This window comes from Paenibacillus glycanilyticus (assembly GCF_051200795.1).
GTDB lineage: Bacteria > Bacillota > Bacilli > Paenibacillales > Paenibacillaceae > Pristimantibacillus > Pristimantibacillus glycanilyticus.
In genome coordinates, this window is the sequence record NZ_CP195155.1 from 5,768,257 (window position 1) to 5,824,724 (window position 56,468).

The following is a 56,468-nucleotide window of genomic DNA, read 5'->3' on the forward strand; positions in this document are numbered from 1 at the left end:
CTGCTGGAGAACGGCATCGACCAGCTCAGCTTCCCATCCGTAAAGACGGCTTACGATTATCCGTATACGGAGTCCGACCTGTACCGGATTAACCGAGCTCGCGAGCGGAGAGTTATCGGCACGCCGGAACAGGTCAAAGCCGGCATCCTGAAGATGGCCGAGCAATACCAGGCCGATGAAGTGCTTGTCATGAGCTCGATCCACAACTTCGAAGCTCGCAAGAAGTCGTACCGATTGATTGCCGAGGCGTTTGAGCTGCAGGGAGAAATATAAATCTGCGATCCACGTTGGATTCGATCCAATAAAATAACAAAAAAAAGAGGCGAATAGAGGCTACGCTGGATTCTGTCCAGCGTAATGCGCTCCATTCGCCTCTTTGCTTCAAAAACAGCCGATTTTAATGGACGAAATCCAACGTAGGAACATTCAACCGTTTCTACAGCTGATTTCACTGGATGAAATCCATTGTAGCAGATACATGCTTTCTGAGACGGCATAGGAAGTTACTCCGGTCGGTTCGCCAGCTAGCTGAGTATCCGACTCCGATCAGAAATGGCCGTCCCGAGTTACTCCTCGTAGATCATTTTCCGCGTCATGCCACCGTCGACTACGAGATTGATGCCGGTTACGAAATCATTCTCCGGATCGGTCAAATAGAAGCAAGCACGCACGATATCATCGGGTCTGCCTACTCGTCCGGCCGGATGCTGCGAATGATCCTTCCGCCGCAGCGCCTCGTAATCGCCGTTCTCGATCCAGCCCGGGCTGATCGCATTGACTTGTACATGATCCGGTCCTAAGGATACGGCCAGCGCATGCGTCAACGCGACGATGCCGCCTTTGGAAGCCGCATACGCCTCGGAATTCGGCTCGGACATCAGCGCCCTCGTGGAGGCCAGATTTACAATCGAGCCTCCCCCGCTTACTCGCATGCGTTTGCCCGCTTCTTTGGCGCAGAGAAAGGTTCCCCGCAGGTTAGTGTTGAGTACGTAATCCCACTCGTCCAGGCTCAGGTCAAAGGGCGATTTCCACTTCCCCAAGCCCGCATTGTTGATTAACACGTCGATTCGCCCGTACTGCTCGTCAATTGCCGCGAATGCAGCCTCAATCTCCTCCGGGCGGCTAATATCTACCGTTAATCCAATGGCGTGACCGCCTGCCTCAACAATACGGTCCACCGTATGCTTCACGAGCTCGCCGTCACGGTCAACGACCGCAACGTGCGCTCCCGCGGATGCGTAGGCAACGGCCAGCGCCGCGCCGATCCCCTTGCCCGCACCCGTTATAACAGCAACTTTCCCTTCATATTTCATCCTATCCGACTCCCGTCTTAGTATAATATCCGCCATAAATAAAATGTCGCGTAGGATTCCCAGCCCTTCCAGCCTTCCGCCATTCGCCTGATCTCGCTGATGGCCGGCTTCGCCTCACTGCCCGTCAAGGCTTTAATCGAATTATGAAGACCCACATCCGCGATCGGAAAAGCATTCGGCAAGCGCAGACAACGCATAAGCACGTAATTAGCCGTCCAAGGTCCAATGCCGCGGATTCCCGTCAGCTGCTTTTCGATTGCAGCAAAATCACCAAGCGCAAGCAGGCTTTGCTTGTCTAAAGAGCCTTCTGCCATAAGCTTGGCTACGCCGATAAGATACTCGGATTTTTTGCCCGTCATTTGCATGGACGCCATATCTTCCGGCTTTAACGCCGCAATAATCCCGGGAACCGGAAACTGCCAGAACGTCCTGCCCTCCCGCACTACGCTTTGCCCGTAAGCTTCCACGAAGCGCCGCTTGAGAGTATAAGCAAAAGCCAGATTAATCTGCTGCCCGATAATTCCCCAGCATAACGCCTCGAATAAATCCGAAATTCCGACACTTCGCAAGCCATGAAAACGTCCAATCGTATGAACCAGCAGCGGGTCCTTCTCCGCCATTTCGTAAAAAGGCAGCAAATCCGTATCGAAATCAAACCACTCGCGGATGTAAGCTTCGATCCCCCGCTGCCGTTCATCGCTAACCCGTTCCTCGCCAATGACCCGTACAAGCAGTCCGCCATTGCCGGACTCCCGGATCTCAACCGCCGCGGGTTCTTCCCCGCTGTCCGATGGAATAAGCCGGTAAACGGTATCCCCTTCCACCTGATACAGCGGCTCGTTCGCCGATCTTCGCAAATAATTGACCGTCTCTTTATAACTGAAGGGCTCCGGCGTTTCAATATGCAGCAGCACTGATTCCGTCATGGACATCCTTCCCTTTTTCTCTATTCTTCTTACATTCTACTCCATTCATTGAACCACACCAAATCGCTCCGCCGCTTTCGTAATCTTGCGCTTTCATTCATGCCCGCTTACGGTTTGAGGCTTAATCAAGGTATACTAAACTTGGAGGTGAGCGAAAATGGGAAATACGGAAGCATCCGTCATCCCGGAGGACAAATGGCTTGCCGTTCTGTCGAATGACGGCTCGCATGATGGGCAATGGTATTACGGAGTGACCACGACGGGAATCTTTTGCCGGCCGTCCTGCAAGTCGAAGCCCCCAAACCGTTCGCATGTCCGGATCTTTGAGACATCGAAGGATGCCTTATCCGAGCGATTCCGTCCCTGCAAACGATGCAAGCCGGTCCAGCGGCAGCTGCCGAACGAGGAATGGGAAGCGCAGGCCCGCGCTTATATCGAGGCGCACTACCAGGAGCCGCTGACCTTATCCCATCTCGCAGACGTGCTGCATCTGAGCCCTTATCATCTGCAGCGGACTTTCAAAAGACTTACGGGTTTAACGCCCGCAGCCTATATTCAGCAAATCCGTATCGGGGAAGCGATGAAGCTGCTTGCCTCAACGCATCTTCCCGTGACCGATATTGCGGGGCAGGTTGGCTATTCGAACGCCGCCCATTTTACGACTAGATTTCAGAACGTTACCGGCCTTACCCCAACCCAATACCGAGGAGCGAAACAACAGCCATGAGCAAAAATGTATACTGGACCCTGCTTCAGCATGACGATTGGAACCTGCATTTGGCCGCGACTGATAACGGCCTTTGTTATGTCGGCTCGCAAGGGGCTTCCTTCGAGGAGCTGGCCGAATGGGCCGAAGCGCGCCTGCCCGGCTACGAGCTGGTCCGGCATGACGCGGAGATGGAGCGTTATACGCATGAGTTTACGAAGTATTTTCAAGGGAGTCTCGACGTTTTTACGCTGCCGCTTGATCTGGTTGGAACTGATTTCCAGCAAAGAGTGTGGCAGGCGATGAGCGCGGTACAGTATGGCAGCACGGCTGCTTATTCCGACCTCGCCGAGACCATCGGGCGTCCGCAGGCTTCCCGGGCCGTAGGTGCCGCAGTAGGCGCTAACCCCCTCCTGATCGTTCTGCCCTGCCACCGGATTGTGGGCAAGACCGGCTCCATGTCCGGCTACCGCGGAGGTCTTCCGATGAAGACGGCATTATTGGAATTGGAACAAAAACGCGGTTAAGCAAAAACATCGACACCAGGCGCAACAAAGAGGCTGCTCCGAGCAAACCGAATGTTACATTCGGATTGTTCGAAGCAGCCTCTTTTTTCGCGTGAACTACGCGTTGTAGAACTTCACGATTTCTTGCACAACCGCTTCCTGTGTGCCGTCCACTTGCGTTTGACGCTGCGGCTTGTTAAAGAGCGCCTGAATTTGCGCAGGGAACTCCTGCTCGATGCCAACGAGCTCAATCGCTTCGTTGAACTTCGCCGGATGCGCCGTTGCCAGCGAGATCGTAACCGAGCCTGCTGCCTCCTGCTGGTCCGATGCTGCAACGCCGCATGCGGAGTGAGGATCCAGCAGATAGCCGGTTTCTTTATTGTAAGCTGCAATCGTATCCAGGCACTCGCGGCCGTCTACGCCATGCGCAGCGAACTCTTCCTGTACTTTGAGGAGCGCGTCGCCGGATACGACGATTTGCCCTTCCGACTTGAAGCCGTCCATAATGGAACGGATTTGCTCCGGATTTTCGTCCAGTACATAGTAAAGGTAACGCTCGAAGTTGCTTGCCACCTGAATGTCCATCGAAGGGCTGTACGTCGTGCGGAAATCGCCCGGCTTGTACACGCCTTCTTTGATGAAGCGCTCAAGGATGTTGTTTTCGTTCGTAGCGAGAATAAGCTTGTCAACCGGCAGACCCATGCGCTTCGCCAGGTATCCCGCAAAAATATCGCCAAAGTTGCCCGTAGGCACGCTGAAGTTCACCTTTGCGTCTTGCTTGCCCGTTTGCTTCGCCACTTGGAAGTACGAATAGAAGTAGTAGACCGTTTGCGCCATAATGCGCACGAAGTTGATCGAGTTGATCGCGCACAGATGGTTAGCCGCTTTGAACTCCAGATCAGCGAACAGGTCTTTAATGATGCGCTGGCAGTCGTCGAAGTTGCCTTCCACGGACAGGTTCAGAACATTGTCCTCTTGAACCGTCGTCATCTGCAGCTCCTGTACTTTGCTTACTTTGCCGTTCGGATGCAGGATGCAGATCTTAATGCCTTCCTTGCCTTTGACGCCTTCGATTGCCGAAGCGCCGGTGTCGCCGGATGTAGCGCCAAGAATGTGGATCTTCTTGTTCTGCTTGCGGGACACGTACGTATATAATTGGCCCATGAACTGGAGCGCAATGTCCTTGAATGCAAAAGTAGGACCATGGAACAATTCCAGCAAATAGAGGTCATCCTTCAGCTTGTGAACCGGCGTAACTTCCGGATGGCGGAATGTCGCGTAGCCGTCGTATACCATTTTCTTCAGATCTTCATAAGGAATTTCATCATTCGTATAAAGCGAGAAAATTTCAAGCACCAGCTCCTGATAGCTGAGCTCCTGCCATTCTTTCAGCTTAGCCGCGGAAACAACCGGAATTTCGTAAGGCACAAGAAGTCCGCCGTCGTCCGCAAGACCCATGAGGAAAGCGTCGACAAAGCCGATTTTGCCTACATTTCCGCGAGTACTGATATATTCCATTTGTAATTCCCTCCTACTATTGCCTAACCTTCCCCCTATTATAGAAAAAGACCGCCGTAACCACAAGACAATCTTGCTGGTTAATAGCGGTCATTCGAGGGTATTCGGCAATTATTTCGCCGCTTTCTTGATCAGGCCGATCAACTGGGACAAGGCGTCCTGGCGGTCGTTTTTCTGCATGTTATCCACGTATTTATCGCGGTTCGCATACAAATCGGTTACGCTGCCGACAAGCGTCTCGGGCGTCATATTCTCCTCGTAGAGCACCTCGCAGAAGCCGGCCGACTGGAACGAACGCGCATTAAGGATTTGGTCGCCGCGGCTCGCTTCCTTCGTCAGAGGAATAAGCAGCATCGGCTTGCGCAGGTACAGGAACTCGAAGATCGAGTTCGAGCCGGCACGCGAGATGATCACGTCCGACATCGCCAGAAGATCCGGCAGCTCCTCGTTCACGTACTCGAACTGTTTGTACTGGGGAGACTGCAGGGAAGCGTCCACCTGACCTTTGCCGCATAAATGGATGATCTGGAACTTCTCCGTCAGCTTGCCCAGCGACGCGCGCACAGCCTGGTTAATCTTGCGGGCGCCAAGGCTGCCCCCCATGATGAGCAGCACCGGCTTGCTCGAAATAAAGCCGGCGAACTTGCGGCCGCGCGCCGCGTCGCCTGCTTTGAGCTGATCCCGAATAACCGCTCCCACGTAATGCGATTTGCCGGCCGGCAAATGCTGCTGCGTCTCCGGGAAGGTCGTGCACACGCCCGCCGCAAAAGGAATCGCGATCTTGTTCGCGAGGCCTGGGGTTAAGTCGGACTCATGGATGAGCACCGGCACCTTGTTCAGCCGCGCGCCAATCACGACCGGAACGGATACGAAGCCGCCCTTCGAGAACAACACGTCGGGCTTTTGCTTCTTAATGATGCGGTAAGCCTGAAAGGCGCCCTTGATAACCTTGAACGGGTCCTTTACGTTCTGCCAATCCAGATAACGGCGCAGCTTGCCCGTTGCGATGCCGTGATAGCGCACATTCTGAAGAGGCTCGATGAGCTGCTTCTCGATGCCAGTTTCCGAGCCTATGTAGTCCACCGACCAGCCTTCTTGTATAAAATGGGGGATCAAAGCCAGGTTAACCGTTACGTGCCCTGCCGATCCTCCGCCTGTAAACATGATTTTACGCAAAACGCTCACTCCTAAAAAGAATTATCACCCAATCGACCTCCAATGGTCGATTATGATGATTCTTACTTCGAAAGCATAATCTTAAAGAATTATCACCAAGACTGGCCTAATAAAGGCCTGTCGTGATGATTCTTACTTCGAAAGCATAATCTTAAAGAATTATCACCAAGACTGGTCTAATAAAGGCCTGTCGTGATGATTCTTGCTTCGAAAGCATAATCTTAAGAATTATCACCCGACCGGCCTAACCACCTTAAGCCGCTCACTTATCCCGTCTATTGTAAGCCAGCAGGCTTGTTGATTTCCAGTATGCAGCGAAAACTTTCCATAACGCGGCAGCTTGAGAAGCGTGCCGGATCACCGGCTCCACTCTACCCTTAAGAATAGCGAGGCCCGCCAACCAAGGCAACGCAAAAAAAGCCGCGACCGGCCCGAGCCTAAGCTCGTCCAATCGCGGCTTCTTTTAATCTTGGGGTTTGCCTTCAATCACCTTAAGCGGACCTGACGGTTCGCCCGCCGGCATGTCTTCTTCGACAAAGCGCTTGAGCGCCTGCAGCTTGTTCTCCCAGAACCGTTCGTAGTAGCTGAGCCAGCGCTTCAGCTCGAGCAGCGGTTCCGGCTCCAGCCGGTATCGCGTCTCGCGCCCTACCTTGCGCTCCTTCACAAGGCCCGCTTCCGCCAGCACGCGCAGATGCTTCGATACGGCGGTCCGGCTCATGGAATAATGGCCGCTAATGACGTTGACCGGCATTTCCTGATCGACTAACAGCTGCAGCAGGCTGCGGCGGGTTGGATCGGCAATCGCTTGGAAGACGTCATGCTTGGGCTCGGAAGCGAGATTATTGTCCTTCGACATAGCTTGCAAACTTCTTCACGATGCCAGCCCAACCGCCGGCCATATGCTCGCGCACTTGCGGATGCGGTTGGTTGAACTCGGTAACCTTGTCCGCATCCCAGCCGCCGTGAATAAGCGTAAATTCGGTTTTACCGCCTTCCAGCTCCTTCAATTCGAAGGTCAGCGTCCAGTCCTTGCCCCAGTTGAAGGTCAGACGGTTCGGAGGATCAACCTCCGTTACTTTGCAAGGAGACTGGCCGAACTGGCCGGCTTCCAGATGGAATTCGTTGCCTACCTCCGGCTTAAAGCTTTCGCTTGGAGCCATAAACCAGGCCGAGACTCCCTCTCTCGTGGATACCGCATTCCATACCTTTTCAATTGGTGCATTTACTTGAACCGTCTGACGTACGTCAGGCAATGTGTTTACTCCGTTGCTCATGATTCATACCTCCGATTATTTTCTAAAGTAACCTGTCGTCACATTTAATTAGGAAACCATTTGGTTTCGTTTTTCATTATAGGAAACCAAATGGTTTCCTGTCAACAGCCTTATTTCGCCAATAGCAGCAGCCGGTCATCCTTATCAGATGGTGTCCCTCTTCCATCCGTATTATTCGTTATGACATAGATATCGCCGTCATGAACGCGTACATCCCGCAGCCTGCCTTCGTTCCAGAGCACGGTGGATATCTTTTTCGTCAGCGTATTGTACCTCAAGAGCTTTTCTCCCCGAAGGGTGGCCACCAGCAGATTATTGCCCGATTCCATCGCTATGCCCGAAGGAGCAATCGTATCCTCGCCCGTATGATAGACCGGATCAATCATGCCCTCCCGGTGCTGCCCGCCAATCACAACCGGCCAGCCGTAGTTGCCCCCAGGCACGATACTGTTGATCTCGTCATGTCCCCCAGGATTGCCCGATGGCCCGTGCTCCGCGACGAACAACATGCCCGAGCTGCTCCAGGCAAGCCCTTGCGGATTCCGGTGCCCGTAGGAGTACACATAAGAATCCGGAAAAGGATTGCCCGGCGGGATCGAACCGTCCAGCTTCATCCGGAGGATTTTGCCGGCCAGACTATTCTTGTCCTGTGCCAATTCCTCCTGACCGGCATCTCCGGTCGTCACGTACAGCAAACCGTCCGGTCCAATCGCCATCCGGCCGCCGTCATGATTAAACGAGCCCGGAATGCCTTCAAGCAGCGCCCTCGATTCTACCCAGGCATCCTTCTCCAGCTTAAGCACAATAATTCGGTTTAAGATTTTCCCGTTTTCCTCATACGTGTGGTAAGCAAAAGCCTCCTTCGAAGCCTGAAAATCCGGAGCAAGCACAAACCCCAGAAAACCGCCTTCTCCTTGGGCATGCACGTTCTTATTGAAATGGACCGGCATTCTCGTCGACTTGCCTTCGGCAACCCGCACGACATTGCCGTCCCTCTCGCTGACATAGATCGCATCGCCGTCAAAAGCGATTACCCACGGTGCCCGCAGCTTCTCGGCCACAACTTTGTAGGGAGTCTGCCCCCCCGATACCTGCGTACCGCCTGTTTTGACCGATGACTTGCCGTCCTCGCAAGAGGCCAGCAAAAGCGCGCCAACCGTTACAACAACAGCGGTTAGAATCCTTTTTCTCATCCCCATCTCTCCTCATCCCGTAAGTTACAGAGGCTGACTGAGCTCGATGTACCTAATCTTATTGTGGTCAAAATAAAGATGGAATTTCAAATAGTCGCCAATTTTGTAGCTCCACTTGGAATCCAGCTGCAAATTCGGCTTGCCAAGCTTCTGCATAACCTCTTCCTTCGGCATGCCGACGGCAAGACCGTCCTGTGTCGCATGATTGCTGTCCAGAAACACGATACTCCGGTTGAGCTGCATAACTCCGTCGCTATATTCGGCTACAGTGCCTACTGCCTGAATGGCATCCTCATAATAATGGCCGAGTTGAGTCGGCTGAACGCTGCTTCTGAGCAGAAGCAGCTGCTCCCACTCGTTATAAGATTTGTTGGCTACGGTCAGCCTTTCTCCTTTATAAGAGAAGCTATCGTCAATCCCGCCTTCGTGGCTTTCCATTTCCAGCCGAGCCTGCTCGAACATCCGGTCAAGCTGCGCCAGCTTCGAGTCCGGCTGCAGGATGCCATGCATCAGCAGCATCACCTGATCATCCGCATAATAACGGCGTCCGCCTAAAAGATACTCGTTTGTGTTCACATCGTACGGGATTCTGTACACCGAATCAGCCGTTTCGAAACGGATTAAGCTCTCCTCGCTTAACGTCTTATCAGCCGAAGCTGCTTTCGTCATCTCAAGCCCATTCAGATTTTGCAGAATAACATACATACGGTCTTGAGGTATCAGCGTTTCCTTCACCCAAATTTTCTTGACCTCTTCCGTCGAGAACGGCAAGGCATCCTTCAGATAACCGTCCTGCCTGGACGGGATAACGAAATATTGCCCCTTTGGTATTGGAGTAGAACTTGGCGAAGCATCCGGCGATGGCGTCACTGACGAACCCGGATCAGGCGCCAACCCTTTTCCCCCGTTTCCTCCAGGTGCTCCAACGTCCTCCCGGAACGCAACGGCAACAATCACGACTATAACAATAAAAGACACGGCAGCCCACGATAAACGAACCAGGCCAGGTCTTTTTCTCTTCTCCCCACGATCGATCGCTTCCGCCTGGCGCACAATCGCTTCCTTCTTCTCCCTCGTAAAAGTCTGCTGGACATGCGGTCCTCGCCGCAACTCACGGTACCATTCCGGCTGCTTCTCATTCATACGCGGCACTCCCCTTCCAACTGCTGCTCATCCGCTTGCGCGCCCTCGACAGTCTCGTTTTGACCGTCCCCTCCGGGAGGCCAAGCGCGTCAGCGATTTCCTTTGTCGTCAGCTCGTATTTCGCATGGAGGACCAGCACCTCCCGCAGCTTAACGGGCAGCTCCAGAACGGCATTCCACAGCTCGGACGTGAAAGCCAGCCTTAAAGCTTCCTGCTCCGCAGACGGACTTTCCCCGTCATGGGAAGCGCTTCTGCCGACAAGCAGCACCCGGCGCATAAAGGCCGTTCTTTTATAATTAATAGCCGTATTTCTAGTCATGGAGAGCAGCCAGGTTCGGATCGAAGAAGCTCCGCGGAACGAGGCAATAGACTGATAGACCTTCAGAAACACATCCTGCGTTACATCATCCGCCAGATCATGCCTGCGCGTGATGACATAAGCCAGATTCCATACATCCTGGCCGTACGAATCCATCAGCTCTCTTAGTCCGGCGGCATCCATGCAGTCCATATAACGCCAATAGCTATTTTCCAAATTTTTCACCTCTCAGACATTAGACAATGCAGCCGGAGGATTAGTTTCATTTCGCATAAAAAAGAAAAAAGACCGGAGCTCAACGTATGCTCCAGTCTCTATATTCCTTACAGTGCGGCCGATGCTGCCAGTCCGAGTGCCGCTTCTTTCTCGCGGACAAGCGGGATTACCTTCTCGCCAAACGCCCTGATATCCTCTTCGTAATGCAGGAAGCCGGTCAGGATCAGATCAACGCCGATTTTTCGCAGCTCGATAATGCGGTCTGCCACCTGCTCCGCCGTTCCGATCAGCCCCGTCTTGAAGCCGTCATTGTACTGGACAAGGTCGGAAAAATCCGAATTCGCCCACATGCCCTCCCGCTCCGGCGAGGCTTTGCCCGCAAAGCCGACCTGGCTGCGGAACCCCTCCACCGCCTCCGGATTCGCATACTCCACAATGTCGCGCAGCACCTGGCGCGCTTCCTCTTCCGTGTCGCGCACGATTACAAACGCGTTTGCCCCGAACTTCAGCTCGCGGCCATTGGCCGCCGCTGCCGCTTTCAGCTCGTCAATCTGCGCCTTGAAGCCCTCTGTCGTATTGCCGTTCATGAAATACCAATCCGATACTTTTGCCGCCATCCGGCGCGCTGCAGCCGAGTTCCCGCCTTGGAAGACCGGAAGGGCTGCCGCCGGCTTCGGCTTCAGGGGAGCCTGGTTCAACCGGTAAAAGTCGCCGCGGAAGCTTGCTTCGTGCTCCGTCCACATTTCTCTCAGGACGCGGATAAACTCCTCCGAGCGGCGGTAGCGTTCGTCATGATCGAGCCAAGGCTCGCCGTAGCTGTGGAACTCTCCCTTGAACCAGCCGCTGACCACGTTAACCGCAGCGCGTCCATGGCTGATCTGATCGATGGTGGCCAGCATCTTCGCAACCGTCCCGGGATGCCATAACCCAGGCAGTACAGCGGCAATCAGCTTGATTTTGCTGGTTACCGCAGCCAAAGCGGAAGCCAGCGTAATCGCCTCGAGCTGATTCTCTGCGCCGTAGCTTGCGACGAACCGCGTCTGAAGCAAGGCAAAGTCAAAGCCCGCTTCTTCTGCGGCTTTCGCGTAGCGGACGTTATCTTCAAAGGACCAGCCGGTCTTTTGCGGAATTTCGGAAATAACAAGCCCTCCGCTTACGTTAGGTACCCAATAAGCAAATTGTAACGACATCATACCCACTCTCCTTCGAATGATAGCTGAAAACTCTATGTTCGAATCTATCTGCCTATTCTAGCCCTTTAGGAATAAAAGCCGGGAACCGGCGCCGTGCCGGTTAAATACCAATTGCCCACATTCCGAAGCTTGAACTCCGCCGGATTATGGAGCGTGTGGGTCCGCACATTGCGCCAGAACCGGTCGAAGCCGAACTTTGACCCCGTTGCCCTTGCCCCCATCACTTCGAAAATCCGGCTGGTCACTTCAAGCGCCATCTTGCCGGCCTGCACATTCGCCGCAGCAACAAAGACCGCCAGCTCGCCGCGTTCAACCTCGCCTAATGCTTCTTCCTTTGCCCAAGCGGCATCAAGCAGACGGTCCGATTTCTCTACGAGACCAAGCGCCGCCTGATAGTCCGCCCACCACTCGCCGTAACGGCTTAAGGTTGAAGGCTCCTCCGAAGCCCGCTCTAGCCCGGAGGTGTACCAAGGCCGCGCATGCTCCAGCGTATACGCTTTTGCTTCTTCCAAGGCTCCTGCCGCGCTGCCGATAAAAATACTCGCCAGAATACTTTGGGACAGCTGCGGAACAAGCGTGGAGAAAACCGTCTGGCCCGCATACGGCGTCTCGAGTATTTCATGCGGCTCTACCCGCACATTATGAAATTTCACGGTGCCGCTGCCGGTCTGGCGCTGGCCCATGTTGTCCCAATCGTCTATGATCTCAACGCCTTCGCGGCCGGAAGGAATAATCCCCTCGTAATAGTCGCCGGTCACGCTGTCGTTCCAGGAAATCGCAAGCAGATCCGAATCCGGCGAGCCGGAGCTGAAGCCTTTTGAACCGTTAACGATTACGCCGTCTTCCGACTTCTCGCCGATAATGGTCTTCTGAAGCGGATTGGAGGAATTGCCCCAGAAATAGTCATTCGTGGCGGTTACTTCGTAGAAATACCGCTTTTGCTCCTCCGTACCGGCCAGATGAGGCGCGATCAGGCAGAGAAAGTGATAGCCGTATACATGCGCCAAGGCCGCATCCGTCCTCGCAAACTCGCGTACAACGCCAAGAACGTCGGACCATTGCCCGCCATAGCCGCCGTATTCGGCCGGAATAAGCAGCTTCAGGAGTCCGCTCTCCCGGATCCAATCGCGCTGCAACTTTGGCGTGCCGCCTTCCTTGTCGCGTTCAGCGGCGTCCTCGCGGAAGCGGTCCGCAAGCTCCCTTGCAGCAGTTAAATAATCCAGAGCCGTACTAGTTGTCATGCAGCATCCTCCTCAACGTCTACTCTCCGCCTTGCGTGAACAGCTCGGGAGGCTGGCCAACAAGCTCTTTACCGACTAACTCGCGTGCCAGATGGTTGGACGGCGCAAGCACGAGACCTGCCCGCACGTCACGGTACAGCCGCTCGATGGTGCCTTTTTTGTACCCGTAGCCGCCTGTTACATCCATGGCAACGGAGACGACCTGGTTCGCGACCTCCGTGGCATGAATCTTGAACTCCGTCGCTTCATACCACAGCTCGCCAAGCGGCCGGCCCTCGGCTTCGTAACGGTTATACTTCTCGGCAAGCGACAGCTGCCAAGGCTTCAGCGCGCTAAGTCCAATCTTTGCGTTCGCCAGCTGCTGTCGGATGACCTGATAGTCCGCGAGACTCCGGTTGAAGTCGCGGTGCACCGTTCTTTTTACCCGTTCTACCACGATAGACAATGCCTCCGAAGCAACCCCGATCCAAGCAGAACCGATGCCAAGAAGGTAGAGCGGATCTACGCCGTTAAACGCAATCTCAATCGCCCGGTTCTCTCCGACAAGCAGATCGGCACGCGGTACGCGGACATTGTCCAGCTTCAGCGGACCGCTCTGGTTGCCGCGTACGCCAAGCGCTTCCCAAGGGCCGGCCGTAATTCCCGGATCCTTGCCGTCGACGATAAAGTAACTGAGATCCGTCGGCTGCTGCGCGCCCGGCGTACGAGTCTGCAGCACGTAGAAGTCGGCATGGCCGCCGCTGGTCGTGAACGATTTTTCCAGATCCAAAATATAATCCTCGCCGTCGCGTTTCGCTTCGCTTAAGTTGAACCAGGTATGCCCGCCCGTTGCCTTCTCGCTCATCGAATGAGTTCCGATCGCGCCCCGGCGGACCGGCTTCAGCCAGCGCTGCTTCTGATCCTCCGTGCCGTAATACACCAGCGTCTGCGCCGCGCCGACATGCATGACATAAATCAGGGAAGTGGAAGGGCAGCCTTTGCCGATCTCCTCCGCGGCCAGCGCAAAAGCGGTATAGTCCAGCCCTAGTCCGTCATAGTCAGTTGGGATGATCAGGCTGTTCCAGCCTTTGTCCGCTAAAGCCTGCAAATTTTCCGAGGGAAATACGCCCTCTCTGTCAATCCGTTCCGCATTCGGGCGAATCACTTCGTCAACGGTTTCCCGGATGGAAGCGACAAGCTGCCCGTAATCCGGCTGTGCTGCAACAGTTGCCATACAAATACCCTCCTTAATCACTCGTTTTATAACCTTTTATATCGATGATGCTTTCGCTTCGTATTCTCCGGTTGGCTCGGCTGCCGCGCCAACGCGGGCTGGAAGCGAGGGATCGCGTTTTACACGGAACCAGGCATAAGCCAGGCTGATGAGGACGATAGCAAAAATGACCCAAGGGAAGTAGCTGACCGGCTTCGGCTGACCGGGCTGAATCATCGCCCAGATCGGAAGCGCGATGCTGATGACGCCAAGCACCGGAAGCACGTAGCGCTGGAATACGTTCAGCTCTTCGTTCGGATACACGATAACCGCAATATTAAGCAGCGCATAAATAAGCAGCAGAGGAATCGTGCCGATCGTTCCGAGGTACCCGAAGCCGGTTACCCATGTATCGCCGGCAAAGCCGAACAGCAGCGCGAATACGATTCCGAGGCCGCTCAGAAGCGACAAAGCGCCGGCAGGCGTCTGCCATTTGGAGACCGCGCTGAGCTTTACCGTGATCAGCCCTTCGCGTGCCGAGTTGAAGGCGATCCGCGAGAAGCCGTTCAGGCAAGCAATCGTCATGCCGACGATACTCGTAAAACCGGCGATAACCGCAAGGAACGAGAAATCGCCCAAATAACGGTCTGCCAGCGTCATGAAAGGATTCGAGCTTTTCACGAGCTCCTCGTTGTTGTTGCCAAAGCCCGCGATAACGGCATAGCTGACAAGCAGATAGAACACCGTCATAATCGCGATGCTGACCAGTACGGCACGTTTGACGTTGCGCTTTGGATTTTGCGTTTCTTCCGCCAGCGCAGCCGAATTCTCGAAGCCGATGAACAAGTAGATGGCCAGCGGGAATCCAAGCCCCACGCCCGCAAGACCTTCCGTTACCGATGAAGGGACAAACGGCTTAGCCGATAATCCGTTAGGCGGATCAAGCAGGATATAGACCGACACGCCAAGCAGCACAAGCACTTCGATGATAAGCGCGATGCTTGCGATTTTGGTCGAGCGATCGATGCCGATAATCGTCAGTCCCCAGATCAGGACGCCAAGGACGACCGTCGGGATCGCCCAATGAATATGAATGCCGTATAACGCCAGCGAGTCCGCGGTCCAGCCGCCAAGCTCGATAAAAGCCGATGCGGCCAGGAACACGGTACCCGCGATAAACACGATAGAAGAAGCCGTACCCGTCACTCCTCCAAACGACATGCCGATATATTTGATCAGCGAGCCGCTGGATGGATGTTTGGCCGAAAAACGGGTTAGGCTGAGCCCGACGATAATAATCGCCACGGCCGATAAGAGCAGCGTAAGCGGCGAACCGATGCCTGTCGCCAGGAAGATAACCGGAAGACCGTAATAAATAGCCGCAGCGGGCGCCATTTGCGCCAAGGTTGAGCCAATGGCATCAACCAAAGTCAGCTTTCGCCTTGGCTCTAAAGCCCTCGGGTTTGACACCGTTTCTTTTTCCAATGAACTCATAAATTCCATTCCTCCCGATCGTTAATAGACAACAAAAAAAAGACTTCCCGCGTTTTCCTGCAAAAGGATAGGAGAGAGCCTTCGGTCGTCCGATCGGATCTATCTTTATTCCATTGTTCACGCGCGCCGGTATTACCGGCCTATTACGCTGACGCTCTCTTCCAGCTCGAGCTGACGCACAAGCGGGATGACCTGCTCCCCAAATAACGCCAGCTCTTCGTCATAATGCAGGAACCCTGTCAGCACCAGGTTGATGCCGATCTCCTTCAATTCGAGAATGCGCCTCGCCACTTGCTCCTTCGTCCCGATCAACCCGGTCTTGAAGCCGTCGTTGAACTGAATTAAATCCTCATACGTGGAATTCGCCCACATGCCGTCGCGGTCGCCTGCCGACTGTCCGGCATGCTTGACTTGCTCGCGGAAGGCTTCTACGGTTGCCGAATCGGCATTCGAAATAATGTCGCGAAGCGCCTGCTTCGCCTCCTCTTCCGTATCCCTCACGATGACGAAGGCATTCACGCCAAACTTGATCTCGCGATTGTTATCGGCGGCATAACCTTTGACCTCATCGATCTGTTTCTTAAGCCCTTCGAGCGTATTGCCGTTCATAAAATAGTAGTCCGATACGCGTCCGGCCATCTGCTTCGCCGCTTTCGAATTGCCGCCCTGGTAGATGGTTGGTCCCGGCACTTGCACCGGTCTAGGCTTGAAATCCGCTTGTCGCAGCCGGAAGAAGTCTCCCGCGTAGGTTGCCTGATCTTCCGTCCACAGCCCGCGCAGCACGCGGATGAACTCCTCCGAGCGGCGGTACCGCTCGTCATGGTCCAGCCAAGGCTGGCCAAGCGCGATGTATTCATCCTTCAGCCAGCCGCTTACAACGTTAATCGCTGCCCGGCCGCCGCTTAGATGATCAATCGTCGTCAGCATCTTCGCTACAATCGCGGGAGGAATAAGACCCGAGGCCACCGCAACAATCAGCCCCAGCTTCTGCGTCTTCACCGCAAGCGCCGCCGCGAAGGTAAGAGATTCCCACTGATTCTCCGAATCGCTGCTGGCTACGAACCTGGTTGGCAGCAGCATATGATCAAAGCCCGTGCGCTCCGCCTGCTCCGCATACCGGATATTCGCCTCAAAGGAGGAGCTGGTCCGCTGCGGCAGCTTTGTCGCCAGCAGCCCGCCGTCTTCGAGGGGGGCCCAATAGCCAAATTCAATTGCGCTCATCTTCCAATCCCCTTTGCCCTTATTTGCCGGAAACAGCCGCTTCTGCCTTCGGCGCGCGTCCGGGAAGCTCGTTGTTTGCAATCATTTCGCCAAACGGACTGATGAAAGCACGGTCGCCTTCTCCGCTCCGCTTCGTCAGCGGCAGCAATGGGAAGAGCAGCTCGGCTGTCCGGTATGCCTCTTCCAGATGCGGGTAACCGGATAAAATAAACGTCTCGATCCCCAGCTCCGCGTATTCCTTGATCCGCTCCGCAACCTGCTCGGCGCTGCCGACAAGAGCCGTTCCCGCCCCGCCTCGCACAAGGCCAATGCCCGCCCACAGATTCGGGCTGATCTCAAGCCGCGAACGGTCGCCGTTATGCAGCTGGCTCATCCGTTTCTGCCCTTCCGAGTCCATGCGCGCGAATATCTTCTGCGCCGACGCAATGGTCTCTTCATCCAGATTTTCAATAAGCTCGTTTGCCGCACGCCATGCCTCTTCTTCCGTCGGACGGACAATGACATGCAGCCGGATGCCGAATTTCAGCTGGCGTCCTTTGGCCGCAGCCAGCCCGCGCATCTTCTCGACCTTCTGCTTAACCGCTGCCGGAGGCTCGCCCCAGGTCAGGTAGACGTCCACATGATCGGCCGCCACGTCCATTGCCGCTTCCGACGAACCGCCGAAATAAAGCGGAGGATAAGGCTTCTGCACGGGCGGATAGAGCACCTTGCCGCCTTCCACCTTCAGATGTTCTCCTTCGAAGTCAACGCTTTCGCCTTCCAGCTCCTTGCGCCAGATATGAAGGAATTCATCCGTCAATTCATAACGCGTGTCGTGGTCAAGGAACAAACCGTCGCCGGCAAGTTCTACCGGATCGCCGCCCGCTACAACGTTAATGAGCAGTCTGCCTTTGGAAAATCGGTCGAGCGTAGCCGACATCCGCGCCGCTACCGTCGGCAGCGTTAAGCCGGGACGAACGGCTACCAGAAACTTCAGCCGTTCCGTTACGGGCACAAGCGTCGAAGCGACAATCCAGGCATCCTCGCAGGATTTGCCGGTTGGCAGCAGAACGCCGCCGTAACCCAGCTCATCGGCAGCCTGCGCGATTTGCTTGCAATAGCTGTACGTGACCGCTCTTGCCCCTTCGCTTGTACCGAGGTATCGTCCATCGCCATGCGTGGGAATAAACCAGAATAATTCCATTGTTCTCATCCTCCATCCATTTTCCGAACTCAAATCCTACACCAGCGTCTTGCCGTCCTTGCTTGCCTTCTTAAGTAAACCCCATACCGGTGCGGTGAGACGCTCCTTATCGAAGCTTAGGAACTGATTCGCATAGCCGCGTACGGGATCGCCCGCGTAAAACCGTTCGTACAGCTCATGCCGCGATCCAAGCGGACTGCCGATGAGATCCCAGGCCAGCTTGAGCAGCTGCACTTTTTTCTCCGCGCTGACCGTCGCGCCTTCGTAATATTTGTGCATCAGGTCCGCCAGCGGGCCATAGAAGTCTTCGATGCCCGATGGCGCCTGAACGAAGCCGCCCCCGCCCACCTGCTGCAAAATCTCGATCGCGCGGGGATAAAATTTCGTCCCGATATTGCGCGCGGTATCGATGTAAGACATCTCCGGCACAAGCACGCCCGATTTATCCGGCTTCGCCTGCGCCTCCGATGCAATAACAAGCGCTTTAATCACTTCGATCTGCGTCAGCAGCTCGCCTAGCTTCTCCTGCACATGCAGGAAGCCTTGCGCGCCAATCGATTCGGTAACGGCAAAGGCCACGCCGGTGACAAACTCCAGCTTGGCGACATAGCGGACGATGTTCTGATGGAACGCTAGCGCATTGGCTGTTTTGTTGGCCCGCAGGGTCAGCACCTTCTGCGCGTCGCCGTACAGCAGCACCCGTTCCCAAGGAATCAGCACATCGTCGAAGAAGAGCACCGCGTCCATCTCGTCGTAATTCGCGCTAAGCGGATGGTTCCGCTCGCTAACGCTTGCGAAGGATTCCCTGCACACGATATGCAGTCCCGGCGAATTGGCCGGCACGATCAGCACATGCGCATGGCTCCGGTTCGCCGTCTCAAACTTCAGGAAGGACGAGATGATAAAATCATGCGTATAGGGCGCGCCCGTCGCAATCATCTTCGCACCGCGTACAACAATCCCTTCGCTTGTCTCCTTTACGACATGCAGGAAACGCTCGGCGATCCGGTCATCGTCCAAATTTTTGGAGCGGTCGATCTGCGGATCGATAATCGCCGTCGTCAGGAACAAATCCTTGTCACGGGCCTCCTCGTAGTAACGAGTAATTTTCTCCTTGAATAACGGATCCAGCTGACCGAGTTCATCCCTGGCAGCGTACCAGCCGGTAACAAGCGATCTGGCATAGTCCGACAAGCGGCTCATCATGCCATGCGTTTCCTGCGACCAGCGGTTGAAGGAGCCGCTGCGCTGCGCAAGCTGCTCCCGCGTGTAAGGAACAAGGAAGGAGCTGTGGGCATAACGCCCGGTACTCTCCACTTTGTAACCGACGCTGCCTTGGACCGCGGGATTATCCAGCATATTGAACAGCTGCCGGATCGTATCAAGCGTTCCCTTGAATGCCGCATGCGCCGGCACGTTTTGCACCTGGGTGCCGTCCAGCCATATTTTCCGGCCGTCATTTAAGCTTTGAAGAAAAGCCTCTCCTCGCAAGCGAACCTCCCCTTTTCATCTTGAATATAAAATTTTTACTATCCCAATTGATTTAATCGGCTTTGTTTATTATGATAGCTAATAATCATTTTGCAGCAACCGTTATTTACGCCATAAACGTTGTGAAATCAACACTTTTGACCATTTTGTAGGATTTGAAAATGATATCCGCACAAACCGCACACAATTGTCTGGCTGGCTTTAAGCAAGCTTCAGCCCTCTCTTGTTTGCTTGGAAGTTGGATATCCGACACTTTTATCAAAAATGTCTGATTGGAGGGAAATGAGGCATGTCTGTCCAACAAAACCAATTGATCACGGACCGAAGAATCGCAAGGACCAAGCAATTTATTTCGGAGGCGTTTCTGGCCTTGCTGCTGGAGAAGGATATCGAGGGAATTGTCATCAAGGATATAACGGAGAGGGCCAACGTAAACCGTTCTACCTTTTACGCCTATTACAGCGACAAATTCGATTTGCTCGATCATATGGTGAAGGATAAATTAACTCAGCTAACCGCACTTATTGATGCAGACCGAAATGAAGCTTACATACCGGATTTTAACGCGCCCGATCCTTTCTTTGTCCTTCTGTTCAGCCACGTCGAGGAAAATGAAGCGTTCTACCGCGTTCTTCTGACCAGGATTAATCCGGCAGCAGCCGGTGCCGATTATGCGGCTTCCCTGCTCGGCGTCATCCGCGATACCTTCTACACCCGCATTACGGCGCTCAGCATGGACCAGAAGCAGGCCGTTCCGCTTGATCTGCTGCTTGATTATATCAGCTTCTCGACCTTCCACATGGCGCGCAAATGGCTGGAGCAGCAAATGGTCTACTCCTCCCGCCATATGGCGCTGCAGCTTACCCGTATGTCCATTCTTGGCACCTATGATGCGATGGGAATGCTTAGAGCATAAGGAGCTAACAAACAGACCCGGTCCAGCCAGCTTCATGGCCTTTCCGGGTCTATTTTTAATTGCCTGATCACAAGCTCCGCGAGCAAAAGCAGCAGCACAATCGTGCTGTAAATGGCGATCGTATAGCTTACCGTATAATCCATCCCGATTCCGTTATGCAGGGCTGCGGTAATCAGGTGGGTGAACAAATTAGTGAATACGAAAACATAGCTTCGAATCATCCATTTGCGGTGTTCCGCGGCTTTTCCTTTTCGGATTTTCACAACCGCAACCACCGTGATAACAAGCCAAATCATATTGATAAAATTAAACGCAATACTGTTCACTCTTCCGCCCGTAGAGGACGGAGCCATGTAGCCGGAGGTTAGATCAACGATGGCCACCGCCAGCACGTAAGTATAGCCGAGAGCTCGATGCAGCTTGGCGCTTCTCTCTCTGATCCGTCTGGAGAAGTTAACAAGTCCGGCAATCATGGCCGCGCAAGCCGCCGCAATATGCACATCCATAATGGTCAGCCACAGCGACACATGCTTCAATCCGGTCTTATGACGCAGGAAGCGGCTCGCTTCGGGGTCGTAGATAAAGTTCATATAGGTCGTATATCCGATAAAAGCGATAGATACGGCAATCGTGAGGATGTACAGCGTTTTTCTATTTTTCAAGGGACTGCCTCTTTCATACTTTCCTTTATGGCTAGTGTGTTTAGAAAAGATCAAGCTGCTCATATTGCGGCGGTAATTCGAGCGGTTCCAGCGGGTCCTTGCCATCCGGCCTTAGCAGGCCGAGCAGCGCCATCATCTGCTTCGCGTTGTCCGCAGCATCGCCGCCGGAGTTATTGTTGAAGATCACGCAAATATGCTCGCTTTGCTGCTGCAGCTGCTCCAGATACCCTGCCCACTGCCGCAGCTCGTCCTCGTTATAACGATATAGATAGCGGACATCCCGCCAGTTCGGCGCTCCGCCCTGGTTCCAGCCGCCGGCGTTACGGCCGTGGAACCGGACAACCGTCATGGAGGCATCCGTCACCTCAAGCACGGTTGGTATCGATCCTAAGCCCGCTTGCGGCTCGTCGCATACGCTATTCAGCCAGCCCTCCCGGCGCATGAAGTCCAGCGTACGCTCCCGGTATTCCTCGGTGAACCAGCTTTGATGACGGAACTCGAGCGCGACGGGGATCCCTTCCATCCGGCGCTTCGTTTCCCGCAGAATACGTACGTTGTCCCGGGTACAGTCGAACCACGGCGGGTACTGGAACAGAGCCGCGCTCAGGCGCCCCGCTTCCATCACCGGCATAATCGATTCGCGAAAAGCCGCAAACGTGCCGTCCGGATCATTAGCCGCCGCTGCTGCCGCAGGACCACGCTGATGTCCGGTCATTCCTTGGTAAGCCTTGACGATAAAATGCAGCGACTCCGGCGTCTCTTCCGTCCACTTGGCGAACCTCTCCGGAGGCTGTATCGCGTAGAAGCTGCTGTCCACCTCGACCAGCGGGAAATGCTTCGCATATTCCTTCAGCCGGTCCTTCGCTTTGACATTTGGGCCGTACAGCGCGTCCTGGTCCCCCCAGCCCGCAAGCCCGATATGGATAGGCATACAATCACCAACTCTCCAACTAAACTCTGTTTCTCCAACCTATCATACCTGCTCCGTATTCTGCAAATAACCGCTGCTATAGATGCAAAAACAGGTTATTCCGGCTTACCAGCCCGAGAGGACTGATTCGTCGAAATAACCTGTTTACTAGTGCGCATAGACGCTGCCTGCACGCCGGCGGTCAAGCCCCTACTGCACGTTTTGCAGTATATTGCTGCATTTTCGCTAGACGGCCCGATTATACTGCACGATATGCAGGATATTCCGTCCGAAACAGCCTAAATGAGCCAAACCGGGCCTAGTATACTGCATTCCGTGCAGCATACGATGCTCCGGAGCACCATATCGGGCGTATATGCTGCATTCTGTGCAGGATATGGCACTCTGGGGCTTCACTGGTTTGCATTCTGCATTCCCGAGACGCCAGCTCAGACGCATGCAATGAAACGGTGCACCACCGGAGCGCGATATCGGGCGTGTATGCTGCATTTCGTGCAGCATACACGCCCAGCACAGGGTATACCCATTTCCAGTCCAGCATACTGCATCCCCTTACAGCATCATCGTGCACCTAAGCAGCTACGCAAAAGCGGCAGGCTGGCCTATTGCCAGCCTGCCGCTCAAGAGACAGCCCCGAGGCTACACTTTACATCGCCGTCCGCATCCAGCGGCCGATGCGCTCCAGAGCTTCCGATAGATTCGAAGTCGAGGAAGCGTAAGAGCAGCGGATAAAGCCCTCGCCGCCCCGGCCGAATACCGAGCCGGGCACTGCCGCTACCTTCGCTTCCTGCAGCAGCCGCGTAGCGAATTGCTCCGAGCCGAGCCCGGTCGCAGCGATGGACGGGAAAGCGTAAAACGCTCCTTGCGGATCCCGGCATGTGAGCCCCAGCTCGCTTAAGCCTTTGACGAACATCCGCCGCCGCTGGTTAAACGCCTCTACCATCTCGTCTTTATCCTCCATGCAGCTGCGCAGGCATTCGATCGCGGCAACCTGGCCAACAATCGGCGCGCAGAGGGCGGTATATTGATGGATCTTGGTCATCGCCGCGATCAGCTCCTGACCGCCGCAAGCGTAGCCGACCCGCATTCCAGTCATGGCAAAAGCTTTGGAGAAGCCGCTGATGACCACCGTCCGCTCCTTCATCCCCGGCAGGGACGCGAAGCTGACATGCTTGCCTTCGTAAGTCAGCTCCGCATAGATCTCATCGGACAATACGATGAGGTTATGCTCTTCCACAAGCTTCGTAATCGGCAGCCAATCCTCGTAGGACATAACCGCTCCGGTCGGATTGCTAGGGAAGTTGACGAAGAGCACCTTGGAACGGGGAGTTATCGCCTGCCTGAGCGCATCTGCCGTAAGCTTGAACGACTGGGCGGCCGTCATCTCCAGTTCAACCGGCACCCCTCCGTTCAGCTTGCAGATCGGCGCGTAAGCAATATAACCGGGTACCGGAATAATCATCTCATCGCCGGGCTCGAGAAGCGCCCGCATTGCCAGATCAATCGCTTCGCTGCCGCCTACCGTAACCAGCACTTCCTTGGCCGGTTCGTAGCGGACTCCAAAGCTTTTGTCCAAGTACGCTGCAATCTCCTCCCGAAGCTCCATAAGGCCTTCGTTAGGCGTATACATCGTCCGGCCCCGCTCAAGCGCCCGGATGCAGGCTTCTCTGGCCGCCTTAGGCGTTGCGAAATCGGGTTCTCCGACCCCCAGCGATATGATTTCCTTGTTTCCCTCAGCCGCGTTAAAAAACTTGCGAATGCCCGAGGGGGGCAAATCGCGGACTAGCGGCGTCACCCATGTGCTCGTCGTCAACATGGTTAATCCTCTCCCTGGCCGATTATTTCTCTTTGCGTTCCTCAAGAGAATAATCGATGATGTAGTCAAGCAGCTCGTTGAACTTGATACCAGCCGCTTTGGCCGCCTTAGGCAGCAAGCTGTTCTTCGTCAGACCCGGCAGCGTGTTCGCTTCCAGAACGTACGGAACACCGTTTGCGATAATCATGTCAATACGCGCATACACGCTGCACTTCAACGACTTGTAGCAGCCAAGCGCAGACGCTTCGACGCGGGCTTGCACGTCGGCCGGCAATTCGATCACTTCTTCCGTCGCTCCGCCGTCCTGGTACTTGGAGTCGAAATCGAAAAACTCCGAGTTGGCTTTAATCGATACGATTGGAAGCAGCTTGCCGTTCAGGACGGCGCATGTGATTTCTTCCCCGCCTACGAACTGCTCGATCATAACGGAGTCATCCCACTTCAACGCTTCCGCTACCGCTTCCTCGATCCCCTCCTGCGTTTTAACCAGACGCGTAGCGATGCTCGAGCCGCCCGAATTCGGCTTCACGACAACCGGCAGGCCAAGGCGCTCCACGTTGGCCGCGGCAAGCTCCTCCATGCTGGCGACGTTAATCCAATCGGCTGTCAGGATGCCGTCGAAACGGATAAGCTTTTTAGCCAACTCTTTATCCATGCTTACGCTGCTCGACAACACGCCGCAGCCCGAGTAAGGAATGCCAAGCGATTCCAGCGTGCCTTGCACCGTACCGTCTTCGCCGTATTTGCCGTGAAGGGCGAGTAGCGCGAAGTCGATACCGGCCGTTTTATCAATCAAGTCGCGTTTCGTGTTAATCTCGATCGGCACAACTTCGTATTTGCCGCGATCCAGATTCGCGATCATTTCTTGCCCCGTCAATAAAGAAATTTCTCTCTCGGACGAAATGCCGCCCATAATAACGCCGATTTTCATCATGTTGTTAATAAGCCTCCTGAAAATTTTGTGAGTACAGAATGATTCAAATATTAAATTCACGAGCAAAATTACTTCGAAAGCATATGCTTTGCTCCCTGCAAATTACTTCCCGAGCATAGCTTTCGCAGCGTCCCCGATCCTTTGGATCCCTATGACGATATTCTCGTCTGAGACGCGGGAGAAGCCAAGCCGCATCGCATGGCGGCCGCCGCCGTCCGTGTAGAAAATATCGCCGGGCGTAAACAGTACGCCCTGCTCCGTGCAGGCCTGCAGCAGCTCCCTGGTGGAGAAGCTCTCTCCGAATTCGACGAACAAATGAAGTCCGCCGTCGCCTGACAGCCTTTTTAGCGGCAGATACGTCTTGCAGCTCTCCACGGCCAGTTCGTATTTGCGCTTGTATTCCGCCTTCGCACGCTTCAGATATTTCTCGAAGTTGCCATTATGAAGATATTGATAGAGCAGCGATTGATCAAGAGTCGACGTATGAATGGTGCGCGCGCGTTTGACGCTTTCCAGATAGTCGATCAGCTCCTTATCCGCCAGAATCCATCCGACGCGCAGGCCGGGGAACAGAATTTTGGAGAAGCTGCCCAAATAAATCGTTCCGTTATTGCGGTTGCCGCCGTAAGCGAGCAGAGGAGCCACATGAGCGCCTGAATAACGAAGCTCTTCATTAAAGCCGTCCTCGATAATCGGAATCCGGCGGTCGTTCAGCATACGCACCGTTTCCGCCCGTTTCTTGTGGGACATCACGATCCCCGTCGGGTTATGGTACGAAGGAACAAGATAAGCGAGGTCGAATTCCTGCCCGCCAAGCTTCTCTTCCAGCTGTTCTAGGCTAATGCCGTCAGGCTCCATATCTACGCCCGTAATGGCGAATTGGTGCATCTTTAAATTTTTAATTGCGGTATGGTGAGTCGGGTTCTCGCATAACGCGTGTCCGCTGCGCTTCCCAAGCGCCGACAGGACAAGGTCGAATCCTTCCGTAAAACCGTTCGTAATGAGCATATCCTTGCCCGCCAGATCGACGCCTTTGTTCTCCATGTAACGCATCAGGAAATCGATTAAGGGCTTATACCCTTTGGCGTAGCCGTAATTCAGGATAATGTTGCCTTCCAGCGACATCCGGTCGAGGAATGCGCGCTTCACGTTTTGCAGATCGAATAGCTTTTCGTCCGGAGCGATGCTCGTAAAAGAAATAGCCCCCCGCTTCGCGCGGATGCCATGCTTCATCAGATCATGCTCTTCCGCCGCGCGGGCCAGATCATTGATCCTCTCGCTCCAGTCCAGCTGTTTGCCGGTGCCCTCTTCCGCCGCAACGCCGCCCGCCGATTGCGCGACGAAGTTGCCTTTGCCTTTTACGGCGTATATGAATCCTTCATCCACCAGATCCGCATAAGCGGTCACGATGGTGTTGCGGCCAACATTCATCAAGAGGCTTAACTCTCGCGTCGACGGAAGTTTCTGATTCGCCTGCAGCGCGCCCGTTAGCATCAGCCGTTTCATATAATCCTTGACCTGCATCGATACCGGCCGGTCGCTTGCGAATTGAATATCAGAATACACCCCGTCACCTCCATACAAAAGAATTGCTGCCGCCTTTCAGCGTCTTGCTCCGTAAGCATAATCATATCATGGCACAAAATAGCTTCAAGCAAAAGAACCACGCCGGGCGTTATTCGCCTTCAGCGTGGTTCTTAGACAAGCTTCGCGGGAGAAATGTTAAGCCCGCTATCATTTCCGTTCTTTTACTTCGCCGTCACGCCGCCGTCGACAGGCAATTCGATGCCGGTCAGGTACGATGCGTCATCCGACGCGAGGAACAGGACCGCCTTCGCAACCTCAACCGCTTGTCCTACGCGCGGCAATGCGGTCTGGGACAGGAACCAGGCGAGCATTTGCTCGTTGCCCACGAACTCCTTGCTCATTGGCGTCTCGATAAAGCCCGGGTGCACGGAGTTGACGCGGATATTGTCCTTGCCGTAATCAACGGCAGCAGCCTTGCTCAGCATGCGGACAGCGCCCTTCGATGCCGTATAAGCGCCAGCGCCTTGACTCCCGGTAATGCCGGCAATCGAAGAGATGTTTACAATCGAACCGCCGTTATTTTCCTGCATATGAGGTACAACGTGCTTCATCCCGAGAAACACGCTCGACAGGTTAATATTCATGACCTTGTCCCATTGCTCGACTGTTGTATCCAGCATGCCGACCGCGAACGAAATACCCGCATTGTTAACGAGAATATCGATTCGGCCATAGGCTTTTACCGCCGCTGCAACGACGCTGATCCACTGCTCCTCGGACGCAACATTGTGCGCGATTGCCGTTGCAACGCCGCCTTCCGCCTCAATCTCCTTCACAACGGCAAGCACCGCGGCTTCATTAATGTCGGTGGCTACCACCTTCGCGCCTTCGCGGGCGAACAATAATGCTTCCTCACGGCCCATGCCGCTTCCCGCGCCTGTAATAATAGCTACTTTATCTGCTAGACGACTCATGGATCATCTCTCCCCGAATAATAAAATGATAGTGTGTATATCACTATAATATAAACTATATCACCATGTTCGTCGAGGCGCAATGCTTCTTGCCTAGAAGGAGTTGGCATCGTTATAATACCCATATAATTGATGGCTGCTTAGCCAATGAAAGGTAACGACAAATGGATGCAAAAGAACGGTACGAGAAAGAACGGAGCGACGGCAAACAGCAGAGGCTGCTGGCGATTCTAGAGGCGGCCGAGCAAGAGTTTATCCGCCGGGGCATTGAGAAAACCACCATGCAGCATATCGCGGACGCGGCCAATATCGGCATCGCTACGCTGTTTCGGTATTTTCCGAAGAAGGAAAAGCTGATCGTTGCAGTGGCAACCAAGCTGCTGCAGCCGATTCATGACGCCTTTATGGCAACCGCCGCTCTGCCGCTGTCTTGTCTGGACAAGCTGGAACGGCTATTCGACTTCCTTATCGAGGAGCATAACCGCGCTAGCGCCAAATTTATGGTCGACTTCGACAGCTACGCTGCCCATTCCCAGAAGCCGGTCGAGGACATGGAGACGTTTGTAGCCCTGCATCGGCGGATCTCGTTGCATTTCGCGGCTATTGTACAGTCCGGCATCGAGGATCGCTCGATCCGCCAGGATCTGCAGATCAAAGAGACGCTTACGACGATCATGAACAGCTTTGGCCATTTTTCGCGGCAGCTGTCGCTTCAGAACAACATTCTGCTCTTTGAATCGGATCTCGAATCCAGGCCGCAGCTGCTCATCCTCAAAGGGATGTTCCTGGAATACGTAAAGAACCCATCATGAAATCGCGCCAGAACAAAAAGAACGCTCCCCGCATGGTACGGGGAAGCGTTCTTTTATTGTTAATCGAGTAAATAAATAAGAGCATGAATCCATAAGCTAATTAAAGCTTAACCCATAGAACCTTTCAGCATTGCTTAGACTGGTGTAAATATCGGTGCTGGCTCCTCCCATGAACCAATAGGCAAGGCCGGCCAGGTTATAATCCATAGCCTTTTTATATTTGGCGACAAGCGAACGTCCATCCTCGATCCAGAACTGATGCTTAAGGCCATTAAGCTGATACGATGCGGTATATTGCGAAACCGATGCATCCCATGCCGGGAGCAGCGAACGGTTGTGCACGATGTTATTTTGCTCAATAAGCGTCAATTCTGTTGCCGTTACCTTACCGGTCTTATCCGTGACCCATTCTTGATTGTAATAAGGCAGCGCCAGAATAACCTTGTTTGCGGGCACTTCCTCCAGGATCTTGGCAATGGAATAATCCACATAAGGCAGCGAGGCGACTGAGCCCGCAATTGGACTGGTGCTCCAATGCTCGTCGTAAGCCATCAACACCATGTAGTCAGCCGAAGCGCCAAGCGCCTTATAATCGAAGCCTTCCGTCCAGTCGCTGCCAAGGTCAGGCGATACGCATACAGAGACAACGGCGCCAACCTTATGCAGCTTCGCGCTAAGCTCGCTGACAAAAGCGGTCATATAAGCACGGTCGGCGGGAGCGACGTTCTCGAAATCAATATTCAGCCCCTTCAAACCGTACTTCTGCACATAGCCGGTAAGCTGATCGACAACTTTACCGCGGTACGTCGCATTGGACAAATTCTGATGCGTCACTTCCTGATTCGAGCGGTTGCCGACCATCGCCCAAATTTGTCTTTTGTTTTTGCTTGCCCAGCTCACGAGGGACTGATCCGTATAGTCTGCCACAGCTCCGGCCGGATCGAAGAAATACCAGCGCGGGGATAAACTCGTAACGTTAGCTTGGAGAACCGACTGCTCGTATTGGGCCGCCGTCTGGCCGTATTGCCAGCCAAGCTGGATGCGGGTTGAGTACTGCGATTTCGCAAGAGCGGAAGCCCACTTTGCATTTTGCAGGGCACGGTCGATGACAGCGGCTGTTTCCTGTCTGGTCATCCCTTCTGCGGGATTGAAATTACCTTTAGCATCTCCGGCCATCAGGTTAAGCTCAAGCGCCGCGCCAACTGCCCTATCCGCCCAATCCGCGATCTTGTCAGCGTCGGCGAAATACGAGGTATCGCCGGATACGCCGGATTGCTTGAATGCCCGAATCAGCATAATTGCCGCTTCCTGCCTTGTAACGGGCTTCGACGGCTCGAAGGTATGAGCGCTTGTCCCATCCACGAGGCCAATCTGGACGGCAGCCGTAACCGCGTCGTAGTACCAGTCCTTTGCCTTCATATCCTTAAAGGGATTGATCTCGCCGTGAACGGTTTTGATCCCGAGTACGCGGTCCAGAATCGTAATGAATTCCGCCCGGGTAACGGTTTTTTTGGGCGAAAAGGTTCTAGCGGAAGTACCCGATAATATCTGTTTGTCATATAAGCGAATGATAGAGTCCCTGGCAAAGCTGCTCGCAATATCGTCAAAAGGCAGCTTGTCCGTGCTGGCTGCATCAACGGTTGGAACGATTCCCATTAGGCAGGACAATGCTGCAGCTCCCGCGACCCATCTCTTAAACTTGCCAGTAAACAAGAGAATGTCCCCCTAAAGAATAATAGATTAGATCATGATTCTCTAATGGTAACAAAGTTCCGGCGAGGGTTCATCGGCAAGAAAATGGCAATCGGCTTTTGGTGGCGGTGCAGCCGTACTTCCGGTACAAGCGTCATCGGGCTGCATTTATAATTGGTCAAATGCCTCAGGAACAAACACCCACGCACCTTGGAGCAAACCGTCATAAGTTATAGAGTACTCAAGACGTAAGGAGGTGCATGTAGAATGTCCGGTTACGTTGGTGGTGTTAACTCTACAGGTTTCATCCTGGTGCTTTTTATACTGTTGGTGATCATTATTTGCGGTTGTGGCTTTGGTAAATTTTATTAATCCCTAGCTTATCTGCACGAATCATCCCGGCAGCATACGAAGCTTAATCCGCAAGCAAAAGGCCCATTTCGATGGGCCTTTTGTGCGTTTTGCGGAGGAAGTGGCTTAACGAACGGAGCAGGCCTTATGCGGGCGTGCCTATGAGAGAACTTCTATCGCGGCTCTCTTTTGTACATGCCCCTTATCAATTTGGAAGCCCGTTGAAAACCCGGCGGGACATGCCCGGGCTGCCGCATTCCCCTACCCCGGACGGGGGCCAGCGAATGTCGAACTGTGCTACAATGAGACAATCCGAGTGTTTAGGAGCTTACATATTTGCGCATGCTAATAGAGAGATTCATAGATTAAGAGAGAGAAAAGGACAGCTGGAGAGGAGAAGTTAAGAAATGCCCGAACCTTTGGCACGGCAAAATACGACCGTTGGCCGAATAGGTCAGCCGTATGTCAGGCCGGAACAGAAGCAGAAGCGAAGCCGGGTTATGACCTCGCTCGTATTGGTTGCGATTATCATGATGGGCTGGCGATGGATCCAATCCGTTCAGGATCATCCTGCGCCTGCCCGGGAGCAGGCACCGGCAAAAAGCACGGCAATAGCCGGCCTTCACCCGATTGTTGCCGAGAAGGCAGATGAGCTTGTTGCCCAGACCGGCAAGCTGGGTATCAAAATTATGATCACCGACGATTTCCGCTCAAGTGAAGAGCAGAACGCTCTCTACAAGAAAGGCCGGTCCGAACCCGGGCAAGTGGTCACCAATGTCAAAGGCGGCGCATCTTACCATAACTACGGCCTCGCGGTAGATTTCGCGCTTGTTAAGCCGGATGGCGATGTGATCTGGGATATGGAATACGACGGCAACGGCAACGGCAAGTCCGATTGGATGGAGGTCGTCTCGGCAGCCAAAAAGCTTGGCTTTGCCTGGGGCGGAGACTGGACAAGCTTCAAGGATTATCCCCACCTTCAAATGGACTTTGGCTACTCGATAAAAGATCTGCAGAACGGCAAACGTCCTCCTGCAACCGAATAAAAGTCATGGCCCTGCGCTGATTGTTCAACGCAGGGCCATGACTTTTATGTGCTTAACGAAGCGCGGCATCGTTAAGGTGCCTTGCTTATGACTTTCTAACCGCCTTAACGATGTCTCGCATCGTTAAGCTTCCCTGGTATTGCCCTTTTAACCGCCTTAACGATGTCGCACATCGTTAAGCCTCCCGGTTTACGCCCTTTTTACCGCCTTAACGATGTCTCGCATCGTTAAGCTGCCCGATTCGGGCGCTTTACTCGCTTTTTCGCGCATTTTTCACATGCTTAACGATGTCGCACATCGTTAAGCATCCCGCTTATGCCCTTTTTACCGCCTTAACGATGTCGCGCATCGTTAAGCTGCGCGATTCGGGCGCGGGCGCTTTACTCGCCTCTTCGCAGGTTTTTCACATGCTTAACGATGTCGCGCATCGCTAGGCTTCCCGGTTTACGCCCTTTTAACCGCCTTAACGATGTCTCGCATCGTTAAGCTGCGCGATTCGGGCGCTTTACACGCTTTTTCGCGCGTTTTTCACATGCTTAACGCTGTCGCGCATCGCTAGGCTTCCCGGTTTATGCCCTTTTTACCGCCTTAACGATGCCCCGCATCGTTAAGCTTCCGGGGCTGTTCTACTCGGCCAAGCGTAACAGCTCGCTTACGGTTACCAGCCGGTACCCGCTCGCCGTCAGCTCCTTCGTCAGCACGCGCACCGCTTCTACCGACTGCGAACGGTCGCCGAATCCGTCGTGGAAGATCAAGATGCTGCCATTGCGCACTTCCCTGCGCGTCGTTTCGAGGATATGGTCAACGCCCGGCATATCCCAATCCTTCGCATCCATGTTCAAAGCGCCAATAGACGGATACCCCTCGCGTTCAAGAATCGCCTGCACTCTCTCATCCCCTGCCAGATAAGGCAGACGCATCGTTGCAGCCCTCGTTCCCGTCACTTGCTTGATAAGCTCCTCTGTACGCGAGAGCTCGCTTTCGAATTCCTCATCCGACAGCTCGGTCATATTGGGATGCGTATACGAATGGTTGCCGATCTCATGCCCCTGCTCATGGACAAGCCTCGCTACCTCCGGATGAGCAGCGATTTGCTCGCCGATCATGTAGAAGGTTGCTTTTCCCCCGGCTTCAGCGAAAATCTCCAGCAGCTCCGGCGTGTACACCGGATTGGGTCCATCATCAAACGTAAAAGCAACAGCCTTGCTGGACGTATTAACGGATTGAATTAACATAACGACTTAGGCTCATCTCCTGTCAGCTAATCTCTTCCTAGTATAAATCTCTCTCCGGCAGCTTGTAACTAGATAAATAACGGGACAAGCCTTAACAATTAAAGGTTGCAGCGCAGAGAACCCTACAAGTACTTATAATCCAGGAAGGTCGCCGCCTGTCCTCTGTAAATCCCCTGCTCATCCACCAGATTCCACACCGTAGCATTAACGATATAGAACCTCCGTCCCGATCTGGAGATCCGGATACCGGTATAGTTATCGACATAACCGTTTGCCGTCACCTGCGTAAAAAACCGGTCCCGTTCCGCCCGTTCCATCGGCTCTGCCGTAAGCCGCGAAGGCGTGCCCGTAAGCTGTTCCCACGACATCTCCCACAGCTCCAGTGCCATGCGGTTACCGTAATTCAGCACCGGATCGCTTTCCGTCCCATGCGACAAAATCACTCTCGGAGCCGTAAACAGCAGCTCCTCCAGCCCTTTCTCCCTGCTATTCTCAACGGGCACCAACTCCTGCCCCGTCCATCTCCGGTAGCTGTCCACGAGCAGCTTGCTATGCTCGTAAGTTGCACCCACGCCAGTCAGCGGCTTGTCCATCTTGATCCTCCTGTAACTGCTTAATATCTCGCTACGTCTTCCTTACTCTGCAGCAGCCATCTTTCAGCCGCTTTTAAATCGTGACAAACATAATCCGGCTCAGGCCCCTGCGGCTGCCGTTTATGGAGCCGATTCAGCCAGATCGTCTGAATCCCAAGCTTGCCTGCTCCGATAACATCACTGCTATAGGAGTCACCGATATGCACAATCTCCGAAGGCTTTAGACCGCAGCGCTTCATGCCCTCAAGGAACAATTCCGGACGCGGCTTATAAGCCCGTACATCCTCGCTGGTAATGATGTCCGTTACTTTTATCCCGTGAAACATAGTCGCTGCCGCAATATCCGCCGTATCGATATTGGATAAAATATAAGTCGGAAGATGACGGAATGTCGAGAGAAAAGGCAGGGTGTCTTCATACAATTCCGGCTTCATCCAGTGATCAAACTGCCCGCGGATCAGCTGCTCCGCCGAACAATCCGACCCGAAATGCGCCAGCGTCTCGGCAAGAGACAGAAGCCCCAGCTCCCGCTGCGGCTTAAACCGATCGCCGAAGCTGGCATCAAACAAGCCCGACAGCGTTTTCCACCAATATTGACCGATCTCGCCCGGCTCGCTAGAGGCCTCCATGCTTGCTCGGATCTGATCGTAAATCGGCGGTAAAATATCGTCGTCTTCATGCACCAGCGTCCCGTAAAAATCAAGAAAAATAGCTTTCGCCCTCATCCGGACTATCTCCTTTCAACCGCAGGCAAACATAAAAACACCTCCATACCTAATCGGGACGATTAAAACGGAGGTGTCTATTCATTGTACCGGCCTGCTACTTCTTCAAAAATTTGCGGATGCCGTCTACCGCCGCTTGATGGTCTTCTTCGCCGGTCAGACCGGATACGGTAATCGTGCCGACTTTGCCTTGGCCGCGGACGATAATCGGGAACGATCCGCCTTCGCCTTGATAGTCGGACAGAGGCAAGCCCGAGCTTTCCGGGAACGTTGTCCCTTGGTCACGGAACATCTCGCCAACATATAAAGAGCTGTGGCCAAAATGGTTCACAACATTTTTCTTCGTATTCACCCAATAAATATTGTCCTTCGAAGTACCCGCCATGTAGTGGGTATACAGCGGATGCTCATCGTTCTCGATATGTACGGCAATCCCTTTGCCGATTGCATCCTTCGCATGCTGTACCACGATATTGCCTAATTGCAGCGCGTCCTCATTGGTGAAGGAATCGAATTGAAGCTCCTCTTCCTGTGCAAGCAATGTCTTCATCAAATCGTTCATGACTCTATCTCTCCCTGCATCCGAATCCTAACAAACCCATCTTACTATAAAAATAACCCCTTGGAAACCGCAACGCTCAGGCTCCAAGAGGTTAGTCCGCTATAGGTTTTTCACCCAATGCGGCTTTGTATAATGACTGACGCCGCCGGAGCCTACGAATACCTTGCCGCCTTTGTTGAAAGTAATGAGTTTTTCCGCGCCCGTTGTAAGCAAAACCGTGACTTGGGCATTGTTTCTCTTCGCAATATAGACGAAATACCCGCTTCCCGTAATAACACTTCTCCAATTCTTATCGAACTCCGAACGTACGACCCGGTTTGAATATACCTGGTTTTCCCGGTTGCCTTTCCCCTTTGCTGCCATCCCGACTCTCTCCTTTCGCTGCTAGATTACCTGCCTTTTATCGTATGCGTGTCCCTCGATTCGGCTTGGACATCTACTCCTCCGGAGCGATCGATTATGCTACTATGAGAGCAATAGACAGAGTTTGCCAAGGGAAGGATGGAGACAACGTGATTGAACCTGTTGCATTAAACAAAGGAACACCAGGCCAGCCTTGTCCGATTGAAGCCGCGCTGGACGTCATAGGAACCAAATGGACCTTCCTTATTATCCGCGATCTGCTGATCGAGGGAACGTTACGCTTCAGCGATCTGCTGAAAGGAATGGAAGGCATCAGCCCCAAGACGCTGTCGCTCAGACTGAAAGAGCTCGAAGCAAAAGGGATTATCGGGCGTAAGGTATATCCGGAGGTGCCGCCTAGAGTGGAGTATACGTTAACGGAGAGGGGCAGGCAGCTGGAGGGGATTTTTATCGAATTGAAACGGTTTGGCCTTACACTGGCTGAAAAATAAAATAAACCCGTTAGCCTCGTTCCCGCACAATACTTACTTTCTGGTAACTATATGAATAAAACAACACTACTTCCCAAACGGAATTTTTGGCGGTATGCTGTGCTCATTGCAAGAGCAAAGCGCTCATCCATTCAAATTGGGAGGAATCAAACATGCTGCAGAGTCAAAGAATTGCCATTATCGGGGGAAGCTCGGGGATAGGACTGGAGACGGCACGGCAGGTTATCGAGCAAGGAGCGGAAGTGGTTATTGCAAGCCGTTCGGAGATTAAGCTTCAGGCGGCTGCCAATCAATTGGGTCCTGCCGCATCCGCTTACGTGCTGGATACAACCGATGAGGAGCAAGTGAAGCTTTTTTTCGAGAAGGTTGGGGATCTGAATCATCTTGTAGTAAGCGCGGCCGAAACCTCGGGCGGTTCTTTCCTTCAGACCGAATCGGCCCGTTCCCGAGAGCTGTTCGAGAATAAATTCTGGGGACAATACTATGCGGCCAAATACGGTGCGGCTAAGCTTGCCGACGGAGGGTCCATTACTTTATTTTCGGGAGTTGCAGCCTATAAAGCGATGGCGGGATCAGCGGCTTTGGGGGCGGTTAACGCAGCCGTCTCGAATCTGGGACAGACGCTTGCGCTTGAGCTTGCCCCGATCCGGGTCAACGTGGTCTCTCCCGGTATTATCGATACGCCTTCCCGAAGTAAAATGCCGGAGGACGCGCGAAATCAGCTGTATCATGCGGTGGCCGGAAAGCTTCCCGCTAAGCGGATCGGCTCTGCTTCGGATGTTGCGTTATGCGTGCTTTATCTGCTCCAAAACTCGTTTGTTACCGGTACCGTCCAGCATGTGGACGGCGGGCATAGGCTCACCTAAGCGATTGGAATTGTTTGGTTAAAATTTGTAACATACTCGAAATGTAACGTTCATCTTTCTTTAATGAACATTGCCTATAATAGAACTCAACCCCCCTTTTAATAATATAAATACTTAGCCCCACAGCACCGTGCTGTGGGGCACTTTCTTTTGTATGGAGTTACTTGATTTTGCTAACGATCTTCAGCACGGCGTCCCGCGTCAGTTTATTGCCGCCGACGGCAATAAGGTTAACGGTTGCATGGGCGAGGGACAACGGGATTTGGCAGAAGGTGCGCGCAGGACCTTTTTTCAAATCCGCGAGATACTCATCCGCCAGCTTCAGATTACGCCGGGTGTAACGCAGCATATCCTTCAGGTCCCAGCCATCCGGAAAGAAGTCAACGCCGCGTTCCAAATCCTCCGACCGGTTACGCATAATGTTAACCGCTTGCAAGCCGCGGCCGAATGCAACCGCTTTTACGCGATCGGTCTCCGTTCCGTCATACCAGCGCCAGATATCGGACAGCATTTCGCCTACCATCCCGGCAACGCTGTAGGTGTACTTGTCCAGATCCTCTTCCGTGCGGATATTCCACGAGGTTCCAACCCAATCCGCCATCTGCTCAGCCATCATCGTAATGTAATTGTATACGGTAGGCGCAATGCCTGCCGGACACAGCTGCGCCCATTCGGACATCCTCACCGTAACTTCCGGGAGCCTATCCCGGTAAGGCTGCCACACTTGATGAAGCGATTCCTCGATATTTTGCGATTTCATCGCTTGCGCTGCTCCAAGCAGCAGTTCTTTTTTAATCGGAGCCGGCAGCTTCTCGTCGTCTTCTACCTCGTCAATTGCTCTCATGCACAGGTAGGCGGACGACACGGCTTCTTTCAACTCCGGTATCAGCTTGCTTATGGGAATGTAAAAGGTCCGGCTTGTCAGCTTGAGCATCGTCATTGCGTCGTTCAACATCATGTTCGTAATGGGAATTCCCTCCATACCACGGTAAAATCTCACGAAAACTTCTTATATATCCATCATACTTTAACATTTCACCAAAAGTAAAATTTTCGACCCAATTCGACCTATATGAAGGTTAAAACGGGCTGATCATGGTCGGTCGGAGGCTCTTCAGAGGCGATGCACTCCTCCGTGGGGGAGCTTAACGATCTGCCGCATCGTTAAGCTCCTCGTTTCCGGCGGGGGCGACAGCCTTAACGATGTCGCACATCGCTAAGAAGCCGATTCCAACCCGTTTTGCGGGTGAAATCGGCTTTTTCACGTGGCTTAACGATCTGCTGCATCGTTAAGCCCCTCGTTTGCGGCTGTCACGACAGCCTTAACGATGTCGCACATCGCTAAGAAGCCGATTCCAACCCGTTTTGCGGGTGAAATCGGCTTTTTCACGTGGCTTAACGATCTGCTGCATCGTTAAGCCCCTCGTTTGCGGCTGTCACGACAGCCTTAACGATGTCGCACATCGCTAAGAAGCCGATTCCAACCCGTTTTGCGGGTGAAATCGGCTTTTTCACGCAGCTTAACGATCTGCTGCATCGTTAAGCTGCTCGTTTCCGGCAATCGCGACCATCTTAACGATGTCGCACATCGTTAAGAAGCCGATTCCACCCCGTTTTGCGGGTGAAATCGGCTTTTTCACGTGGCTGTCGCGACAGCCTTAACTATGTCGCACATCGTTAAGACCCGCCGCTTGCTCTAGCGCTCAAGCCTTACGCTTCCCAAGGCGATAATAACGCACGCGTTCGCCATGGGAGGCTGACATCAAATACTGCTTATCTACCAGATCCAGCATAAGCTTCCGCGCAAACTGCGTGCTAATCCCCAATGCCTTGCTCACCTCCACCGGCGATACGGGATCTAGTTGATAAGATACAATCCGAATAATCTCCCTTTGATGCAGCGTAATCTCCTGGCCTGCTTCCTGACTGTACAGCTTCCCTAGCAGCTGCTGCAGCAACTGCTGGCATTGCCGCGGACGCTCCTTCACGTCGTCGAACGAGAAACGCAGCACGTTCCAGCCATCCAGCACCAAATGATTCTGCCTTTGCAAGCGGTCAGCGAAGCCCCGGCGGTCGATATCCCGGCAATGCGGTCCATAACCGTCAATCTCGATGGCTATCTTATGCGGATGACGAAGGTAGGCGAAGTCCAGAAATCTAACCCCATCCTTAAAGTCGCTCACCTCATACTCGCCATGCAAATACTCCGTCCGTCCGATTGCCGGCCACCACACTTGCTCCAAGAATAACTTCTCCGCGTGTCCATGCTCTTTAAGTTTCCTTTGTCTCTCACTGCTGCCTGCCTTCAGCTGCTCTGCCAGCCACTCCTTGTAATGGGCCTCGAACATACAAATCCTCCCCAGAAAATAAAATAACCGCCCCCTTCCGTCAGCAACGGAAAAGAGCGGTGTGCTTCACACGCTATTTATACCCCATTATATACCAGTTTTTGCATTCTTAATAGTGACTCTGAACATTTTTAGAGCCGACAAACAGAAGAGGGGCACTCCGAGATAAGCGTAGACACGCGTACTAATTAAAGAGCTTCTTATAGTCTCTCCGACTCCCCTAGCTTGCCCCCAAAGCAACCCACTCCCCCTACCCCTCTCCTCTAATATGCTTCACCGATGAGGCGATCTGGGCGTACAGCTTGGGATTGGAATGATAGCGGAACAGCTGGAACTGCGGTTTCGTATTGGCCTCAAGCAGCCAGACGCGGTGCTCGGTATCGATTGCGATGTCCAGTCCAAGCTCGGTAATGAGGGGAAAATGCTTTTTCATCCCGCGCGCAACCTTAAACGCCATATCCCGAAGCTTCGTCTCCCACGGCTCGCATTCCTGCCTCGTAAGGCCAAGCGCCTGATGCAGCCGGATCGCTTTCCCCCCGCTGCTATGATTCGTCACGAACCGGTTAGGCGCCGCCATCTTGCCCATAACGCCAAAAAACTTCCACGTATCGTCCCGGCGCAAATGCAAAAGGATGCGAAAATCTATGGGGTTCCCGTTAATCTGAATCAGATCGATTCCCTGCTGCATGAGATACCGCTTGGTACCGATCAACTGCTTCAGCTTGATGGCCGCGAATTTCGCGGATTGGAATGAATAACGGCTGTCCTCCGTCCGAATGACGATTCGGCCATCCTTATAATAAACCTTCATGACGCCCTGTCCCTTCATGCCAAGATCCGGCTTCACGAACAGGACGGGGTAACGGTCAATCATGCTGATAAAACCCTTTGGCGTAAATTGCTCCGTATCCGGCAAGTAATCACGGAGCTCTTCTTCACCCGACAGTGCTACATGCTTTAACCATTTGCGCCCCGGATATTTAATCATATAGCCTTTCATGGTGGAATCTCCTCCATTGATGTACAGCAGTTACATGTCCTTCTGCATGAGGCTAATCGCTTGCTCCATACTATTCCTCCCCCCCGCAAAAAGTACCTTCATCAGACGCCTCCCCCTTGAGGAATAGGCGTTTATCCCATGCCGGACAAATATCATGCTTCATATGATAATACACAGTTCCGACTACAGCTTAAGGCCACAGGACAGGAGAAACAAAGATGAGCGACATCTTAGGAATCATGACCCACCGAATCGGCCATGCGGGAAGCTTTGCTAGACATGCCAAATCAGCCCTCGCCGAGAAGTTCAGCGGCATTCTCGTTTACACCCCTAAAGATGTGAACCTGACAACCCGAAGAATAACAGGCTATGTATATAAAGGCGGAACATGGAGCAGGCAAACCATGCCTTTTCCCCGGATGAACATGGATATCGGATTTTACAAAGGATCGCAAGTCGCCAGAGCCACTCTGGTCAAAAAAGCACCTTCATTCCCTTTTACCGGCTACGGCATCGGTAACAAAATCCGGATCCAGAACCATCTGCTCACTTCCCCCGTTCTGAAGCCGTATCTTCTTCCTACTGAACTGGTGAAGGACTCTAGCAGCTTTTTAGCCTTTGTGAAAAAGTATAATAGCGTCATGCTGAAGCCGATTAACGGCTGGGGCGGCAGAGATATCGTACGCGTCACGCTGGAGCAAGGACAGTACAAAGTGCAAAAAAACAGCGAGCAAACGCGATTAACGAGCGCTGTGGGTATACGTTCGTTAATTAGACGCGCGCTGAGCAAGGAACGCCAAATCATGCAGCAGTGGATCGATATCCGGAACAAGCAAGGAATTATTTACGACATTCGCGCGTTGATGCTGAAGAAAAGCGAAGGGAACTGGGAGACAACGGGGATTGCCGTGCGGGAAGCGCAGCGCGGACGGATTACGTCCAATCTGAAGAGCGGCGGCCATGCCTTTGAAGCAAGCTCCTATCTAAAAAAAGAGTTTGGCGACGAGAAGGGCGAAGCGCTCGCCAAATCCGTCCGCGAACTCGCGGAATATATTCCGACGTTTACGGAAAAATCCTATGGCGCCCGCCTTTGCGAGCTTGGCATTGACCTCGCGGTTGATGTCCACGGCAAGCTGTGGCTGCTTGAAATCAACATCAAGCCGGGAAAAAAAATTATGCGGCAGCTGTATGGACTCAAAGCTTGGGAGCAATGCCTGCATACGCATTTTCAATATGCCCGCAGCCTGCTGTCAAAAACCCAATAAACGGAGATGAATCATGAGTACGGAAATAACGATAGCCGCAGTCGGGGATTTCCTGATGAAGACGCGTATTATTAACTCCTGCAAAGGAGAAAAAGGCTATTCCTTCGACCATCTGTTCGAACCGATCGCCCCTTATCTGCGTAATGCCGATCTTACCATCGGCAACCTGGAAACCGTATTTGCGGGTAAAACCTCCGAGGACGCTTACAGTGTGGTGAAACGCCATCCGCGTACGAACTGGCCTATGTTCAACTGCCCGGATGCTTTTGCCGATACCTTAAAAAATCTTGGCTTTGACTTTGTCTCGACAGCCAATAATCATTGCATGGACAACGGCATTAACGGTCTGAAGCGTACGCTCAGAATTTTGGATGCCAAGGGGATTGCCCATACCGGAACTTACCGGACGCAGAATGAATCGCAAAGTCTAGTCGTGAAAGAAGTCAAAGGCATCAAGATCGGCTTCCTTGCTTATACGAAAACCACGAATAAAATACCGGTTCCCTCGGACCATAAATGGGCGGTTGACCTGATCAATCCGGCCAAAATGGTCTCCGACCTGAAACGGCTTAAAGCCAAAAACGTCGATCTGACTATCGTATGCCTGCATATGGGCAGAGAATACTCGAATTACCCGGTTCAAAAGCAAAAGGATATGGTGCAATTATTATTCAAAAACGGCGCTGACATTATACTCGGCGCCCACTCGCATACCATTCAGCCAGCCGTCTTCTACAAAAGCGGATCGGGTATCCGCAGATTCGCCATTTATTCCCTCGGCAATATCATTTCGACCCGCCTCTATTACAACGACCATACTTTAACCGGACTCATTACTCAGCTCCAGGTGCGCAAGCTTGATGACGGCACGATTCGCATTAAGAAGGTTGACTTTATCCCAACCTGGACGCGAATCAGCAAAACGGGAGGCCGAAGCGCCTTTAAGGTCTTCCCGCTTACCGCCCATTTAAAAAAGCTCGACCCGTCCAGTGCCGAAGCCGTCCGCATGAAAAAGATGATCCAGCATGTCCGCCAGCATATCGTAAAGGATCCCGACTCCGTCAACGCGGAAATCATCTAACCGAAAAAAATGCCGTACGGATCACTCCGTACGGCATTTCCCTGTCCTTTAAAGCAATTAAATAAGGTTTTACTTTTTAACTGCGGTGTGACTTAAACGGAGAATTCGAATGTTTCTTGAAAAGTGTAACGTCCGCCTTTGTTCGGGGGAATTCTCTTATATTAATAAATTCAATAAATCCCCCGAACAACAGCGGTTGAAAGAAATATTCGAATGCGCAGTTTCTAAATAAAACCGAGTTAATGAGTCAATCCTAGTTAATCACGCGACGTCCCACGATGAAACGCTGTTTATAGTAGCTATCGTTAACGTTCGATACGATAACGTCCTTCGAAGGGCTCGCGTTATGAATCATTTTGCCGTTGCCGATGTAGATGCCGACATGGCCTACGTCTTTATGGTTTTTCGAGCCGCTGTTCCAGAAGAACAGAAGATCGCCTTTTTTGAAGTTGCCGTAGCCTACTTTCGTACCTACTTTAGCTTGATCATCATCATCACGGTTAACCAGGGTAACGCCAACATTAGCAAGTTTATATACAAGTGCTGTGAAGCCGGAGCAATCCGTAGCGTAAGGGGCTTTTTTCTCCTGACGGTTCTGCCAGCTTACATAGTTCACTTTGCCTTTCAGGTTCAATGCGGTGGAAACAATCTTGTTTCTCTTTGCATCCGCAGACATGGCCGCATCCGCGGTCGTGTGCAACAGGGCCGTTACCGGCAAGGCGATAGCTACCAGCAGCATAGCAATTTTAGTCATGAATTTCATTTCAATACTCACTCCCTAACTTGTTGATAGGGCTATTATAGATTGGCTTAGAACCCCAAGGACACCCGCAAAAATTGGAAACGAGCGGTAAATGAAAGCGTTAAGAATGCTGTAATCTAGGCGTTTCTTGAGTCTTATCCACTTTCTGAGAATGCGATGAGTCTTTATGAGTATTTTCTTACTTGTTGCGTCCTATCAACTATGCTATAATCCTGATTTTTCATATTTCGCGTGCGAAATAACGCAAAAAAGCCCGTTCTTCCATCAAGGAAGAACGGGCTTGGAAAAACTATCTCTTCTATTATAGTGCTTTCAAAGCATTTGCAATTTCGATACACAAATCCTCGGCCTGCGGCACAAAGCCCAGTCGGTCGATAAAAGCATGCGTACATCCCTTGTACCGGATGGTCTTGACCGGTACGCCGGCTGCCGCAAGCTGCCTGCTGTATACCTCCGACTGAATGCGCAGCCCGTCAAATTCGGCTCCTACGCACAACGTACGCGGTAATCCTGCGCTGTCAGCCAGAAGCGGACTGACATAAGGATTACGGACTTCCTCCTCATGCGGCAGATAAAGCTCCCAAGCCTTTCTGCCTTCCGGATCGGCATCGGTAGGCCGTCCAATCCCCAGCATCGGATCAATCATCGCTTTTTGCTCATCCGACATTTCGAATTGGGACAACTCCCACTGATAACCGTTCACCCCATTAAGGAAGGTCACGCATGGATAAATGAGCACCTGCTGAGCTACCATGCGAGTACCCAGATCCCGGTCCTTGGTTGCTACGGCGGCCGACAGATTGCCGCCGGCACTATCGCCGCCTACCGCAATCCGGTTCCGGTCGATGCCGTATTCCTCGGCATGCTCGTAAATATATTGAACGGCATTAAAGCAATCGTTAAATCCGTTAGGGAACTTATGCTCCGGAGCCAAGGAATAATCAATATTAAAGACTACGGCATCGGCCAGCTCGGCAATCAGCCGGCAAGGGTTCTCCACCGCAAACACGGTACCGCCGATCCAGCCGCCGCCGTGAATATAAATGAGACAAGGTTTATTAGGCTTCCGCATCGATTTGCGCGGATAATACCGCCATAGGCCAACCTCATTGTCGCCAAGCTTTACGCGTTCGTAACCGGTGTAAATCTCCACCGTATTCAAATTACGGTTCGGAAATCCCATGGAATCGCGTATAAGCCGAAGCTGCTCCTCCGGCGACGGAGGCTGGTCCGTGGCAGCCTTTTGTTCCCCCGCCCATTTCCTAATAATCTGAAGCTCGTAGGGATCCAGATAACCGGCCCTTGTCTCTTCCGGATTAACCTTTACAATAACCTGCGTGCCGTTCAAGTTTGCTTCTTCCTGCTGAGCTTGCAGGTCGTTCACGATTTCCTGGCCGTATACTCTCATTGATAGAAGCCTCCCGGGATGTGAAATACGATCCCTTCTTACTTCTCCTTTTGCTTATGAACATCCTTTATTTATTCTTGGCAGGCTGACCGGACGGCAGATAGACCATATGATCATCGTGCTCCGACAAATCCTCCAGCCAAGATGCTTCAGGAGGACAATCCAGCATGATAAAACGGCCTTTTCCTTCTTCTTGATAGTGATGGTATTTCACGTAGGCTTTGCCGCCCTCTATATCCAGCAATTCAACCTTGCCGTAATCATGAGCCATCAGAAGCCGGATCCGCTTCCCAAGCTCCGCGGTTAGTTCTTTTGCTTGCTGAACGATGGAGAACTGCGTTTGCAGGGATAGACTAGACTCGGGATAAGAAGGATTAGGACGGTTAATGATAAAGGAATATGGCGAAACCCCAGCCTGGGACAGCTGATCGATCAGCTTGCCTAACAGAAGAGGATCATTATTAACGCCCTTGACAATAGGGGTTTGATTAAGAACGATTACGCCCGCTTGGTGAAGGGCATTAAAGGCTTTCTTCGCTTCGGCCGTTACTTCCCTCGGATGGTTAATCGTGGTCATTAAATAGATGCGTTTCTCCGGACTCGAGAACCGGCTTAACATCTCTAACAGTTCATGGTCCTCGTAAATCCTCATCGGATTATGAACCGGCATTCTGGAATCCAGCCTAATCGTGCCGATATGCTCGATATTCCGCAGCTGCTCGATTATTCGGGTCAGCTTTGAAATACCTAACATCAGGCTATCGCCCGTCAGCACAACCTTATGAATTTCGTTATGTTCGGCGATGTACGCAATTCCTTCCGCTGCCTGGGACACGGGAAGAAGAACCATCGACTGATAAATGTGCTTGCAGCCGGCAGCTTCCCAAGAAAACTCCTGGAGCCCGTGAGGGGCTTCCCCCGCAGCCGCAATCAGATGCTTACGGATCGGATCCTTCGGATCATCCCAGTCAATCAGGTTTAAGTAATAATCATTGACGCGAAAATGCTTCTTAAGCCGTTCTCTTTCCGCCTCCGACAGACCTGCCGATCTACTGTTATCGGCCATTGGTTGTACCATTTCGCATCCCTCCAAAAGGTTATTAAAAGCATCACCTATGCCGGGAAGTCCATCCCACCTCCACGAAAAATGAAAAAAAAGACCCCCGCAGCACAGAGCATGGATATGGTCTGTGCGCAATTTGGGCCTTTAAAACAGAAAAAGACCCTCCAAGGGTCTATCGTTTGCAATGTTATTCGCAAAAGACCCATCTCAAAGCTGACGAGGTTAGCTGACGGACTCGGGATAGATGGTTCCCTACAGCCGATAACCGGCTGATTCGCCCCAAAAGATTGGTTTCCCCGCTTCTCGGCAACGCCGAGAACTAAGCTTATTATAATTATCTCACAATTCGTAATATTGTCAACAATTAATCAGTAAAAATCCCCGCCCAAATTCCCGAGGAAGATTGGGCGGGGTTATGTTAAATCTCTGCGGTCATTTCTTATCCACTTGAAGAAGAAATAAGTGCTTAACCGAAAACGTATCCTTGATGGTATCCTCCGAAATAACGTTCAGCTTGATGAGACCGGCGATTTTGGAGGTATCGGGCTTCGAGAGCAGCCGCCATACATCGGGATCTGGAAGAGCAGCATACAGCTTGCTCTCATCGAATTCCTTGCGCTCCTGGGAAACAATCTTCACCTTGTAGCTGCCTACCTCCAGTTCGGAGAGGTCCAGCTCGGCGCAATGCTGTATAATTTCACCGCGCAGCTCGGATAATTCCTGCTCGATTTCCTTCTGTTTTTGCTTAAGCTGATAATAACGCCTGACTTTGTTATCCTCCACCTTATTCACGCTCCTCTTCATCATATGTATGACGGGAAGCGCGGAATTAGGACTGGATCTTGTCCCGCTATCTAACGGCTAGTCCTCTCTTGCGATAGGCCCAATGATTTGTTGGGCCATGCCCGCTGCCGATGGCAATGCCATCTTCAATGGCTGCCTGTATATAGGCTTTTGCCTGGCGTACGGCTTCCTCGATGTCAAGCCCTTGCGCGAGACCTGCAGTAAGAGCAGCCGAATACGTACAGCCGGTCCCATGGGTACGGGCCGTCTCGATCCGTCTGCCCGCCAGCTCGCTGTAGCCGCTGCCGTCGAAGAGCAGATCCACCGCTTCGGTTCCCGCTTCATGCCCGCCCTTGATCAGGACATAACGGGCGCCAAGGCTGGACAGCTTTTTCGCCGCTTCAAGCTTGTCGGCCTTGTTGCGTACGGCCATACCGGTCAGATGCTCGGCTTCCGGAATGTTTGGCGTTACGATCATCGTCAGAGGCAGCAGCTTGCGGGTTAAAGCCCGCACGGCCTCTACCTGAAGGAGCGACGCGCCGCCTTTGGCGATCATAACCGGATCGACCACAACCTTCTTCCAGCCGAAGAAAGCAATCGCCTCGGCTACTTCCTCGATAATCTCGGCACTAAACAACATGCCGGTCTTTAAAGCGTCAACGCCGATATCGCTGCCGACGGAGTGAATCTGGGCCTTTACCGCTTCCTTGGCGAGCGGGAATACGCCTTGCACGCCAAGGGTATTTTGCGCTGTAATCGCCGTCAAAGCAGACATCCCGTAAGCGCCAAGCTCCTGGAACGTTTTTAAATCCGCCTGAATGCCTGCTCCGCCGCCGCTGTCCGAGCCGGCAATCGTTAAAGCCCGGGCTACATTGCCGTTAATGGATTCCGCCATTTGTATTTCACCCCGTTTATCGTTTAGTAGGAAAACCGTTCCGGCGCAAACGCCGGCAGCCTGCTGCCGTTATCGATGTAATCGGCCACAACCTGTGCCGTTACCGGGCTTAGAAGAATGCCGTTGCGGTAATGGCCCGCCGCCATAATGACGCGGCCGCCCGATTCCTCTAGCGGTCCAAGCAAAGGGAAACCGTCCTGCGTGGATGGCCGGAGGCCTGCCCAGCGGTGGAACGGCTCCCGCTCCTCCAGAAACGGAAACGCCTGCTTGTTCCATTTGCGCAGCCGCTCGATTCCACGCTCCGTAACGGTTGTATCAAAGCCCGCCACATCCTCGGAAGCTCCGCATACGAGCGTACCGTTTTCTTTTGCAACCAAATAGCCCTGATTGCAGAACACCATGTGCTGGACCGGCTTTACTTCCGCTTCATAAGCGCAAATCTGACCGCGGATCGGGTACACCGGAATACGGATGCCGAATACCTCCTCAAGCTCCTGTGCCCAGGCGCCGGAGCAGACGATCAGCCGATCCCCGGTAAAGCTCCAGCCGGTCTCGGCGGTAACAACGACATCGTCGCGCCACTTGTCGACCGTTACCGAGCCTAGCTGCTCGAAGATTCGAACGCCGGTCAGCCGGCATGCCTGCTCAAGCGCCAACACGTAATCCGGCGCGTACACATGGCTTTCCTCCGGCGTGTAGAGAGCGGCCTTCACCTCGCGGGATAACATCGGCTCCTGTCGGAACAGTTCATCCCCTTCCAGCACAATACCGCTTGATCCATGCTCGTTCTGCCAGAGGCGACGACCCTCCAGCGCCAGACGGTCCGCCTCGTGATAGGCAATATAGAGACTGCCCGAATCGGTATATTCGAAGGTCTTGCCGGATACCTGCCGGACCTCGTCGCGCCAGGACGGATACAGCCGCAGGCTTTCCCTGCACAAGCGGAAGAAATCATCCGGCCCTTCCACATTTTCCGAATAGGGGGCAAGCATTCCGGCCGCAGCCCCGGAGGCCTGCCCGCCGCAGCGGCCAATCTCCAGGACAATAGCCTGATGCCCCCGCTTCTGAAGCTCGAAAGCGCAGGAGAGACCCACTACGCCTCCGCCCATAATGACAATCGTTTCTCCCATGATTAGACCAGCTTTCTATCAAATAATCGGCCGTTACTTCACAATAAACTGCTCGTGACCGCTGCTTGCCGATGCGTAACGCTTTTTCGAAATCCGTCCCGACAAATACGACAGACGACCCGCTTCAATCGCCAGCCTCATCGCCCGCGCCATGCCAACCGGATCCTTCGCTTTGGCAACCGGCGTATTCATTAAGACGCCGGACACGCCAAGCTCCATCGCCTGCGCCACGTCGCTGACCGAGCCAAGGCCCGCGTCCACGATAATCGGCACCTTCGCTTCCTCCACGATCAGACCGATATTATACGGATTCAATATACCAAGCCCGGTACCGATAGGCGCCGCTCCCGGCATGACGGCCGCCGCTCCGGCCTCCTCCAGCCTTTTGCACAGAATCGGATCGTCCGATGTGTAAGGAAGCACCGTAAAGCCTTCCTTGACGAGAATTTCCGTTGCCTTCAGCGTCTCGAGCGGATCGGGCAGCAGCGTGCGCTCGTTGGCGCTAATCTCGACTTTAATCCAATCGCTTAGCCCCGAAGCTCTTGCGAGCCGGGCAATACGAACGGCTTCCTCAGCCGTGCTTGCGCCGGACGTATTCGGCAGAAAGCGGAAGTTTTCCCCTTCCACATGCTGCAGAATCGAATCATCCTCGGTAGAAGCGAGGTTAATCCGGCGAATCGCAAAGGTCAGCACCTCCGCTCCTGACTCCCGGATCGCTTCCTTCTGCACGTAAGGGCTTGGGAATAATCCCGTCCCGATAAAGAACCGCGAGGTGAGCTCATGATCCCCGATACGCCATACATCCTTTTTCATCCTACGTTCAGCCTCCCCCGACAAAATGAACCAGCTCTATCTTCATCCGCGGCCTTACTTCCGTATCTGGCCACTGTTCCTTCGCGATAATCTCGCCATCCGCTTCAACGACGACCGGACGCCCTTCCAGCCCAAAATGATGAATGACATCCCCGATCGTGCGGGCATCCAGCTCTTGGGACTCGCCATTAACGATCAGCAACATGCGAATCTCCCGCTCCTTCCAGCTTGCGGAGGAAGGCCTGGCACGTGCCCGCGACATCGGAGCTTCCGACAATCTCGCTCACCGCGCAAATTCTTGTTGCTCCAGCCGCAAGCACTTCATCCACGTTGCCCAGCTTAATTCCGCCAATCGCGACAAAAGGAATGCGGACCTTTTCCGCTACCTGCCGAACGTATGCCACCGTTACCGGATCAACGACATCCACCTTCGTCTTTGTCGGGAATACCGGCCCAACGCCGATATAGTCGGCGCCTTGCTCTTCCGCAAGCAGCGCTTCCTCAATCGCATGGGTGGAAATGCCAATGATTTTATCTCCGACGCGCTCTCTAGCTTCCGTCAGCGAGACGTCATTTTGCCCCAGATGGACACCGTCGGCGTCTACTTCCAGCGCGATATCGATATAGTCGTTGACGATAAACGTCACGCCATATTTCCGAGTCAGCTCCCGCAGCGCCCTCGCCTTGCGCAGCACCTCTTCGGGGCTGCTGTCCTTATCCCGCAGCTGAATAATATCCACGCCGCCTTTGATTGCTTCCTCCATCACTTCCAGCATGTCGCGGCCGGGATGGAATTGTTCTCCCGTGATCGCATACAGACGAAAATCCTTCATCCTGCTCTCATCTCCTCTATGTTCAATATCCGATATATCTCGCGTACAACGTCTTGGCGCGGACAAGATCCTCCGTCCCCTGCACAAGCACCCTGCCGTCCGGGAACAGCACCAGCCGCTCTCCTTCCGGCAGCTCGGCTTTAAGCAAATAAGCGTTAAGCTCTACCTTCACCGCAGCCGGCTCCAGCCGTTTGCTCCATTGCCCCAAATCCAGCGGTCCATGTCCGCTGATCTGAACCGTGCTGCGGCCGCATAAGGATACCGTCGAATCCGTCTCCGTCACCTGCAGCGCCGGATATTCCTTCAGCTGGCAGCAAGGGCAGTCTTTCTTCGCCTCGCCAAGCTTCATTTCGTAGTAATAGTTGCTCCATAAATCGAAGGTAACCAGACTATTCCGTCTGGCTCCATCCGCTTCAACCAAATATTTAAGCGCTTCTACCGCCTGGTAGGAAGCGACAATATCCACAACGGGCGCGATAACACCAATCGTATCGCAGGTTTGGCCGCCGCTGTCCGCCGAAGGGAGGAAGCAGCGCAGGCAAGGCGTCTTGCCCGGCACCAGAATCGCGCTCATGCCTCGCGAGCTGACGGCGCCCCCGTAGGTGAACGGAATTCCTTTGCTGAAGCACGCATCATTGAGCAGGAACCGGGTCTGGAAGTTATCCGTTCCGTCCAGTACAAGGTCCATTCCGTCAAGCAGCTCATCAATGTTATGGACGGTCACATCCGCCACAACCGCTTCGATCCGCACATCCGAATTGATGCGGCGGAGCTTGCGTTCCGCGGCAATCGCCTTCGGATAACCCTCGCGCACATCGTCTTCGTCATACAGCATCTGGCGCTGCAGATTGCTTTTCTCCACATAGTCCCGGTCCACAATGCGGACCCTCCCGACACCGGCGCGGACCATATGATTCGCCAGCACGGTGCCAAGCGCACCCATTCCGATCACGCATACCGAGCTTTCGCTCAGCTTCCGCTGACCTAATTCGCCGATTGGCGCAAACAGCATTTGCCTTGAATATCTCTCCAGTGTCTCATCCATCTGCCAACCCTCCTAAAAAGAATTGTCACACAAATAGCCTCTTTAAGGCCATTGTGGCAATTCTTACTTCGTAAGCAATCGCTTAAAGAATTGTCACACAAATGGCCTCTTTAAGGCCTTTGTGGCAATTCTTACTTCGTAAGCATCAACCCATATAACCTACAAGTTGCGGAAAGCATCCGCCGCCTTCACCGGCTTCTTAATCTCACCATGCTCCGTCAGCCAAGTAATAATGTTATTCCAGGAATCCTCGGATTGGCTGGCAAAAGGCTCGTTGCCCGCATCCATCAGCGGCAGCAAAATTTGCAGGCTCTGCTTCTCGATATCCGCATCCAGCGGGAAGTCGGTGCTTTGCTTATCCAGCAGCAGCTTCAACGCTTCATCCGGATGGCTAGCGGTATATTCCTGTCCTTTCGCCGCGGCTGCGAGGAACCGTTTGATCGCGTCGCCTTTGCTATCCAGCTCTTTCTCGCTTGCCGTCAGCACCAGCTCGTAATAATCCGGAACGCCGTAATCCGCGGGGTTAAACGAGATCAGCTTCTCGCCTTCCTTCTCGAGCAGCAGCTTCTCGTGATTGATATAACCGCCGATAATGCCATCGACGCGGTTTGTTGTCATCGCCGGAATCAGATCCCAGCCGATATCGACATAATTTAATTTCGACGGGTCGCCCCCATCCGCCTTCACCATCGTATTAACCATGGCTTCATCGAGCGGTAAGGAAGGATAGCCGATTTTTTTGCCTTCGAGATCCTTGGGCGTCTTGATCCCCGTACCCTCGGCCACAAACAGCTGATTCAGCGGATGGCGCACAATCGCCCCGACCGATACGACCGGGATATCCTCCGAACGGGCAACGGCCACCTGCGTCTGATAGCTGAGCGCCAGATCGGCTTTGCCCGTAGCAACCAGCTTCAGCGCGTCGTTCGTATCGGCAGGCGTCTGAAGCTTGACCTTAAGCCCTTCTTCTTCAAAATACCCTTGTTCCTCCGCCGCATACAAAAACGTATGTACCGCATTGGGATACCAGTCCAGCAGCACCGTTAACTCTTCCGTCTTTTTTCCGGCGCTGCCGGAGCTGCTGCCGCTCTTCTCCGATGAGCACGCTGTCAGCAGCAAGGCGAATGCAAGACCTACAACTAATCCTGATTTGATAAATCGATTATGATAAGTTCCCAGCATGATAAGATATCTCTCCTTAAGAATAAATGGCTATTTAGCGATTTCTTACACAATCTAACTCCGCCGATGCCCCAGCACCAGTCTCTCTATCATTTGCGCGGCAACAAACAAGGCAATCCCCATCAGCGACAAGAGCAGCACGCCTGCGAACACGTCGTCGCCGCGAAGCATATTCGCTGCCCTCTTCGTATAGACGCCAAGCCCGGATTCTCCGCCCAGCCACTCGCCAAGCGTAGCTCCGCCAACGCTGATGGCGGCAGCCATTTTAAGCCCGGTGAAGAAGGAGGGCAGCGCGGAAGGAATCTTCCATTTCAGAAACAGCTGCGTTTTGCCCGCCCCCATGGAACGGAGCAGCTCCCCGATCTCGCGGTCCGCCGCGCGGAAGCCGTCCGCCGTATTTACCGCCACCGGGAAGAAAGTAAACAGAATAACGACCGAAATTTTGCTTCCGATCTCGTAACCAAACCACATGACCATGATCGGCGACAACGCGATAATCGGAATAGTCTGCGAAGCTACGATTAACGGATAAATCGTCTTGCGCGCAAGGCTCGAGCTGTCGATCCAGATCGCGGACAACACGCCAAACACGACCGAGAAGGCTAGACCAAGCAGCGCTTCCCATAACGTCAGGGCAAAATGTTTACCCAGCAGCGCTGCGTGATTTAGAAGCGCGGCACAAACATCCGACAGCCGGGGAATGATATAAGCCGGAACATCGAATAGCCGAGTCCCAAGCTCCCAGACTCCGGCCAGCAGCAAAATAAACAGGAGGATTGGAAGCTTATCCTTAAGCAGCTTCATCACGCTGGACCTCCTTCCGCATGGGAAGTGATCCGGCCAAGCTGCCCAAGAAGCCGTCGCTTCAAATAGGCAAAACGCTCGTCAAGCGTTGTCTCATAGGTACGCGGGCGCGGCAAGTCGACGACAAGCGATTCAAGCTGCGTAATTGGTCTTGATGCCGCAACAAGCACCTGATCCGAGAGCAGCAGCGCTTCGTCGATATCATGCGTAATGAACAGAATCGTCTTCCGGTGAACTTCCCACACCTCAAGCAGCCATTGCTGCATGCTGATCCGGGTCATGGCATCAAGCGCACTGAACGGCTCGTCGAGGAGCATCAGCTCCCCGCCGGCAAGCAGGGAGCGGAGGAACGATACCCGCTGACGCATGCCGCCCGACAGCTCATGCGGATATTTCGCTTCCGTACCCGCCAGCCCGAGTTCAGGCAGCATCTCAAGTACTCTGCGCCTTGCTTCGCGCTTAGGCACGCCGGCAAGCTCGAGACCGATAGCGGCGTTATCCTGCACTGTCCGCCAAGGCATCAAGCAGTCGCGCTGTGGCATATAGCCGATGGTGCCGCGCTGACCGGGAACGGCGCCAGCTGCCGTAATCGTACCGGATTCGGGCTGGAGCAGACCGGCGAGCAGGCGGAACAGGGTTGTTTTGCCCATGCCGCTTGCGGCTACGATACTGACGAATTGCCCCTTGGGCACCTCCAGATCAAGTCCGTCGAAGAGCGGCTCCTCGCCTTCGAACCGGTAGGTCAGCCCTTGAACAGTCAAGCCCGCCGAAGCCGGTAAGCTTTCTTCCCGAGCCCTCTCTACGGTAACCTGCTGCCTGTTCACGCCGGCCACTCTTCCTCTCGGTAGGCCATATCCCAGAACATGTATTCAAGCTTGGAAGCCATGATGAAATGCCGCTCGAGCTTCGCGAGCTCCGGCTCCGGCAAACCTTCCGCCAGCTCATCCATGATGCCGATGCACCAGCTGGTCAGCTCGCCAAACTCCTCGGAGCTGTACATCAGAATCCAGTCACGGTAAAGCGGATGATCAAGCGCTCCGGGCGCTTCGGCGAACAGGACGCCGATCTCCCGATAGCTCCACATGCAAGGCAGTACAGCCGCCGCAACCTCGGCGAGTGAGCCATGCGCGGCAACGTCAAGCAAATATTTGGTATAAGCGATTGTGGTAGGCGACGGTTCCGTACTCTCCAGCTCTTCCCTTGTCACGCCGAATCGCTCGGCGTATTGCCGGTGCAGCCCCATTTCCACGTTCAGAATGGAATGGCACAGCTCGGAGAACTTCCCCATCGTAAGGAGATCGTTAGCCTTAATGCTGCCGTAAGCGAACATTTTGGCATAATCGATTAAGTAAACGTAGTCTTGCTTGAGGTAAAAGATAAACTTCGCGGGATCAAGTGTCCCTGCCTTCAGCTCTTCGAGGAAAGGATGACGGTGACTCCGTTCCCAGATCCCCTTCGAGCTCTCGTACAATCTCCCGGTGAATTTCCCGGTTATTATCGTTTCCGTTTGCATTGCCTTCTGCCACTCCTTTGCTTTAGTAACCTTAGGTAACTAACGAGGGGGCGCTGGAACAACAGAAAAAGCCATCCGCGAATACACGAATGGCTGTAATTCGATCGGTTCTCTACGCCAGCATTACCTGGTTCAGATTAACGGTCAAGCAAACAAGTTGCCTATCTCAGCCGGACTTTATCCAGCACCCGCACGTTTTATGCAATTACACTCACTATAACGGATCTGTGAATATTAGGCAATAACCTATTATTCTTCGCTATCCGGTTTATTCGCTCCGCCGGCTTCTTCCTTCTTGCCCGCTCCGGCCTTCGGCCCTTTGCTGAATACCCGCTTCGCGCTCTTCTTCTTGGCTGCCTTATCCCAGCGGCTCCAGCCCTTCTTGCCGGTTCCTTGCCCGATGCCGCTTTTTTTTGCTTTCGTCAATCGATACCGCTCCCTTGTCCTCTAATACGGTGTATTGTACCAATAGCAGGGCGGTAATAGCAATGTTTAAGCTTAAGCCTCCGGCTCAATCCCGCAGACGCCGTAAAAGAACAAGTGGAGAAATTCCTCGAAAAACTGCTCGCCCTTCCCGCTTTGCTGCGCCTCTTCCAGCAGCTTTTGGGATTGCGCGACAAACATGTTCACGTAAGTCAGAATCATCCGCGTCGATACCTTGTCCGAGATTTGTCCCTTCTCTTTGCATTCCTCTATAAAAGCATGCATAAGCGGCATAGCCCGCTGCTGCGTCACCTCGTCGATATAGGCGGTAAAATCCGGATCGCCGCTCATCATCTGCTGAATGAATGCCGGCGTAAAGCGGCGGAACGCTTCTGTATCGGCCTTCACCACATACTCCACGAACTGCTGAAACGTTGGACCGCGGCTCATAAACACTTCGAAATCGTCAACATGCTCCGTAACGTAATGCTTGAAGGCTTCTCGAATGAGAATCTCCTTGCTGCCAAAATAGTTATAGATCGTCACCTGCGACACCCCTGCCTCGGAAGCAATGTCGGCAATGCGGATATGTTTAGGCTCACAGTCCTGAAGCATGGCGAGGACCGTTTCCCTGATCTTTGCTTTAAGCAGCTCGGCTCTTTTTTCGAATCCGTTCATGTTACCCTCCGGCTCTCCAATAAATATGAACTAATGAAATTATAGCACATAAATATTTCATAACCCCATTGACTTCTCTTTTAGCCGAGCCTATCATAATGATGAAATATAGAACTAATAAAATTTCATAATTTTTCGAAAGAAGGTGCGGTCAGCATGCTGGTCGTAGACGGGTTAACGAAGCTTTTTCCGGGCGGCAAAGGGATTACCGATGTGTCCTTTACCGTGGAGCAAGGGGAGGTATTTGGCTTTCTTGGTCCTAACGGCGCCGGGAAATCCACAACGATCCGCCATATTATGGGCTTCATGAAGCCCGACCGCGGAAGCGCGTCGATTAAAGGGCTGGATACATGGAAGCAGCAAGGGACCGTGCAGAGGCTGGTCGGCTATTTGCCGGGAGAGATCTCTTTTATCGAAGGCATGAATGGCAAGGAATTTCTGGCGTTTCTCGCCCGCATGCAGCGCGTGGACAGTTCGGCCCGGCGCCAGGAACTGATCGAACGGCTTCAATTCGACGTCTCCACCCCGATCCGCAAAATGTCCAAAGGGATGAAGCAAAAGGTCGGCATCGTTGCGGCTTTTATGCATAGACCGGAGCTGATTATTCTGGATGAGCCTACTTCCGGCCTCGATCCGCTCATGCAGCAGCTGTTCATCGAGCTTGTGCTGGAGGAGAAAGCCCGCGGCACCACCTTCCTCATGTCCTCCCACAGCTTCCCGGAAATTGAGCGGACCTGCGACCGCGCCGCGATTATCAAGGACGGTGTTATCGTCGCGACCAACAACATTCACGAGCTGCAGTCAATGCAGCGGAAGCTGGTTGCGATCGTGTTCGAGCATCCGGAGGATGCGGAGGCTTTTGCGCAGAGCGGCCGCGTGCCTGTTGAATCCCGTGACGGAAGGCGGGTTACCGTTGCCGTGCAAGGCAATTATAACGAGCTGATTCATGAAGCCGCGAAATACAAGGTGCGGGGCCTGGACATTACGGCGCAAAATCTCGAAGACGTCTTTATGCAGTACTATGACCGGAAGAATGGAACGGGCGGAAAGGAGGCTGCCGCTTTATGAACTTTCCCCTATTCAAGCAAATGATGAAGATCCATTTGAAAGGCATGAGCAATTACGCGTTTGGCTCGGCCTTCTACATTCTGCTTATGTTCTGGCTGTATCCCGGCATAGCCGACAATACGGGAGCGTTAAATGAATTGATTAAATCGATGCCGGAAGGCGTTGTTAGCGCCTTTAATATCCAAGGCGGCTTCGGCAGCATGGAGGCTTTTATCTCCGGCGAATATTACGGGCTTATCCTCCCGCTTCTGCTCTCGATCTTCAGCATCATGCTGTCGACCGGTCTCATGGCAAGAATGGTGGATCAGGGCTCGATGTCTTATCTGCTGTCTACGCCAACGACCCGCAGGCAGGTTGCCGTAACCCAGGCAGGTGTTTTGTCCACGGGACTTCTCCTTATTATGCTGGTCACAACAGGTGCCGGACTTCTCGGCTATGTATGGTTTATCGGAGATAAGTTCGAATTCAACGGAGCTCGTTACTTGGAGATGAACGTGGTGGCCTGGATGCTGTTTATCGCGGCAAGCGGCATTGCCTTCCTCATCTCTTCCGTTATGAACGATGAGAAAAAG

The 56,468-nt window shown here is 53.3% G+C and carries 59 protein-coding genes and 1 riboswitch (2 of these 60 only partly in view); of the genes, 12 read left to right on the forward strand and 47 right to left on the reverse strand.

Annotated elements, in window-relative coordinates:
* Positions 1-273, forward strand: partial view of an LLM class flavin-dependent oxidoreductase gene (locus ACR9FF_RS25940; protein WP_435166345.1) — the end only. The gene continues 741 nt to the left of window position 1, outside the view; the window shows 273 of its 1,014 coding nt (coding positions 742-1,014); the start codon falls outside the window, past its left edge; its stop codon occupies positions 271-273.
* A 293-nt stretch (positions 274-566) separates the two neighbouring features.
* Here ACR9FF_RS25940 and ACR9FF_RS25945 read toward each other — a convergent pair whose 3' ends face one another.
* Both ACR9FF_RS25945 and ACR9FF_RS25950 read right to left on the reverse strand, forming a co-directional pair.
* Positions 567-1,313 (reverse strand): SDR family NAD(P)-dependent oxidoreductase, encoded by a 747-nt coding sequence (locus ACR9FF_RS25945; protein WP_435166348.1) that lies wholly within the window; start codon positions 1,311-1,313, stop codon positions 567-569.
* A gap of 17 nt (positions 1,314-1,330) precedes the next feature.
* Positions 1,331-2,239: a DNA-3-methyladenine glycosylase family protein gene (locus tag ACR9FF_RS25950; protein ID WP_435166351.1), complete on the reverse strand. Its 909-nt coding sequence runs from the start codon at positions 2,237-2,239 to the stop codon at positions 1,331-1,333.
* A 157-nt stretch (positions 2,240-2,396) separates the two neighbouring features.
* On the opposite strand from ACR9FF_RS25950, the gene ACR9FF_RS25955 reads away from it, so the two are divergent.
* Positions 2,397-2,966 (forward strand): bifunctional transcriptional activator/DNA repair enzyme AdaA, encoded by a 570-nt coding sequence (locus tag ACR9FF_RS25955; protein ID WP_435166354.1) that lies wholly within the window; start codon positions 2,397-2,399, stop codon positions 2,964-2,966.
* Positions 2,963-3,472 (forward strand): methylated-DNA--[protein]-cysteine S-methyltransferase, encoded by a 510-nt coding sequence (locus tag ACR9FF_RS25960; protein ID WP_435166357.1) that lies wholly within the window; start codon positions 2,963-2,965, stop codon positions 3,470-3,472. Before ACR9FF_RS25955 ends, ACR9FF_RS25960 begins: the two co-directional genes overlap by 4 nt.
* 96 nt (positions 3,473-3,568) lie before the next feature.
* Here the strand turns inward: ACR9FF_RS25960 and thrC are convergent, their stop codons facing one another.
* From thrC to ACR9FF_RS26030, 14 genes are all read right to left on the reverse strand, one after another.
* Positions 3,569-4,969 carry a threonine synthase gene (thrC, locus tag ACR9FF_RS25965; RefSeq protein WP_435166360.1) on the reverse strand — a complete coding sequence of 467 codons (1,401 nt, stop codon included), beginning with the start codon at positions 4,967-4,969 and terminating at the stop codon, positions 3,569-3,571.
* A 111-nt stretch (positions 4,970-5,080) separates the two neighbouring features.
* Entirely contained in the window at positions 5,081-6,133 is a 1,053-nt protein-coding gene (locus ACR9FF_RS25970; protein ID WP_435172216.1) for an undecaprenyldiphospho-muramoylpentapeptide beta-N-acetylglucosaminyltransferase, read from the reverse strand.
* 475 nt (positions 6,134-6,608) lie between these two features.
* Positions 6,609-7,001 (reverse strand): ArsR/SmtB family transcription factor, encoded by a 393-nt coding sequence (locus ACR9FF_RS25975; RefSeq protein WP_435166363.1) that lies wholly within the window; start codon positions 6,999-7,001, stop codon positions 6,609-6,611.
* Entirely contained in the window at positions 6,985-7,419 is a 435-nt protein-coding gene (locus ACR9FF_RS25980; RefSeq protein ID WP_201008329.1) for an SRPBCC family protein, read from the reverse strand. Before ACR9FF_RS25980 ends, ACR9FF_RS25975 begins: the two co-directional genes overlap by 17 nt.
* A 110-nt stretch (positions 7,420-7,529) precedes the next feature.
* Entirely contained in the window at positions 7,530-8,612 is a 1,083-nt protein-coding gene (locus tag ACR9FF_RS25985; RefSeq protein WP_435166366.1) for a PQQ-dependent sugar dehydrogenase, read from the reverse strand.
* Between the two features lie 24 nt (positions 8,613-8,636).
* Positions 8,637-9,755, reverse strand: coding sequence for a hypothetical protein (locus ACR9FF_RS25990; protein WP_435166369.1), 1,119 nt, complete (start codon positions 9,753-9,755; stop codon positions 8,637-8,639).
* Positions 9,748-10,299, reverse strand: coding sequence for an RNA polymerase sigma factor (locus tag ACR9FF_RS25995; protein WP_435166372.1), 552 nt, complete (start codon positions 10,297-10,299; stop codon positions 9,748-9,750). Before ACR9FF_RS25995 ends, ACR9FF_RS25990 begins: the two co-directional genes overlap by 8 nt.
* A 98-nt stretch (positions 10,300-10,397) precedes the next feature.
* Entirely contained in the window at positions 10,398-11,480 is a 1,083-nt protein-coding gene (gene sfnG / locus ACR9FF_RS26000; protein WP_435172218.1) for a dimethylsulfone monooxygenase SfnG, read from the reverse strand.
* A gap of 68 nt (positions 11,481-11,548) precedes the next feature.
* Positions 11,549-12,724 (reverse strand): acyl-CoA dehydrogenase family protein, encoded by a 1,176-nt coding sequence (locus ACR9FF_RS26005; protein WP_435166375.1) that lies wholly within the window; start codon positions 12,722-12,724, stop codon positions 11,549-11,551.
* Between the two features lie 19 nt (positions 12,725-12,743).
* Positions 12,744-13,937, reverse strand: coding sequence for an acyl-CoA dehydrogenase family protein (locus tag ACR9FF_RS26010; RefSeq protein WP_435166378.1), 1,194 nt, complete (start codon positions 13,935-13,937; stop codon positions 12,744-12,746).
* Positions 13,938-13,973: 36 nt separating this feature from the next.
* Entirely contained in the window at positions 13,974-15,410 is a 1,437-nt protein-coding gene (locus ACR9FF_RS26015; RefSeq protein WP_435166381.1) for an APC family permease, read from the reverse strand.
* 132 nt (positions 15,411-15,542) lie between these two features.
* Positions 15,543-16,631, reverse strand: coding sequence for a dimethylsulfone monooxygenase SfnG (gene sfnG / locus ACR9FF_RS26020; RefSeq protein WP_317979863.1), 1,089 nt, complete (start codon positions 16,629-16,631; stop codon positions 15,543-15,545).
* A 19-nt stretch (positions 16,632-16,650) separates the two neighbouring features.
* Complete coding sequence (gene ssuD / locus ACR9FF_RS26025) at positions 16,651-17,814, reverse strand: FMNH2-dependent alkanesulfonate monooxygenase (RefSeq protein WP_317979862.1); 1,164 nt, start codon at positions 17,812-17,814, stop codon at positions 16,651-16,653.
* A 36-nt stretch (positions 17,815-17,850) separates the two neighbouring features.
* A complete protein-coding gene (locus ACR9FF_RS26030) occupies positions 17,851-19,305 on the reverse strand; it encodes a 4-hydroxyphenylacetate 3-hydroxylase family protein (RefSeq protein WP_435166386.1) in 1,455 nt (484 codons plus the stop codon).
* Positions 19,306-19,594: 289 nt separating this feature from the next.
* On the opposite strand from ACR9FF_RS26030, the gene ACR9FF_RS26035 reads away from it, so the two are divergent.
* Positions 19,595-20,221 (forward strand): TetR/AcrR family transcriptional regulator, encoded by a 627-nt coding sequence (locus tag ACR9FF_RS26035; RefSeq protein ID WP_435166389.1) that lies wholly within the window; start codon positions 19,595-19,597, stop codon positions 20,219-20,221.
* A gap of 32 nt (positions 20,222-20,253) precedes the next feature.
* Here the strand turns inward: ACR9FF_RS26035 and ACR9FF_RS26040 are convergent, their stop codons facing one another.
* The 6 genes from ACR9FF_RS26040 to ACR9FF_RS26065 all read right to left on the reverse strand — a co-directional run bounded on the left by ACR9FF_RS26040 (position 20,254) and on the right by ACR9FF_RS26065 (position 27,065).
* Positions 20,254-20,883 carry a DUF2306 domain-containing protein gene (locus tag ACR9FF_RS26040; protein ID WP_435166392.1) on the reverse strand — a complete coding sequence of 210 codons (630 nt, stop codon included), beginning with the start codon at positions 20,881-20,883 and terminating at the stop codon, positions 20,254-20,256.
* A 40-nt stretch (positions 20,884-20,923) separates the two neighbouring features.
* On the reverse strand, positions 20,924-21,814 hold the full coding sequence (locus ACR9FF_RS26045) for a DUF72 domain-containing protein (RefSeq protein ID WP_317979858.1): 891 nt from the start codon (positions 21,812-21,814) through the stop codon (positions 20,924-20,926).
* 646 nt (positions 21,815-22,460) lie between these two features.
* The gene (locus ACR9FF_RS26050; RefSeq protein ID WP_435166395.1) at positions 22,461-23,630 is read right to left on the reverse strand and encodes an aminotransferase class I/II-fold pyridoxal phosphate-dependent enzyme; all 1,170 of its coding nucleotides are present in this window, start codon (positions 23,628-23,630) and stop codon (positions 22,461-22,463) included.
* A 22-nt stretch (positions 23,631-23,652) separates the two neighbouring features.
* Complete coding sequence (locus tag ACR9FF_RS26055; protein WP_127495440.1) at positions 23,653-24,561, reverse strand: D-alanine--D-alanine ligase; 909 nt, start codon at positions 24,559-24,561, stop codon at positions 23,653-23,655.
* 105 nt (positions 24,562-24,666) lie between these two features.
* Positions 24,667-26,130 carry a PLP-dependent aminotransferase family protein gene (locus tag ACR9FF_RS26060; protein WP_435166398.1) on the reverse strand — a complete coding sequence of 488 codons (1,464 nt, stop codon included), beginning with the start codon at positions 26,128-26,130 and terminating at the stop codon, positions 24,667-24,669.
* 182 nt (positions 26,131-26,312) lie between these two features.
* Complete coding sequence (locus ACR9FF_RS26065) at positions 26,313-27,065, reverse strand: SDR family NAD(P)-dependent oxidoreductase (protein WP_435166401.1); 753 nt, start codon at positions 27,063-27,065, stop codon at positions 26,313-26,315.
* Positions 27,066-27,229: 164 nt separating this feature from the next.
* Between ACR9FF_RS26065 and ACR9FF_RS26070 the strand changes: the two genes are divergently transcribed.
* The gene (locus ACR9FF_RS26070; protein ID WP_435166404.1) at positions 27,230-27,877 is read left to right on the forward strand and encodes a TetR/AcrR family transcriptional regulator; all 648 of its coding nucleotides are present in this window, start codon (positions 27,230-27,232) and stop codon (positions 27,875-27,877) included.
* A gap of 96 nt (positions 27,878-27,973) precedes the next feature.
* On the opposite strand, the gene ACR9FF_RS26075 is transcribed toward ACR9FF_RS26070, so the two are convergent.
* The gene (locus tag ACR9FF_RS26075; RefSeq protein ID WP_435166407.1) at positions 27,974-29,590 is read right to left on the reverse strand and encodes an S-layer homology domain-containing protein; all 1,617 of its coding nucleotides are present in this window, start codon (positions 29,588-29,590) and stop codon (positions 27,974-27,976) included.
* A 737-nt stretch (positions 29,591-30,327) separates the two neighbouring features.
* Between ACR9FF_RS26075 and ACR9FF_RS26080 the strand changes: the two genes are divergently transcribed.
* A complete protein-coding gene (locus tag ACR9FF_RS26080) occupies positions 30,328-30,966 on the forward strand; it encodes a M15 family metallopeptidase (protein WP_435166410.1) in 639 nt (212 codons plus the stop codon).
* Between the two features lie 626 nt (positions 30,967-31,592).
* Here ACR9FF_RS26080 and ACR9FF_RS26085 read toward each other — a convergent pair.
* From ACR9FF_RS26085 to ACR9FF_RS26105, 5 genes are all read right to left on the reverse strand, one after another.
* Positions 31,593-32,201: a polysaccharide deacetylase family protein gene (locus tag ACR9FF_RS26085; RefSeq protein WP_127499495.1), complete on the reverse strand. Its 609-nt coding sequence runs from the start codon at positions 32,199-32,201 to the stop codon at positions 31,593-31,595.
* Positions 32,202-32,323: 122 nt separating this feature from the next.
* Positions 32,324-32,794, reverse strand: coding sequence for an MEKHLA domain-containing protein (locus ACR9FF_RS26090; RefSeq protein WP_317982385.1), 471 nt, complete (start codon positions 32,792-32,794; stop codon positions 32,324-32,326).
* Between the two features lie 20 nt (positions 32,795-32,814).
* Positions 32,815-33,519, reverse strand: coding sequence for an HAD family hydrolase (locus ACR9FF_RS26095; RefSeq protein ID WP_435166414.1), 705 nt, complete (start codon positions 33,517-33,519; stop codon positions 32,815-32,817).
* 97 nt (positions 33,520-33,616) lie between these two features.
* On the reverse strand, positions 33,617-34,081 hold the full coding sequence (locus ACR9FF_RS26100; protein WP_127499502.1) for a heme-degrading domain-containing protein: 465 nt from the start codon (positions 34,079-34,081) through the stop codon (positions 33,617-33,619).
* A gap of 99 nt (positions 34,082-34,180) precedes the next feature.
* Positions 34,181-34,444 carry a hypothetical protein gene (locus ACR9FF_RS26105; RefSeq protein ID WP_127499504.1) on the reverse strand — a complete coding sequence of 88 codons (264 nt, stop codon included), beginning with the start codon at positions 34,442-34,444 and terminating at the stop codon, positions 34,181-34,183.
* Between the two features lie 104 nt (positions 34,445-34,548).
* On the opposite strand from ACR9FF_RS26105, the gene ACR9FF_RS26110 reads away from it, so the two are divergent.
* Positions 34,549-34,935: a winged helix-turn-helix transcriptional regulator gene (locus tag ACR9FF_RS26110; RefSeq protein WP_435166418.1), complete on the forward strand. Its 387-nt coding sequence runs from the start codon at positions 34,549-34,551 to the stop codon at positions 34,933-34,935.
* A gap of 152 nt (positions 34,936-35,087) precedes the next feature.
* A complete protein-coding gene (locus ACR9FF_RS26115; protein ID WP_435166421.1) occupies positions 35,088-35,801 on the forward strand; it encodes an SDR family oxidoreductase in 714 nt (237 codons plus the stop codon).
* A gap of 160 nt (positions 35,802-35,961) precedes the next feature.
* On the opposite strand, the gene ACR9FF_RS26120 is transcribed toward ACR9FF_RS26115, so the two are convergent.
* The 3 genes from ACR9FF_RS26120 to ACR9FF_RS26130 all read right to left on the reverse strand — a co-directional run bounded on the left by ACR9FF_RS26120 (position 35,962) and on the right by ACR9FF_RS26130 (position 39,149).
* Positions 35,962-36,783, reverse strand: a complete 822-nt coding sequence (locus ACR9FF_RS26120) for a squalene/phytoene synthase family protein (protein ID WP_435172220.1) — start codon at positions 36,781-36,783, stop codon at positions 35,962-35,964.
* A 721-nt stretch (positions 36,784-37,504) separates the two neighbouring features.
* Complete coding sequence (locus tag ACR9FF_RS26125) at positions 37,505-38,149, reverse strand: DNA-binding response regulator (RefSeq protein ID WP_435166424.1); 645 nt, start codon at positions 38,147-38,149, stop codon at positions 37,505-37,507.
* A 250-nt stretch (positions 38,150-38,399) separates the two neighbouring features.
* Positions 38,400-39,149, reverse strand: a complete 750-nt coding sequence (locus tag ACR9FF_RS26130; protein ID WP_127499074.1) for a YheC/YheD family protein — start codon at positions 39,147-39,149, stop codon at positions 38,400-38,402.
* A gap of 218 nt (positions 39,150-39,367) precedes the next feature.
* Between ACR9FF_RS26130 and ACR9FF_RS26135 the strand changes: the two genes are divergently transcribed.
* Together ACR9FF_RS26135 and ACR9FF_RS26140 are read left to right on the forward strand one after the other, a co-directional pair.
* On the forward strand, positions 39,368-40,414 hold the full coding sequence (locus ACR9FF_RS26135) for a YheC/YheD family protein (protein WP_435166427.1): 1,047 nt from the start codon (positions 39,368-39,370) through the stop codon (positions 40,412-40,414).
* Positions 40,415-40,427: 13 nt separating this feature from the next.
* Entirely contained in the window at positions 40,428-41,495 is a 1,068-nt protein-coding gene (locus ACR9FF_RS26140) for a CapA family protein (RefSeq protein ID WP_127499078.1), read from the forward strand.
* 253 nt (positions 41,496-41,748) lie between these two features.
* Here the strand turns inward: ACR9FF_RS26140 and ACR9FF_RS26145 are convergent, their stop codons facing one another.
* The 16 genes from ACR9FF_RS26145 to ACR9FF_RS26220 all read right to left on the reverse strand — a co-directional run bounded on the left by ACR9FF_RS26145 (position 41,749) and on the right by ACR9FF_RS26220 (position 54,828).
* Positions 41,749-42,258, reverse strand: a complete 510-nt coding sequence (locus tag ACR9FF_RS26145; RefSeq protein ID WP_127499080.1) for a C40 family peptidase — start codon at positions 42,256-42,258, stop codon at positions 41,749-41,751.
* Positions 42,259-42,559: 301 nt separating this feature from the next.
* Positions 42,560-43,666 (reverse strand): alpha/beta hydrolase, encoded by a 1,107-nt coding sequence (locus ACR9FF_RS26150; protein ID WP_435166432.1) that lies wholly within the window; start codon positions 43,664-43,666, stop codon positions 42,560-42,562.
* A gap of 67 nt (positions 43,667-43,733) precedes the next feature.
* Positions 43,734-44,744, reverse strand: coding sequence for a KamA family radical SAM protein (locus ACR9FF_RS26155; RefSeq protein WP_435166435.1), 1,011 nt, complete (start codon positions 44,742-44,744; stop codon positions 43,734-43,736).
* Between the two features lie 182 nt (positions 44,745-44,926).
* A riboswitch (cyclic di-AMP (ydaO/yuaA leader) is annotated at positions 44,927-45,065 on the reverse strand.
* A 96-nt stretch (positions 45,066-45,161) separates the two neighbouring features.
* Positions 45,162-45,512, reverse strand: a complete 351-nt coding sequence (locus ACR9FF_RS26160) for a hypothetical protein (protein ID WP_127499086.1) — start codon at positions 45,510-45,512, stop codon at positions 45,162-45,164.
* A gap of 67 nt (positions 45,513-45,579) precedes the next feature.
* Complete coding sequence (gene thiD / locus ACR9FF_RS26165; RefSeq protein WP_127499088.1) at positions 45,580-46,407, reverse strand: bifunctional hydroxymethylpyrimidine kinase/phosphomethylpyrimidine kinase; 828 nt, start codon at positions 46,405-46,407, stop codon at positions 45,580-45,582.
* 23 nt (positions 46,408-46,430) lie between these two features.
* Positions 46,431-47,537 carry a glycine oxidase ThiO gene (gene thiO / locus ACR9FF_RS26170; RefSeq protein ID WP_435166439.1) on the reverse strand — a complete coding sequence of 369 codons (1,107 nt, stop codon included), beginning with the start codon at positions 47,535-47,537 and terminating at the stop codon, positions 46,431-46,433.
* Positions 47,538-47,570: 33 nt separating this feature from the next.
* Positions 47,571-48,350: a thiazole synthase gene (locus tag ACR9FF_RS26175; RefSeq protein WP_317982375.1), complete on the reverse strand. Its 780-nt coding sequence runs from the start codon at positions 48,348-48,350 to the stop codon at positions 47,571-47,573.
* A gap of 7 nt (positions 48,351-48,357) precedes the next feature.
* The gene (gene thiS / locus ACR9FF_RS26180; RefSeq protein ID WP_127499094.1) at positions 48,358-48,555 is read right to left on the reverse strand and encodes a sulfur carrier protein ThiS; all 198 of its coding nucleotides are present in this window, start codon (positions 48,553-48,555) and stop codon (positions 48,358-48,360) included.
* Positions 48,539-49,183: a thiamine phosphate synthase gene (gene thiE / locus ACR9FF_RS26185; protein WP_435166444.1), complete on the reverse strand. Its 645-nt coding sequence runs from the start codon at positions 49,181-49,183 to the stop codon at positions 48,539-48,541. Before thiE ends, thiS begins: the two co-directional genes overlap by 17 nt.
* A 22-nt stretch (positions 49,184-49,205) precedes the next feature.
* Entirely contained in the window at positions 49,206-50,228 is a 1,023-nt protein-coding gene (locus ACR9FF_RS26190; protein WP_317982373.1) for a thiazole biosynthesis adenylyltransferase ThiF, read from the reverse strand.
* Between the two features lie 159 nt (positions 50,229-50,387).
* Positions 50,388-51,410: an ABC transporter substrate-binding protein gene (locus ACR9FF_RS26195; RefSeq protein WP_236013523.1), complete on the reverse strand. Its 1,023-nt coding sequence runs from the start codon at positions 51,408-51,410 to the stop codon at positions 50,388-50,390.
* Positions 51,411-51,464: 54 nt separating this feature from the next.
* A complete protein-coding gene (locus tag ACR9FF_RS26200; RefSeq protein ID WP_435166448.1) occupies positions 51,465-52,214 on the reverse strand; it encodes an ABC transporter permease in 750 nt (249 codons plus the stop codon).
* Positions 52,214-53,038: an ABC transporter ATP-binding protein gene (locus tag ACR9FF_RS26205; RefSeq protein ID WP_435166451.1), complete on the reverse strand. Its 825-nt coding sequence runs from the start codon at positions 53,036-53,038 to the stop codon at positions 52,214-52,216. Before ACR9FF_RS26205 ends, ACR9FF_RS26200 begins: the two co-directional genes overlap by 1 nt.
* Complete coding sequence (tenA, locus tag ACR9FF_RS26210) at positions 53,035-53,727, reverse strand: thiaminase II (RefSeq protein WP_201008290.1); 693 nt, start codon at positions 53,725-53,727, stop codon at positions 53,035-53,037. Before tenA ends, ACR9FF_RS26205 begins: the two co-directional genes overlap by 4 nt.
* Positions 53,728-53,976: 249 nt before the next feature.
* On the reverse strand, positions 53,977-54,153 hold the full coding sequence (locus ACR9FF_RS26215) for a DUF3934 family protein (RefSeq protein WP_127499107.1): 177 nt from the start codon (positions 54,151-54,153) through the stop codon (positions 53,977-53,979).
* Between the two features lie 72 nt (positions 54,154-54,225).
* Positions 54,226-54,828, reverse strand: a complete 603-nt coding sequence (locus tag ACR9FF_RS26220; protein WP_164775632.1) for a TetR/AcrR family transcriptional regulator — start codon at positions 54,826-54,828, stop codon at positions 54,226-54,228.
* Positions 54,829-54,984: 156 nt separating this feature from the next.
* Here ACR9FF_RS26220 and ACR9FF_RS26225 point away from each other — a divergent pair, with 156 nt between their 5' ends.
* Together ACR9FF_RS26225 and ACR9FF_RS26230 are read left to right on the forward strand one after the other, a co-directional pair.
* The gene (locus ACR9FF_RS26225) at positions 54,985-55,896 is read left to right on the forward strand and encodes an ABC transporter ATP-binding protein (protein WP_435166456.1); all 912 of its coding nucleotides are present in this window, start codon (positions 54,985-54,987) and stop codon (positions 55,894-55,896) included.
* Positions 55,893-56,468, forward strand: partial view of an ABC transporter permease subunit gene (locus tag ACR9FF_RS26230; protein WP_435166459.1) — the 5' portion only. The gene runs 237 nt beyond the window's last position; only the first 576 of its 813 coding nucleotides appear in the window; the start codon lies at positions 55,893-55,895; the stop codon falls past the right edge of the window. Before ACR9FF_RS26225 ends, ACR9FF_RS26230 begins: the two co-directional genes overlap by 4 nt.

Coding starts and splice junctions, on each gene's coding strand:
- ACR9FF_RS26015 (WP_435166381.1), bottom strand. CDS start 15,410: ATGAGTTCATTGGAAAAAGAAACGGTGTCAAACCCGAGGGCTTTAGAG.
- ACR9FF_RS26065 (WP_435166401.1), bottom strand. CDS start 27,065: ATGAGTCGTCTAGCAGATAAAGTAGCTATTATTACAGGCGCGGGAAGC.
- ssuD (WP_317979862.1), bottom strand. CDS start 17,814: ATGGAATTATTCTGGTTTATTCCCACGCATGGCGATGGACGATACCTC.
- ACR9FF_RS26220 (WP_164775632.1), bottom strand. CDS start 54,828: ATGAACGGATTCGAAAAAAGAGCCGAGCTGCTTAAAGCAAAGATCAGG.
- thiO (WP_435166439.1), bottom strand. CDS start 47,537: ATGGGAGAAACGATTGTCATTATGGGCGGAGGCGTAGTGGGTCTCTCC.
- thrC (WP_435166360.1), bottom strand. CDS start 4,969: ATGGAATATATCAGTACTCGCGGAAATGTAGGCAAAATCGGCTTTGTC.
- ACR9FF_RS26115 (WP_435166421.1), top strand. CDS start 35,088: ATGCTGCAGAGTCAAAGAATTGCCATTATCGGGGGAAGCTCGGGGATA.
- ACR9FF_RS26200 (WP_435166448.1), bottom strand. CDS start 52,214: ATGAAGCTGCTTAAGGATAAGCTTCCAATCCTCCTGTTTATTTTGCTG.
- ACR9FF_RS25980 (WP_201008329.1), bottom strand. CDS start 7,419: ATGAGCAACGGAGTAAACACATTGCCTGACGTACGTCAGACGGTTCAA.
- ACR9FF_RS26130 (WP_127499074.1), bottom strand. CDS start 39,149: ATGAAAGGCTATATGATTAAATATCCGGGGCGCAAATGGTTAAAGCAT.
- ACR9FF_RS26035 (WP_435166389.1), top strand. CDS start 19,595: ATGTCTGTCCAACAAAACCAATTGATCACGGACCGAAGAATCGCAAGG.
- ACR9FF_RS26155 (WP_435166435.1), bottom strand. CDS start 44,744: ATGGTACAACCAATGGCCGATAACAGTAGATCGGCAGGTCTGTCGGAG.
- ACR9FF_RS26055 (WP_127495440.1), bottom strand. CDS start 24,561: ATGAAAATCGGCGTTATTATGGGCGGCATTTCGTCCGAGAGAGAAATT.
- ACR9FF_RS26110 (WP_435166418.1), top strand. CDS start 34,549: ATGAGAGCAATAGACAGAGTTTGCCAAGGGAAGGATGGAGACAACGTG.
- thiD (WP_127499088.1), bottom strand. CDS start 46,407: ATGGCGGAATCCATTAACGGCAATGTAGCCCGGGCTTTAACGATTGCC.
- ACR9FF_RS26070 (WP_435166404.1), top strand. CDS start 27,230: ATGGATGCAAAAGAACGGTACGAGAAAGAACGGAGCGACGGCAAACAG.
- ACR9FF_RS26050 (WP_435166395.1), bottom strand. CDS start 23,630: ATGTTGACGACGAGCACATGGGTGACGCCGCTAGTCCGCGATTTGCCC.
- ACR9FF_RS26135 (WP_435166427.1), top strand. CDS start 39,368: ATGAGCGACATCTTAGGAATCATGACCCACCGAATCGGCCATGCGGGA.
- thiE (WP_435166444.1), bottom strand. CDS start 49,183: ATGAAGGATTTTCGTCTGTATGCGATCACGGGAGAACAATTCCATCCC.
- ACR9FF_RS26120 (WP_435172220.1), bottom strand. CDS start 36,783: ATGGAGGGAATTCCCATTACGAACATGATGTTGAACGACGCAATGACG.
- ACR9FF_RS25985 (WP_435166366.1), bottom strand. CDS start 8,612: ATGAGAAAAAGGATTCTAACCGCTGTTGTTGTAACGGTTGGCGCGCTT.
- ACR9FF_RS25950 (WP_435166351.1), bottom strand. CDS start 2,239: ATGACGGAATCAGTGCTGCTGCATATTGAAACGCCGGAGCCCTTCAGT.
- ACR9FF_RS25990 (WP_435166369.1), bottom strand. CDS start 9,755: ATGAATGAGAAGCAGCCGGAATGGTACCGTGAGTTGCGGCGAGGACCG.
- ACR9FF_RS25975 (WP_435166363.1), bottom strand. CDS start 7,001: ATGTCGAAGGACAATAATCTCGCTTCCGAGCCCAAGCATGACGTCTTC.
- ACR9FF_RS25945 (WP_435166348.1), bottom strand. CDS start 1,313: ATGAAATATGAAGGGAAAGTTGCTGTTATAACGGGTGCGGGCAAGGGG.
- ACR9FF_RS26010 (WP_435166378.1), bottom strand. CDS start 13,937: ATGGCAACTGTTGCAGCACAGCCGGATTACGGGCAGCTTGTCGCTTCC.
- ACR9FF_RS26195 (WP_236013523.1), bottom strand. CDS start 51,410: ATGCTGGGAACTTATCATAATCGATTTATCAAATCAGGATTAGTTGTA.
- sfnG (WP_317979863.1), bottom strand. CDS start 16,631: ATGAGCGCAATTGAATTTGGCTATTGGGCCCCCCTCGAAGACGGCGGG.
- ACR9FF_RS26105 (WP_127499504.1), bottom strand. CDS start 34,444: ATGGCAGCAAAGGGGAAAGGCAACCGGGAAAACCAGGTATATTCAAAC.
- ACR9FF_RS26085 (WP_127499495.1), bottom strand. CDS start 32,201: ATGTTAATTCAATCCGTTAATACGTCCAGCAAGGCTGTTGCTTTTACG.
- thiS (WP_127499094.1), bottom strand. CDS start 48,555: ATGTTGCTGATCGTTAATGGCGAGTCCCAAGAGCTGGATGCCCGCACG.
- ACR9FF_RS26225 (WP_435166456.1), top strand. CDS start 54,985: ATGCTGGTCGTAGACGGGTTAACGAAGCTTTTTCCGGGCGGCAAAGGG.
- sfnG (WP_435172218.1), bottom strand. CDS start 11,480: ATGTCGTTACAATTTGCTTATTGGGTACCTAACGTAAGCGGAGGGCTT.
- tenA (WP_201008290.1), bottom strand. CDS start 53,727: ATGCAAACGGAAACGATAATAACCGGGAAATTCACCGGGAGATTGTAC.
- ACR9FF_RS25955 (WP_435166354.1), top strand. CDS start 2,397: ATGGGAAATACGGAAGCATCCGTCATCCCGGAGGACAAATGGCTTGCC.
- ACR9FF_RS26190 (WP_317982373.1), bottom strand. CDS start 50,228: ATGGATGAGACACTGGAGAGATATTCAAGGCAAATGCTGTTTGCGCCA.
- ACR9FF_RS25960 (WP_435166357.1), top strand. CDS start 2,963: ATGAGCAAAAATGTATACTGGACCCTGCTTCAGCATGACGATTGGAAC.
- ACR9FF_RS26045 (WP_317979858.1), bottom strand. CDS start 21,814: ATGCCTATCCATATCGGGCTTGCGGGCTGGGGGGACCAGGACGCGCTG.
- ACR9FF_RS26080 (WP_435166410.1), top strand. CDS start 30,328: ATGCCCGAACCTTTGGCACGGCAAAATACGACCGTTGGCCGAATAGGT.
- ACR9FF_RS26095 (WP_435166414.1), bottom strand. CDS start 33,519: ATGAGGGCGAAAGCTATTTTTCTTGATTTTTACGGGACGCTGGTGCAT.
- ACR9FF_RS26125 (WP_435166424.1), bottom strand. CDS start 38,149: ATGTTCGAGGCCCATTACAAGGAGTGGCTGGCAGAGCAGCTGAAGGCA.
- ACR9FF_RS26145 (WP_127499080.1), bottom strand. CDS start 42,258: ATGAAATTCATGACTAAAATTGCTATGCTGCTGGTAGCTATCGCCTTG.
- ACR9FF_RS26140 (WP_127499078.1), top strand. CDS start 40,428: ATGAGTACGGAAATAACGATAGCCGCAGTCGGGGATTTCCTGATGAAG.
- ACR9FF_RS26090 (WP_317982385.1), bottom strand. CDS start 32,794: ATGGACAAGCCGCTGACTGGCGTGGGTGCAACTTACGAGCATAGCAAG.
- ACR9FF_RS25970 (WP_435172216.1), bottom strand. CDS start 6,133: ATGTTTACAGGCGGAGGATCGGCAGGGCACGTAACGGTTAACCTGGCT.
- ACR9FF_RS26150 (WP_435166432.1), bottom strand. CDS start 43,666: ATGAGAGTATACGGCCAGGAAATCGTGAACGACCTGCAAGCTCAGCAG.
- ACR9FF_RS26005 (WP_435166375.1), bottom strand. CDS start 12,724: ATGACAACTAGTACGGCTCTGGATTATTTAACTGCTGCAAGGGAGCTT.
- ACR9FF_RS26175 (WP_317982375.1), bottom strand. CDS start 48,350: ATGAAAAAGGATGTATGGCGTATCGGGGATCATGAGCTCACCTCGCGG.
- ACR9FF_RS26100 (WP_127499502.1), bottom strand. CDS start 34,081: ATGAACGATTTGATGAAGACATTGCTTGCACAGGAAGAGGAGCTTCAA.